This is a genomic window from Collinsella aerofaciens, from assembly GCF_019131995.1.
GTDB lineage: Bacteria > Actinomycetota > Coriobacteriia > Coriobacteriales > Coriobacteriaceae > Collinsella > Collinsella aerofaciens_S.
On record NZ_JAHONA010000013.1, the window covers coordinates 1 to 53498 of the forward strand.

50 protein-coding genes are annotated in these 53498 nt (G+C 60.8%); 4 read left to right on the plus strand and 46 right to left on the minus strand.

The features are described from left to right. Window positions 1–65: IS3 family transposase (locus KSY82_RS10545; RefSeq protein ID WP_368042025.1), on the plus strand; the 65-nt coding region annotated here is incomplete at its 5' end. Window positions 66–162: 97 nt separating this feature from the next. Here KSY82_RS10545 and KSY82_RS05600 read toward each other — a convergent pair. From KSY82_RS05600 to pyrR, 27 genes are all read right to left on the minus strand, one after another. Then, window positions 163–2409: a polyribonucleotide nucleotidyltransferase gene (locus KSY82_RS05600; protein WP_217750505.1), complete on the minus strand. Its 2247-nt coding sequence runs from the start codon at window positions 2407–2409 to the stop codon at window positions 163–165. Window positions 2410–2559: 150 nt separating this feature from the next. Beyond that, the gene (gene rpsO / locus KSY82_RS05605) at window positions 2560–2838 is read right to left on the minus strand and encodes a 30S ribosomal protein S15 (RefSeq protein ID WP_006235963.1); all 279 of its coding nucleotides are present in this window, start codon (window positions 2836–2838) and stop codon (window positions 2560–2562) included. Window positions 2839–2976: 138 nt separating this feature from the next. Further along, window positions 2977–3726, minus strand: a complete 750-nt coding sequence (gene recO / locus KSY82_RS05610; RefSeq protein ID WP_217750506.1) for a DNA repair protein RecO — start codon at window positions 3724–3726, stop codon at window positions 2977–2979. Window positions 3727–3738: 12 nt separating this feature from the next. Continuing rightward, the gene (era, locus tag KSY82_RS05615; RefSeq protein WP_217750507.1) at window positions 3739–4809 is read right to left on the minus strand and encodes a GTPase Era; all 1071 of its coding nucleotides are present in this window, start codon (window positions 4807–4809) and stop codon (window positions 3739–3741) included. A gap of 12 nt (window positions 4810–4821) precedes the next feature. Then, window positions 4822–5199, minus strand: a complete 378-nt coding sequence (locus KSY82_RS05620; RefSeq protein WP_022094706.1) for a diacylglycerol kinase family protein — start codon at window positions 5197–5199, stop codon at window positions 4822–4824. Between the two features lie 9 nt (window positions 5200–5208). Next, a complete protein-coding gene (gene ybeY / locus KSY82_RS05625; RefSeq protein WP_022094707.1) occupies window positions 5209–5718 on the minus strand; it encodes an rRNA maturation RNase YbeY in 510 nt (169 codons plus the stop codon). Beyond that, window positions 5715–6701: a PhoH family protein gene (locus KSY82_RS05630; protein ID WP_217750508.1), complete on the minus strand. Its 987-nt coding sequence runs from the start codon at window positions 6699–6701 to the stop codon at window positions 5715–5717. The genes ybeY and KSY82_RS05630 overlap by 4 nt, the downstream gene beginning before the upstream one ends. Continuing rightward, window positions 6682–7974 carry a MiaB/RimO family radical SAM methylthiotransferase gene (locus tag KSY82_RS05635; RefSeq protein WP_217750509.1) on the minus strand — a complete coding sequence of 431 codons (1293 nt, stop codon included), beginning with the start codon at window positions 7972–7974 and terminating at the stop codon, window positions 6682–6684. Before KSY82_RS05635 ends, KSY82_RS05630 begins: the two co-directional genes overlap by 20 nt. Window positions 7975–7983: 9 nt before the next feature. Beyond that, window positions 7984–9132, minus strand: a complete 1149-nt coding sequence (gene dnaJ, locus KSY82_RS05640; RefSeq protein WP_035138517.1) for a molecular chaperone DnaJ — start codon at window positions 9130–9132, stop codon at window positions 7984–7986. A gap of 81 nt (window positions 9133–9213) precedes the next feature. Continuing rightward, window positions 9214–10317: a DnaJ domain-containing protein gene (locus tag KSY82_RS05645; protein ID WP_217750510.1), complete on the minus strand. Its 1104-nt coding sequence runs from the start codon at window positions 10315–10317 to the stop codon at window positions 9214–9216. 58 nt (window positions 10318–10375) lie between these two features. After that, the gene (hemW, locus tag KSY82_RS05650) at window positions 10376–11608 is read right to left on the minus strand and encodes a radical SAM family heme chaperone HemW (protein WP_055285152.1); all 1233 of its coding nucleotides are present in this window, start codon (window positions 11606–11608) and stop codon (window positions 10376–10378) included. A 2-nt stretch (window positions 11609–11610) separates the two neighbouring features. Beyond that, entirely contained in the window at window positions 11611–12654 is a 1044-nt protein-coding gene (dusB, locus tag KSY82_RS05655) for a tRNA dihydrouridine synthase DusB (protein WP_055285151.1), read from the minus strand. Between the two features lie 4 nt (window positions 12655–12658). Continuing rightward, window positions 12659–14470, minus strand: a complete 1812-nt coding sequence (lepA, locus tag KSY82_RS05660) for a translation elongation factor 4 (protein WP_217750511.1) — start codon at window positions 14468–14470, stop codon at window positions 12659–12661. Window positions 14471–14566: 96 nt separating this feature from the next. After that, window positions 14567–14833 carry a 30S ribosomal protein S20 gene (gene rpsT / locus KSY82_RS05665; RefSeq protein WP_022094714.1) on the minus strand — a complete coding sequence of 89 codons (267 nt, stop codon included), beginning with the start codon at window positions 14831–14833 and terminating at the stop codon, window positions 14567–14569. A 133-nt stretch (window positions 14834–14966) separates the two neighbouring features. Then, window positions 14967–15929, minus strand: coding sequence for a DNA polymerase III subunit delta (gene holA, locus KSY82_RS05670; RefSeq protein ID WP_138112654.1), 963 nt, complete (start codon window positions 15927–15929; stop codon window positions 14967–14969). A gap of 78 nt (window positions 15930–16007) precedes the next feature. Further along, a complete protein-coding gene (locus KSY82_RS05675; protein ID WP_217750512.1) occupies window positions 16008–18311 on the minus strand; it encodes a DNA internalization-related competence protein ComEC/Rec2 in 2304 nt (767 codons plus the stop codon). Then, window positions 18308–19021: a helix-hairpin-helix domain-containing protein gene (locus KSY82_RS05680; RefSeq protein ID WP_175406047.1), complete on the minus strand. Its 714-nt coding sequence runs from the start codon at window positions 19019–19021 to the stop codon at window positions 18308–18310. Before KSY82_RS05680 ends, KSY82_RS05675 begins: the two co-directional genes overlap by 4 nt. A gap of 213 nt (window positions 19022–19234) precedes the next feature. Next, complete coding sequence (gene thiI, locus KSY82_RS05685; RefSeq protein ID WP_217750513.1) at window positions 19235–20479, minus strand: tRNA uracil 4-sulfurtransferase ThiI; 1245 nt, start codon at window positions 20477–20479, stop codon at window positions 19235–19237. Beyond that, window positions 20480–20761 carry a DNA-directed RNA polymerase subunit omega gene (locus tag KSY82_RS05690; protein ID WP_035138532.1) on the minus strand — a complete coding sequence of 94 codons (282 nt, stop codon included), beginning with the start codon at window positions 20759–20761 and terminating at the stop codon, window positions 20480–20482. A 5-nt stretch (window positions 20762–20766) separates the two neighbouring features. After that, window positions 20767–21336, minus strand: a complete 570-nt coding sequence (gmk, locus tag KSY82_RS05695; RefSeq protein ID WP_006236131.1) for a guanylate kinase — start codon at window positions 21334–21336, stop codon at window positions 20767–20769. Beyond that, the gene (mihF, locus tag KSY82_RS05700; RefSeq protein ID WP_006236130.1) at window positions 21337–21645 is read right to left on the minus strand and encodes an integration host factor, actinobacterial type; all 309 of its coding nucleotides are present in this window, start codon (window positions 21643–21645) and stop codon (window positions 21337–21339) included. It abuts the gene before it with no gap. Between the two features lie 239 nt (window positions 21646–21884). Further along, entirely contained in the window at window positions 21885–22601 is a 717-nt protein-coding gene (pyrF, locus tag KSY82_RS05705; RefSeq protein WP_006236129.1) for an orotidine-5'-phosphate decarboxylase, read from the minus strand. Next, on the minus strand, window positions 22595–23503 hold the full coding sequence (locus KSY82_RS05710; RefSeq protein ID WP_217750525.1) for a dihydroorotate dehydrogenase: 909 nt from the start codon (window positions 23501–23503) through the stop codon (window positions 22595–22597). The genes pyrF and KSY82_RS05710 overlap by 7 nt, the downstream gene beginning before the upstream one ends. A gap of 14 nt (window positions 23504–23517) precedes the next feature. Then, window positions 23518–24285: a dihydroorotate dehydrogenase electron transfer subunit gene (locus KSY82_RS05715; RefSeq protein WP_217750526.1), complete on the minus strand. Its 768-nt coding sequence runs from the start codon at window positions 24283–24285 to the stop codon at window positions 23518–23520. A gap of 116 nt (window positions 24286–24401) precedes the next feature. Beyond that, window positions 24402–25691, minus strand: a complete 1290-nt coding sequence (locus KSY82_RS05720) for a dihydroorotase (RefSeq protein WP_217750514.1) — start codon at window positions 25689–25691, stop codon at window positions 24402–24404. Then, on the minus strand, window positions 25675–26619 hold the full coding sequence (locus tag KSY82_RS05725) for an aspartate carbamoyltransferase catalytic subunit (RefSeq protein ID WP_217750515.1): 945 nt from the start codon (window positions 26617–26619) through the stop codon (window positions 25675–25677). The genes KSY82_RS05720 and KSY82_RS05725 overlap by 17 nt, the downstream gene beginning before the upstream one ends. Before the next feature lie 4 nt (window positions 26620–26623). Beyond that, the gene (gene pyrR / locus KSY82_RS05730) at window positions 26624–27208 is read right to left on the minus strand and encodes a bifunctional pyr operon transcriptional regulator/uracil phosphoribosyltransferase PyrR (RefSeq protein WP_006236123.1); all 585 of its coding nucleotides are present in this window, start codon (window positions 27206–27208) and stop codon (window positions 26624–26626) included. A 452-nt stretch (window positions 27209–27660) separates the two neighbouring features. Here pyrR and rpmB point away from each other — a divergent pair, with 452 nt between their 5' ends. Next, a complete protein-coding gene (gene rpmB, locus KSY82_RS05735; RefSeq protein WP_022094725.1) occupies window positions 27661–27849 on the plus strand; it encodes a 50S ribosomal protein L28 in 189 nt (62 codons plus the stop codon). 234 nt (window positions 27850–28083) lie between these two features. On the opposite strand, the gene KSY82_RS05740 is transcribed toward rpmB, so the two are convergent. Beyond that, window positions 28084–28860 carry a transposase gene (locus KSY82_RS05740; RefSeq protein WP_217750516.1) on the minus strand — a complete coding sequence of 259 codons (777 nt, stop codon included), beginning with the start codon at window positions 28858–28860 and terminating at the stop codon, window positions 28084–28086. A 330-nt stretch (window positions 28861–29190) separates the two neighbouring features. Here KSY82_RS05740 and adhE point away from each other — a divergent pair, with 330 nt between their 5' ends. After that, window positions 29191–31839, plus strand: coding sequence for a bifunctional acetaldehyde-CoA/alcohol dehydrogenase (gene adhE / locus KSY82_RS05745; protein ID WP_117716641.1), 2649 nt, complete (start codon window positions 29191–29193; stop codon window positions 31837–31839). Window positions 31840–31928: 89 nt separating this feature from the next. Further along, window positions 31929–32693: an aminoglycoside phosphotransferase family protein gene (locus KSY82_RS05750; RefSeq protein ID WP_006236119.1), complete on the plus strand. Its 765-nt coding sequence runs from the start codon at window positions 31929–31931 to the stop codon at window positions 32691–32693. A 178-nt stretch (window positions 32694–32871) separates the two neighbouring features. On the opposite strand, the gene KSY82_RS05755 is transcribed toward KSY82_RS05750, so the two are convergent. The 18 genes from KSY82_RS05755 to ppdK form a co-directional block, all read right to left on the minus strand. Continuing rightward, the gene (locus tag KSY82_RS05755; protein WP_229025872.1) at window positions 32872–34593 is read right to left on the minus strand and encodes a proline--tRNA ligase; all 1722 of its coding nucleotides are present in this window, start codon (window positions 34591–34593) and stop codon (window positions 32872–32874) included. Further along, window positions 34594–35676, minus strand: a complete 1083-nt coding sequence (gene ispG / locus KSY82_RS05760; protein WP_229028270.1) for a flavodoxin-dependent (E)-4-hydroxy-3-methylbut-2-enyl-diphosphate synthase — start codon at window positions 35674–35676, stop codon at window positions 34594–34596. Window positions 35677–35689: 13 nt separating this feature from the next. Next, window positions 35690–37051 carry a M50 family metallopeptidase gene (locus tag KSY82_RS05765; RefSeq protein ID WP_217750517.1) on the minus strand — a complete coding sequence of 454 codons (1362 nt, stop codon included), beginning with the start codon at window positions 37049–37051 and terminating at the stop codon, window positions 35690–35692. A 25-nt stretch (window positions 37052–37076) separates the two neighbouring features. Continuing rightward, window positions 37077–38264, minus strand: a complete 1188-nt coding sequence (gene dxr, locus KSY82_RS05770) for a 1-deoxy-D-xylulose-5-phosphate reductoisomerase (protein WP_217750518.1) — start codon at window positions 38262–38264, stop codon at window positions 37077–37079. Beyond that, complete coding sequence (locus tag KSY82_RS05775; protein WP_271738222.1) at window positions 38264–39163, minus strand: phosphatidate cytidylyltransferase; 900 nt, start codon at window positions 39161–39163, stop codon at window positions 38264–38266. Before KSY82_RS05775 ends, dxr begins: the two co-directional genes overlap by 1 nt. Window positions 39164–39165: 2 nt before the next feature. Beyond that, window positions 39166–39960 (minus strand): undecaprenyl pyrophosphate synthase, encoded by a 795-nt coding sequence (uppS, locus tag KSY82_RS05780; RefSeq protein WP_117735162.1) that lies wholly within the window; start codon window positions 39958–39960, stop codon window positions 39166–39168. A 1-nt stretch (window position 39961) separates the two neighbouring features. Then, window positions 39962–40498 (minus strand): ribosome recycling factor, encoded by a 537-nt coding sequence (gene frr / locus KSY82_RS05785; RefSeq protein WP_006236112.1) that lies wholly within the window; start codon window positions 40496–40498, stop codon window positions 39962–39964. Window positions 40499–40500: 2 nt separating this feature from the next. Beyond that, on the minus strand, window positions 40501–41223 hold the full coding sequence (gene pyrH / locus KSY82_RS05790; protein ID WP_217750519.1) for a UMP kinase: 723 nt from the start codon (window positions 41221–41223) through the stop codon (window positions 40501–40503). Window positions 41224–41341: 118 nt separating this feature from the next. Beyond that, window positions 41342–42211: a translation elongation factor Ts gene (gene tsf, locus KSY82_RS05795; protein ID WP_217750520.1), complete on the minus strand. Its 870-nt coding sequence runs from the start codon at window positions 42209–42211 to the stop codon at window positions 41342–41344. A 45-nt stretch (window positions 42212–42256) separates the two neighbouring features. After that, on the minus strand, window positions 42257–42985 hold the full coding sequence (gene rpsB / locus KSY82_RS05800; protein WP_006236109.1) for a 30S ribosomal protein S2: 729 nt from the start codon (window positions 42983–42985) through the stop codon (window positions 42257–42259). A 219-nt stretch (window positions 42986–43204) separates the two neighbouring features. Next, the gene (locus KSY82_RS05805; RefSeq protein ID WP_217750528.1) at window positions 43205–44125 is read right to left on the minus strand and encodes a tyrosine recombinase XerC; all 921 of its coding nucleotides are present in this window, start codon (window positions 44123–44125) and stop codon (window positions 43205–43207) included. Further along, window positions 44122–45459 (minus strand): methylenetetrahydrofolate--tRNA-(uracil(54)-C(5))-methyltransferase (FADH(2)-oxidizing) TrmFO, encoded by a 1338-nt coding sequence (gene trmFO, locus KSY82_RS05810; RefSeq protein ID WP_217750521.1) that lies wholly within the window; start codon window positions 45457–45459, stop codon window positions 44122–44124. Before trmFO ends, KSY82_RS05805 begins: the two co-directional genes overlap by 4 nt. 14 nt (window positions 45460–45473) lie before the next feature. Continuing rightward, the gene (locus KSY82_RS05815; protein WP_368042039.1) at window positions 45474–46409 is read right to left on the minus strand and encodes a DNA-processing protein DprA; all 936 of its coding nucleotides are present in this window, start codon (window positions 46407–46409) and stop codon (window positions 45474–45476) included. Then, window positions 46406–47929: a YifB family Mg chelatase-like AAA ATPase gene (locus KSY82_RS05820; RefSeq protein ID WP_217750522.1), complete on the minus strand. Its 1524-nt coding sequence runs from the start codon at window positions 47927–47929 to the stop codon at window positions 46406–46408. Before KSY82_RS05820 ends, KSY82_RS05815 begins: the two co-directional genes overlap by 4 nt. Next, window positions 47929–48414, minus strand: coding sequence for a YraN family protein (locus KSY82_RS05825; RefSeq protein ID WP_148331473.1), 486 nt, complete (start codon window positions 48412–48414; stop codon window positions 47929–47931). The genes KSY82_RS05820 and KSY82_RS05825 overlap by 1 nt, the downstream gene beginning before the upstream one ends. 189 nt (window positions 48415–48603) lie before the next feature. Next, window positions 48604–49392 (minus strand): ribonuclease HII, encoded by a 789-nt coding sequence (gene rnhB / locus KSY82_RS05830; RefSeq protein ID WP_217750523.1) that lies wholly within the window; start codon window positions 49390–49392, stop codon window positions 48604–48606. Window positions 49393–49485: 93 nt separating this feature from the next. Next, entirely contained in the window at window positions 49486–49827 is a 342-nt protein-coding gene (rplS, locus tag KSY82_RS05835; protein ID WP_006236098.1) for a 50S ribosomal protein L19, read from the minus strand. A 210-nt stretch (window positions 49828–50037) separates the two neighbouring features. Continuing rightward, the gene (gene ppdK, locus KSY82_RS05840) at window positions 50038–52788 is read right to left on the minus strand and encodes a pyruvate, phosphate dikinase (RefSeq protein ID WP_217750524.1); all 2751 of its coding nucleotides are present in this window, start codon (window positions 52786–52788) and stop codon (window positions 50038–50040) included. Between the last annotated feature and the right edge of the window lie 710 nt (window positions 52789–53498).

Consider the following 53498-nt stretch of genomic DNA (forward strand, 5'->3'; position numbering starts at 1 on the left):
GGAGGCAGGTAAGATTGAAGGGCCTGACCCCGGAGGAGTACCGGAATCAGGCCCTCGCGGCCTAGTCGCTATTTAGGGCGTCCAAGATTTGGGGCGCAGTTCACAAGCAAAAGGGCGACCCCTGTACGGAGTCGCCCTTGTTGAGCTGCTTATGTGTAGCTATTACTCGGCGTCGTGGTGACGGCGGGGCTTGCGGCCTCCGTTGTCGCCGGGACGGCGCGGACGGTCGCTGCGCTCGGAGCGCTCGCGACGCGGACGCTCACGGCGCTGGAAGTGCTCGCCGTCGCCCTCGGAGGCACCCTCGGCGCGAGCCGGGGCCTCGGGCTTGTCGAGACGATCGAGCGAGATCTTGCCGCGATCGTCGACCTCGATCACGACGACCTTGACCTCGTCGCCAACGTTGAGGACGTCCTCGACCTTCTCCACACGACCCTTGGCGACGCGGGAGATATGCAGCAGGCCGTCCTTACCGGGCAGCAGGTTCACGAAGGCGCCGAACGGCTGGATGGAGACCACGCGACCGGTGTACTCCTCGCCCGGCTCGGGAACCTTGATGATGAGCTTGATGCGCTCGACGGCCTGATCGACGGACTCGCCGGTGCCGCCGACAAAGACGGTGCCGTCCTCCTGGATGTCGACCGAAGCGCCGGTCTCGTCCTGGATGCCGCGGATGACCTTGCCGCCAGAGCCGATGACGTCGCGGATCTTGTCGGTCGGAACCTGGATGGAGACGATGCGCGGGGCGGTGCTGCGCGTGGTGTGGCGCGGCTCAGGGATCACATCGAGCATCTTCTGCAGGATGAAGGCGCGGCCCTCCTTGGCCTGCTGCAGGGCGCGGGCCAGGATGTCGAAGGTGAGGCCGGTGGCCTTGTTGTCCATCTGCAGGGCGGTGATGCCCTCGGTGGTGCCGGTGACCTTAAAGTCCATGTCGCCCAGGAAGTCCTCGAGACCCTGAATGTCGGACAGGACCACGGTCTTGCCCTCCTCCTGGATCAGGCCCATGGCGATGCCGGAGACCGGGCGCTTAATGGGCACGCCGCCGTCCATAAGGGCGAGCGTGGAGCCGCAGGTCGAAGCCATCGAAGAGGAGCCGTTGGACTCCATGACCTCGGAGACCACGCGGATGGCGTAGGGGAACTCGTTCTCGTCGGGGAGCACCGGGAGCAGAGCGCGCTCGGCCAGGTTGCCGTGACCAATCTCGCGGCGCTTGGGACTGCCCATGCGGCCGGTCTCGCCGGTGCAGAACGGCGGGAAGTTGTAGTGGTGCATATAGCGCTTGCCCTCGGTGGGCTCGATGGTATCCAGACGCTGGCCCTCGTTGAGCATGCCAAGCGAAAGCACGGAGAGCACCTGGGTCTGACCACGCTGGAACAGGCCGGAGCCGTGAACGAGCGGCAGGTAGTTGTCCTTCACCATGATGGGACGGATCTCGTCGGCGGCACGACCGTCGACGCGCTCGCCGGTCTCGACGACCATGGTGCGCATGGCCTTCTTCTCGAGCTTCTTGAGCGCCACGGGGATCTCGCGCTCCCATGCGGCCTGCTCCTCGTCGGAGAACTCGGCGCGGATGGACTCCTTCAGAGCCTCGACCTTGCCGATGCGGGAAAGCTTGTCGGCGTCGCGCAGGGCAGCGGCCATCTCGTCGTAGTGGGCGAAGATGCGCTCCTGGACCTCCTCGACGGGCTGGTCGAGCGGGTACTCCTTCTTGACGATAGCGCCGTTGACCTGCTCCCACTCGGCGACAAACTCGTCTTGGGCCTGGCAGAAGGCAGCGAGGGCCTCCTGACCAAACTTCATAGCGGCGAGCATGTCGTCCTCGGAGATCTCCTCGGCGCCGGCCTCGACCATCGAGATGAAGTCGGCAGAGCCGCCCAGCTCCAGGTCCAGGTCGGAGCTCTCGCGCTCCTCATAGGTGGGGTTGACGATAAACTCGCCGGTCTCCACGTTGCGGCCGATGCGCACGCAGGCAAGCGGGCCCTCGAAGGGCACGCCGCCGAGCGTCATAGCCAAAGAGGCACCCATGACATTGATGACGTCGAAGGGGTTGACCTGGTCGGCGACGAGCGAGGTGGCGACGATATGCACCTCGTTGCGGAAGCCGTCCGGGAAGCTCGGGCGGATCGGGCGGTCGATCATACGAGCCGTGAGCGTGGCCTTCTCGCTGGGACGGCCCTCACGCTTGAGGTAACCACCCGGGATACGGCCGGCAGCGTACATCTTCTCGTTGAAGTCGACAGTCAGCGGGAAGAAATCGTAATTCTTGCGCTCCTTGGAGACGACCACGGTATCGAGCATCGTGGTGTCACCCTGCTTGACCAGACAAGCGCCGGTGGCCTGCTTGGCAAGCTCGCCGGACTCAAAGGTGTAGGTCTTGCCGTACAGCTCAAAGGTCTTGGATACGAGTGTCATTGTTCTCCTTTACCCCACAGGCCCCTTGCCTGCGGGCTTCTCATGTGACGCGGGCCCCCTGCCCCCGCCACGCTGTAGAGCGTGATTGTTCACGCCCTTACACAAAAAGAGCGCCCCGCTGCGCAGGACGCTCTTAGCATGTACAAATCCTTACTGGATGTTGTCGCGGATGCCCAGAGCCTTGATGAGCTCACGGTACTCGACGATGTCGTTCTTCTTGATGTAGGAGAGAAGACGACGACGACGGCCAACGAGCATGAGCAGGCCACGACGGGTGTGGAAGTCCTTCTGGTGGGACTTCATGTGCTCGGTCAGCTCCTTGATGCGCTCGGACAGGATGGCGACCTGAACCTTGGGGTTACCGGTATCGACCGGGGAGTTACCGAACTGGGCGGTCAGCTCCGCCTTGCGCTCTTTGGAAACAGTCATTGTTTCACCTTTCGTTTCGCGTCGCCCGCGGGCGACTCTATTCGCCTCGGACTGGGAAGCCGCCGGTGGAGCGGGCATCCAAGGTCGAGGTACCAACAAGTCGGTATGTTACCACAAGCGGCGTGCGCCTGCGCATCATCACCGACCCAACATGAATTCCATCGCACGGAGCCGCTGGTCGGTGTGCGTGGCGGCCCAAACATGCGAAAGCCCCAGCAAAAAAGCAGCCGTATGCGGATCGATCCGCTCGTCCATAAGGGCATCGAACGTCATGGACATCAGAGCGCGCAGCCATGCGACCTCGCCGACTGATACCAACTCGGCGCCAGGCACGCTCGAGGCGCACGACCCGCACAGAAGCCCGCCCGCCTGGGGCGAAAAATACGACAACATGGGATCGCCGCACGAGACGCATGCCGAGAAATCGGGTCGATAGCCAACGTGCGACAGCAGCTTAAAGACAAAAGCCGCCACGAGCAGGTCCATATGTGCCGAGTCGAGCCCGCTGCCGATAAGCGTGAGCGCCCGCTGCGTGATGGCAAAGGTAAATGGATCCTCGGCATCCTCGAACGAGCACACATGCGCAACCTCGGCAATCGCGCTGGCGGCACAGGTCGTCTCGTAGTCAGGAGAGGCACCGAGCGGCGCCTCCATAAGCTCCGCCTGAGAAACCACGTCGAGCGAGCGACCATGCGCCAACAGCATATCAACGGTGCAGAAGAGCTCGCAGCGGGCCGCAAGGCGACCGCCGGGCTTACGTGCGCCCTTAGCCACGGCACGCACCTGCCGTCCCCGTTCGTCGAGCATCGTCAAGATCAGGTCGGTTTCCTTGAGCTTCGTCTTGTCGAGGACGAGCACCTTTGTGCGATATGTGCGAGAGCCTGCCATGAACGCCGAGGCTTAATCTTCGGCATTATAGCCAAAGCGGCGGATTTGCGCCTCGTCATCGCGCCAGCCGGCCTTGACCTTTACGTCGAGCTCCAAAAAGACCTGAGTGCCAAAGATGCGCTCAAGGTCACGACGGGCATCGATGCCGATATGCTTGATCATCTCGCCGCCCTTGCCGATGATGATGCCCTTCTGCCCCTCGCGCTCGACGTAAATCGTGGCGTGCACGCGCAGGACCTTCTTAGTCTGCTCGAGCGCGTCACAGATGACGCCCACGGAGTGAGGGATCTCGTCGCGGGTGCGACGCAGGACCTTCTCGCGCACAAACTCAGCCACGAGGGTCTCGTCGGACGCGTCGGTGCCCATGTCCTCGGGGAACCAACGCGGGCCCTCGGGCAAGAAGCGAGCGACGGTCTCGATAAACGCATCGACGTTGAAGTTCTTGACTGACGACGTCACGATCTCATCGTCGTATTCCATAAGCTCGTGAGCGGCCTTGAGCTGCTCCATAACCTGGGCGGGATCGGCCTCATCGGCCTTGGTAAGCACCAGGACCTTTTTGGAACGAGCGTTCTTGACGCGCTCGGCAACCCAGGCGTCTCCCCTGCCGATGGGTTTGGTGGCGTCGATCAGAAACGCGACGACATCGACATCGTTCAGTTCGAACAACGCGCTCTTGTTGAGCTCGGAACCTAAGCCATCCTTGGGCTTATGAATACCCGGGGTATCGACAAAAACCAGCTGATAACCGGGGCGGTTGACGACGGCGCGCATACGGCGGCGGGTCGTCTGGGCCACCGGAGAGGTGATGGCGACCTTCTTGCCGTAACAGGCGTTGAGCAGCGTGGACTTGCCGGCGTTGGGGCGACCGACCAGGGCCACAAAGCCGCTGCGGAAACCGGGTTCCACGTCGCCAAAGCCCGCGAGGCCCTCATCCTCGTCGCACAGAGCATCGAGTTCCTCGTCGCTCATGCCCTCAAACGGATCGAACTCCTCGACCTCGTCAAACGAATCGGCACCTTCAGCCTCGTCCAGGACCTCGTCATCCAAAACTTCACCGGTAGGCTGCATATTGTCGGACATGGGAATCCCTTTCTAAATAAAGTCGAGCGCGTGGGCAAAGACAAGCAAGCCCACGATCGCGGCGGTAATGGAAAGAACGTATACAGAGGCAGCGGCGATATCCTTCGCGCGCTTGGCCAGCGGATGCAGCTCCTGGGTCGCCAGGTCGACAATCGCCTCCATGGCGGTATTGCACAACTCGCCGTGAATCACCAGGCCGCAGCAGATGATGACCGTAGCCCACTCGGCAATATCAAGCCCCACGATGCAGCCGGCAATGACGGTACACACACCCGCCACGAGCATGACCTTGATATTACGCTCGGTCTTGACGGCGGTGACGAAGCCCTCCATCGCGTATGAGAACGACTTTAAAAAGGAGGGATGGTCCTTGTTCGATCCGGGAATCATAGACGGCTCCTAGTCGTGGGCGTGGTTGGTGATGGGGCCGACGTGGACGAGCTTGGGGTCCTCGCCGCGCTCGAGCGCCAAATCGCGCAGGATGGCGTCCTCGCGTGCCTCCATGACCTCGGCCTCGTCGTCCTCGATATGGTCATACCCCAGCAGGTGCAGCATGCCATGCACGAGCATCAGGCGACACTCGTCGGCAGGACTATTGCCAAAGCCAGGGGCCTGACGGGCAATAACCTGCGGAGCCAGGATAATATCACCGAGCTCGAGCGTCTCGTCGGCGGGAATGTCCTCGTCAAAGGCCGAGTCGCATTCAAACGAGAGGACATCGGTGGTGCGGTCGATACCGCGCCACTCGTGGTTGAGCTCGTGCATCTCGTCCTCATCGACATACGAAAGGGAAATCTCGACCTCACGCTCAACACCCTCGGCGGCAAGCACAACTCCGCAGATGTGCTCCACCTCCTGGGCATCGAGCAGCGTATCGAGCTCGGCATCGTTGCTGATCAATACACTCAACGGGACTCCTTTCGATCGTGTGCGCGCTGCTCGCGCGCATCGTCGTATGCATCATAGGCCTCAACGATACGGCCCACCAGGGCATGGCGCACCACATCGGCGCGCTCCAGGTGAGAAAACGTCACATCGTCGACACGGCCCAAAATCTTCTCAACGTCGGCAAGACCGCCGCGACGACCTACCAGGTCACGCTGGCTCAGGTCGCCGGTAATCACGAACTTGGAATTAAAACCCAGGCGCGTCAGGAACATCTTCATCTGCTCGGGCGTCGTGTTTTGTGCCTCATCGAGCACCACAAAGGCATCACTTAGCGTTCGACCGCGCATGTAGGCGAGCGGTGCGATCTCGATCACACCACGCTCCATAAGCTCATCGGTGCGTTCGCGATCCATCATGTCAAAGAGAGCATCATAGAGCGGGCGCATATACGGATCGATCTTTTCCTCGAGGGTGCCGGGCAAAAAGCCCAGGTTCTCCCCCGCCTCGACAACCGGGCGCGTCAGGATCAGGCGGCCTACCTCATGGCGCTTGAGCGCGGCGACGGCGAGCGCCATAGCCAGATAGGTTTTACCGGTACCGGCGGGACCGAGGCCAAACGTGATGGTAGAAGAGCGGATGGCATCCACATAGCGCTTTTGGCCGAGCGTCTTGGGGCGGATGACGCGACCGCGATACGATAGCAGCACGTCATCGCGCAGCGATGAGGCATCATGCTCGCCGTCGCGCAGAACGGCCAGACAGCGCGAGACATCATCGGCAGAAAGCGTGCGCCCCGCAGCAGCCTCACGAAAGGCATGTTCGAAAAAACGCGCGACCAGCTCAACCTCGTCCGGATCGCCGCTCACGGCAACGCTGTCACCGCGGGCAACCACATGGGCGCGCACCAAGTTCTCGAGTGCACGAAGGACGCCGTCGCCGGCGCCCAAAACGCGCGAGGGGTCGATACCCTCGGGAACGGTAAGTCTAATCTTCGAGGCTTCCATGAACCTCCCTGCGTGCATGGACCAAGCCGGAATCATCGACTCCGATGATAGCAACATCGAGCAGGCACGGGGCTGTGAGTCCACAGGTATCATCAAGACGGGCATGATGGAACGAGCCGAGCGTCAAATTGTCACCGTACTCAAGCACGGCGCGCTCGACGGTGCCCACGCGACGGCGGGCATCGGCAACCGCGAGCTCCTGAGCCGTCGCGCGCATGCGACGGCTGCGCTCGGCCATAATCTCGGGCGGTACCTGGTCGGGCATGTCGGCGGCGAGGGTGCCGGGGCGCTTGCTATAGCGGAACACATGCATGCGCGAAAAGCCCACGCGACGGCACAGCGCCAGCGACTCCTCGAACTCCTCGTCCGTCTCGCCAGGAAAACCGACGATGACATCACACGAAAGAGACGCTTGTGGCAGGTTAGCGCGAATCATGCGCACCGTATCCTCAAAGGCCTCGGCACTATAGGGACGACCCATGCGATGCAGCGTCGCCGTGCAGCCAGACTGCACGGGAAGGTGCAAAAACGGCGCGATACGCTTCGGATAGCGAGCCATCACCTTGAGCAAGCGCTCGGAAATATCCATGGGTTCCACCGAGGAGATACGCACGTGGGCGATCTCGGTGCGCTCCATAATGGCCTGGAGCAGCTCATCGATCTCGACATGTTCGTCGGTCGCGCTCTTGCCGTCATAGGCACCCAGATTCACGCCGGTCAGCACGACCTCGGGCACGCCGGCCTCCTGAGCTTCACGCACCTGTTCGAGCACGGACTCAACGGGCACGGAACGCTCGGGGCCGCGGGCCTTCCACACGATGCAATAGGTACAGCGGTGGTTGCAGCCATCCTGGATCTTCACGCCCAGCCGCGAACGACCGAGCGCATCGACCACGTCGCCATCGCTGCAGGCGGGCACGCTATCGGATTCGACGCCCAGCACCTCGCAGACGCGCTCGGCGACGTCAATCTTGGACGGTTCGGCGATCACGCGATCGGAAAGCTCCAGCAGCTCCTCGGGATGCAGGTTGACGACGCAGCCGGTTACGACCACGTAAGGCTCGCCGGGATAGGCCAGGGCGTGACGGACGGCCTTGCGGGTCTTGGCCTCGGCCTCGCCCGTAACGGCACAGGTGTTAATGACGATCAGATCGGCATCCTGGGGATCCACAATAGCAAAGCCCAGGCGCATAAGATCGGCAGTGATACGGTCAGACTCAACCCGGTTGACGCGGCAGCCGAGGTTGACGACGGAAATATGGGGTGCGAGCACGCGGGCTCCTTAATCGAGGATATCGTCGAGGGCACTCTTGATACGGTCGGTCACCGACTTCTTACCGGAAGCGACGTCATCGCCCATCTCATCGGCAAAAGCACGGAGCAGCTCGTGTTGCTTATTGGAAAGATTGGTGGGAACGACCACGCGCAGTTGCACGATCAGGCGACCACGCGAACCGCCACCGCCAATGCGCGGCATGCCGTAATTATTGACGCTCACGGTGTCGCCGTACTGTGTACCAGCAGGGACCGTCACCTTGACGACCTCATCGGGCATAATGCCCTCGACCTCGATCTCGCAGCCGAGCGCTGCCTGCGCAATCGAAATATCGCTCACGAGGTACAGGTCGTCACCGTTGCGCTTAAAACGCTCGTGGTCGGCGACGCGCACGTTGACGATCAGGTCGCCCGAGGGCTCGCCGCGAAGGCCAGCCTCGCCAAAGCCGCTCACGCGCAGCTGGCGACCGGTCGAAACGCCGGCGGGGATATCGATGTCGATCTTTTCATGCGAAGGCGTGCGGCCCTGACCGTCGCAGGTCTCGCAGGGATGATCGATGACCGTGCCCTCGCCGTGGCAGTCGGGACAAGGCGAAGAGGACTGAACCTGGCCCAGGAACGAACGCTGGACCGTCGTGACATAGCCCGTGCCGTGGCAGCGGCTGCACTGCTTTTCCTGCGCGCCCTCGGCCCTACCGGTGCCATTGCAATCCTCACAGGGAGCAAGGCGGTCATAGCTGATCGTCTTTTTGCACCCGAGTGCCGCCTCCTCGAGCGTCACCGAAAGGGAGATGGCCATGTCGCGGCCGCGACGACGCTCACGGCGATTTCGGGCGCCACCGCCGGCACCGCCGCCAAAGAACGACGAGAAGAGGTCGTCCATGCCCATGCCGCCAAAGATATCGTTAATGTCGACGTAGCCCGAACCACCAGGGCCGTCGGCAATGCCGTAACGGTCGTAGTTAGCACGCTTCTGCTCATCGGAAAGAACGGAATATGCCTCGTTGAGCTCTTTGAACTTGGCCTCGGCCTCGGGGTCGTCCGAAACGTCCGGGTGTACGGTACGGGCCTTCTTTAGAAACGCGCGCTTAATCGTCCGCGCGTCGGCATCCTTGTCGACGCCAAGCACCTCGTAGTAATCCCTATTTTCCGACACGACCGAATCCTTCCGACTTTCATTATTGTCACAGTGCGTCCTATACCCAAGCTGGGCCGGCCGCAAACAGAGGGTTTGATGTTATTGCATTGCGTAGGGTGAAAGCATGGCACGTTGCGAGCAGCTCGCAAACCAAACCGACACGAGCGCAAACATAAATCCGTTGGCAAAACCGTTGGCAAACTGCATCGCGCCGCGCTTCCACCACAGCAGGCTGCGGTGCAGCACGCCGTCCGAGAGCACCATGAACAGGCCCATGGCAAACGGAATAAAGCACATCACGGCAAAGGCCGAGAACACGCCCGAGATGGCCGAGAGCACCAAAAACGGCGCCACGATGCCCATCAGGTAAAAACCGGTACGGGCCTTGCCTTCCAGGCGCTCGGCCTCAACATGGGCGCGACCGACCAGATCACCGCCAGAGGCGCCGTTGGTGCCGGCGTGACCCATGCCGCCAATACGGACCTCGTCGCCATCGTGCGTGCCGGCGGGAAACTCAATCGTCTGCTCGGAGGTCACACGGGTCCGCCCGCTGCCGCCGCAATCGGGACAGGGGTCGGCGACGACCTTACCGGAGCCACCGCACTCAGGGCAGACCGACTGGAACGTGCCGGCACCAAACAGAAAGGACAGGTCGACATCGATGTGACCGCGACCGCCGCAGCTCGGACAGGTATGTGCATGCTCGGACGAAACAGAGCCCGAACCACCGCAGTGACCACAGGTATCGAAGCGCGTATAGCGGACGGTCTTGCGGGCACCGCCCTTGGCCTCCTTGGCGTCGAGTTTGATATCGACGACCACATTGGCGCCGTTCTCGGGATTGTAAGCAGCCTGCCCACGACGCTGCTGGCCCCAAGCGCCGCCAAAGGGAAAACCGCCCTCAAAGGGATTGCCATAGCCTGTGTTGCCGGCGTAGCCGCCACCATAGGGCGAAGCCGTAGGAGCACCGGCAAAGGGATTGCCCGAGCGCATGGCGTCGAAGCGCGCACGTTTTTGCTCATCCGAAAGCACGGCGTAGGCCTCGGAAACCTCTTTAAACTTTTCCTCGGCATCCGGCTCTTTGTTGACGTCCGGATGGAGCTTGCGGGCCTTTTGCTGAAAGGCCTTTTGAATATCACGCGAGGTGGCGTCCTTGGAGACACCCAGAATCTCGTAGTAATCTTTTTCGTTCATCGTCGCCATGCGCGGCAACCTCCTGCTCACAGCAGCGTATATATTCCGGTAATTCTACACGAGCGGCCTAAGCTAGATCCCAAAACAGCTCGAACAGAACATTTCCATCGAGCCAGCCCAAGTGCGTCGGCGCCAGACGAGCTCGAACATAGCCCGCGACGACATCTGCCGAAGTGAAAGGTCCCTCATGGACCCCGAGCGTCTCGGGCACCCAAGTGGCAAGACCCAATTCGAGCGCGCGATCGCAGGCAGCTGCCAGCTCATCGGCCGGGATGACGCAAGCTGCACGAACCAACAGGTCGGACGCAACACCGCCCGTCATGCGACAAGACAGCATCAGGTCTTCAGCCGCAGCCTCACGCTGCGACAGATATTCGGCCTCAAACGCCGTCGCGTCATCGTCACGTTGCACCAGACGCACGCGGTACGAATCGCCTCGAGAAGACACGCCGGGGAACAAACCTGCAAGACGGTCGAAATCCTCGGCGTCGAGCATGCCCGCGGCGGAACGACCCAGGCCCAAATAGCCCTGGCCGGTCCAGTAGGCAATGTTATGGGCGCACTCATGTCCGTCGAGCGCATAGCTTGCCACCTCATACGGGTGATAGCCGGCCGCACCCAGACGCTCACGCGCCACATCCATGCACGAAGCTTGAAAATCCTCGTCGGGCTCGACCGACTCGTCGCGGCACGCCATGCGATAAAGGGGAGTCCCCTCCTCAAGCGTGAGCGGGTAGACCGACACATGATGCGGAGCCGCCGCCAGCACGCCATCGAGCGTGCGCTTCCAACTCGCTGCGGTCTGCCCGGGAAGTCCGCACATAAGGTCGCACGACACGTCAAGCCCAGAGTTCTTGACCGTCGCGATGGCGGCAAACGCCCGATCGGCATCGTGAATACGGCCGATGGCGGTAAGTTCGGTGTTATCGAGCGTTTGCACGCCCAGAGAGACGCGTGTGACACCAACCTTGGCAAGCGCAGTGGCAAGCTCGGCGGTCAGCGACTCGGGATTGGCCTCGCAGGTAAACTCAACGGGGGCGCACCACGCACGAATACGCCGCGCCAGCTCCACCAGGCGCTCCCCCGCCAGCGACGGCGTACCGCCGCCAACATAGACGGTGCGGATATGGTCAAGGGCCCCAGCCTTGCCAAAAGCATCGAGGCGCGCGAACAACTGCTCAAAATAGACATCGAGCGCAGCACTCAGGTCGCACGGAGAAAAACTGCGCGAGTCAAAGTCGCAGTACCGGCACTTTTGGGCGCAAAACGGCACGTGCACGTACAGCGCGGTAACGGCCACCCTTAAGCCTCCAGCGGATGAGGGGGCACCGATTCGCCGGCGGCAAGGGCAGCCTCGCAGGCCACCACATCGCGCTCGATATCATCGACCAGTGCCATAAACTCCTCGTACGTGGAGCAGCGCACCACCTGAGCGCGCCAGGCGGCGGCATGGGGCATGCCCTTTAGATACCAGCTCGCGTACGTACGGGCGCGCGACATAAGCGGCAGAAGCTCGTGCGTCAACGTCAGGTGCTCACGCAGAGCCTCCAGGCGCTCGACCGAGGAGCGAGAAGGAACCGGCGTGCCATCGAGCGCAAGGGCGCGAGCATCACCGAACACCCACGGATTGCCGTAGATGCCGCGCGCGATAAACACCGCGCTGGCACCCGAGCCTTGCAGATGCTCAGCAGCGTCCTCGGCCGAGAACACATCACCCGAACCAATCACGGGAATCTCGACAGCGTCGGCAACCTCATCGACGACAGACCAATCGGCCTGGCCCGTATAGAGCTGCGTGGCACAACGACCGTGCACGGCGACTGCGGCGGCACCGGCGCCTTCGAGCATCTGGGCAAACGTCGCGGCATTACGGTCCTCGGCATAAAAGCCCTTGCGGATCTTTACAGTCACGGGCACATGTGCCGCGCCCACCGCCGCCTCGACGATCTTCTCGGCCAGATCGGGCGTGCGCATAAGCGCCGAGCCCTCGCCCTTGGTAACGACCTTGCGCGCCGGACAAGCCATGTTGATATCAATCAATGACAGGCGATCGCCCACGCGTTCCTCGACAGCAGCGACGGCACTCGCAAACTGATCGGGCTTGGAGCCAAAGAGCTGCACGCAAATCTGCTGCTCCTCGTCGGCCGGTAGCACCAGGCGCCAGGTCTTGTTGCTGGCATAGGCAAGGCCCGCCACGCTCACCATCTCGCTGTAGGCAAGGTTGGCACCGCGGCGACGACACATGATGCGGTAGGCAGGGTCGGTCACGCCCGCCATGGGAGCCATAAGGAACGGCTGCTCGGCATAGGCGCCCAGCAGCCGCTTGCTGTATTCAGAAAGCGCCATAGACCTACTCGTCCACCTTGAGGATCGCCATAAAGGCTTCCTGCGGGACCTCGACCGAGCCGATGGCCTTCATGCGTTTCTTGCCCTCTTTCTGCTTCTCGAGCAGCTTACGCTTACGCGAAATATCGCCGCCGTAGCACTTAGCAAGCACGTCCTTGCGACGCGCCTTGACGGTGGAGCGGGCGATGATCTTGTTGCCGATAGCACCCTGGATGGGCACCTCGAACAGCTGACGCGGGATGATCTCCTTAAGTTTGTCGCACAGACCACGGGCCAGGCCATAGGCCTTGTCCTTATGGACGATAAACGACAGCGCGTCCACCTCATCACCCGAAAGCAAGATATCGAGCTTCACGAGCTCGGAGGGACGGTACTCGTTGAACTCGTAGTCGAGCGAGGCATAGCCCTTGGTACGGCTCTTGAGCTGGTCAAAGAAGTCCAAAATGAGCTCGGCGAGCGGCATATCAAAGCGCATCTCGACCGACTTGCTCGTGAGATGGATCATGTCGGTCGTAACGCCGCGGTGCTCGATAGCGAGCTGCATGACGGCACCCGTATACTCGGGCGGGCAGATGATCTTTGCCTTGAGGTAGGGCTCCTCAATGCGCTCGATGCGCGTAGCCTCGGGCAGATCCTGCGGGCTGCGGACATCAATCATCTCGCCGTCAGTCTTGTAGACGTGATAGTCCACCGAGGGGCTCGTGGCAATGAGGTCAAGATTGAACTCGCGCTCCAAGCGCTCCTTGACGACCTCCATATGCAGCAGGCCCAAGAAGCCCACGCGGAAGCCAAAGCCGAGCGCCACCGAGGTCTCGGGCTCCCACACCAACGACGGGTCGTTGACGTGCAGCTTATCGAGCGCGTCACGCAGGTTCTCGTAGTCCTTGTTATCGATCGGGAACAGGCCCGTATAGACCATGGGCTTAGCCTCGCGGTAGCCGGGAAGCGGCTCGAGGCAGGGATTCGACGCCCACGTGAGGGTATCGCCCACGTGAACGGCCTCGGGGTCCTTCAGGCCCGTGACCACGTAGCCCACCTCGCCGACCGTCAGCGCGTCGACCGGGGTCTCGGCGGGACGCTTGACGCCCACACCATCGACCAAAAAGTCGCCCTTTGCCTGCATCATGCGCAGGGTATCGCCCTTTTTGATGGAGCCGTCAAAGATGCGCACCGTGGCGACGACGCCACGATACTCGTCGAAGTACGAATCCAGGATGAGCGCCTTGAGCGGCGCGTTCGCATCGCCCTTGGGCGGAGAGATCAAAAAGACAATGGACTCCAGCAGATCGTGGATGCCCTCGCCGGTCTTGCCCGAGACACACACGGCATCATCGGCAGGGATCGCCAGGTCATCCTCGATCTCGGTCTTAACCTCGTCGGGATGAGCCGAGGGCAGGTCAATCTTGTTGATGGCCGGCACAATGTCCAGATTGGCGTTCATGGCGAGCGTCGCGTTAGAAACGGTCTGCGCCTCAACGCCCTGCGTGGCGTCGACAACGAGCACCGCGCCCTCACAGGCTGCCAGCGAGCGCGAGACCTCATAGGTAAAGTCCACGTGGCCCGGCGTATCGATCAGATTGAACTGATACGTCTCGCCATCGTCGGCGTCATAGGACACGCGAACGGCATTGGACTTGATCGTGATGCCGCGCTCGCGCTCGATATCCATGGTGTCGAGCAGCTGCGACTCCATGTCGCGTTCGTCGACTGTATGGGTGAGTTCGAGGATACGGTCACTGATCGTGGACTTGCCATGGTCGATGTGCGCAACGATTGAGAAGTTGCGGATGTGGGAAATGTCATTTGAAGTATTCATGCGGACTATCTTACCCGAGCGATACAAAAAATGGAGCCTGTTCCATAAAACAGGCTCCATTTATGCGCGTAATCTGTGTGGTGTGAAATTTACAACTTAGGCGTTGATGCTGTTCACGAGCTTGGCAAGACCGGACTTGCGGTTGGAAGCCTGGTTCTTGTGGATAACATGCTTGGCGGCAGCCATGTCGAGACGCTTGGTGACGGTCTTGAGGGCAGCCTGGGCCTTCTCGGCGTCGCCCTCGGCGACGGCGGACTGGACGTGCTTGGTCAGCGTCTTGAGCTCGGACTTGACAGCCTTGTTACGCATGCGAGCTGCCTCATTGGTGCGGATACGCTTCTTCTGAGACTTGATGTTTGCCACTTCTGGAGTTCCTTTCGAGTTCCTTGCAAAAAATGTATGACACCTCTGAGACACGGTGAGGTCATGCAAGCGCCTACTATAGCACGCTCCCCCTCAAAGGGATAGAACGAATTTGTCAAATAGGCAGGTATCATCACGATTTTCTCAAGATGTTCGTAATCCAGAGCAAAAGCGCGGTCTGAGAATCGGCCGAACCCTTGAGCGCGAGCTCCACATCGACCGCACCCTCGAGCGCTGCGACGAGCTCTGCCATCGAAAAGCGACGTGCCCAGGTCAGGTGATTCTTGACCTGCCAGGACTGGAGCTTGAGCGTTGCGGCCAGCTCACGACCCTGTCCGCGCGCATCGAGCGCCTTGGCGACGATAAGCTCGCGAATGCGGCCGCACAGCAATGTGTAAGTCCACACGTAGCTCTTGGCGGGCAGTAGATTGAAGAGCTCGAGCGAGCGGCGCATGTCACGGGCCGAGACCGCATTGAGAAAGTCCCAGGGTTGGACCTCTGCCGTACGTACAATCCAGCGCTCAACGTCGGCAAGCTCAATCTGGGGCGCCTCGACCATCTGGGCAAGCTTAGCCAAGTCGTTATCGAGCATGCGGGTGTTCTCGCCCGAGCGCGAAACGAGCTCTTCGGCGGCCGCCGTCGAGATCGACTTGCCGTGCTGCGTCGCCATCTGCTGCACGCGGCGCGGTAGCTCCCAGCGCTTGGTACCGGAGCAATCGATCACCGCCTTCTTGTCGATCTTGGCGATCGCCTTATACAGGCGCGTGTTCTTGGCAAGCGAGTCGGCGATGATGAGACAAACCGTCGTGGGGCTGGGACTCGCCAGATAGTCGACAAGCGGCTCGGAGATCGCTTTGGCGAGTTTTGAGCAGCCGTCAAGGATTACCAGGCGAAACTCGCTGCCCATGGGAAAGGTGTTGAGCGATCCGATAATCGACTCGATATCGGGGTCTTTGGTCATATCGCGCTCGTCGAGGTTGAACTCGACCATACCCGACTTTTCCAGACGCGCTTTCATACGCGAGACGGCGTGATCGCGCTTGACGCCGTCGGTACCGACGATCAGATATGCCGGCAACAGACTGGTTTCGGACATTGCGCTCCCCTCCCGCAGGCCTTCGTATTCGTTCCGTGCGATTCTAGCCCAAGGGCCCACCACACGCCAACGACGTCGTCACGGTCGCTGGCATCGCATCGCAAAGCCATTCGCAGTTGGCGTGACGGTAATGTCGCCGTGTTCGATAGTGCACGCGAACACACCGCCCGCTTCCTTAACGGCATCGATGCAGGCATCGGACGGATGGCCGTATCGATTCCCCTCGCCCGCACTCGCAAGGGAAAGCTCAGGCTTCAAGACGTCCAGCAACTCACCATCGACTGAAACCTTAGAGCCGTGATGCCCAAGTTTAAGTACATCGATTTCCCCCACCTCCTGCACGAATTCCCGTTCTTGGTCGAGCTCGGCATCACCGGTGAGGAGCATACGCAGGCCCCTGCCTTCCTGAACATAGGAGAGCAGCAGGACAAGCGAGTCCTCATTTCCCTCGCCATCCACGGACTCGAATGGCCACATCACGCGGGCGCAAAATGAGCCGATATCGACCGTATCCCCACGGCGCACCTGCCGATACTCAACGCCAGGTCGGTTCAATACCTCGGCAGGAGCATCCTCCAGCGCATCCGCCGCCACGGCAATCGTTCCAACCGAAAACTGTTCGAGCACGGCAGGCAGACCACCCCAGTGGTCCTCATCCCAATGCGTCACAAAGACGGCATCGATATGGCGCACGTTATTGCGAACCAACGCCGCCACCATGCGCTCGTCGAGCCCGCAGTCGACGAGTGCTACTGCGCCGCCCTGGCGGATAAGAATCGCATCGGCCTGGCCCACATCGAGCACCGTCACCGAAGGCGGAGCGAATCGATCCCAGTAGACGTACGGAATCGCAGCCAGGAGTACCAAGCATGCAAGCCCCACCGCCATAGGACGTGCACGGGGACGCGGCCACCAGACCAGCAGAACCGCCAGCAAACACGGCACTAGGTAAATCCACATGCTATCGGGCGGCAAACTCACGGATGCACCCGGCACGGCGGCAAACAGCTGCTCGAAGAACAGTGCGCAACGGGCGGCAATCATGGGCACAATGAGCGCCCAAGTCCGCAAAGGTGCCACGAGCGAAAAGGGAACCAGCACAATCGACACAGCAAGCAGTACGCTCACCACCGGACCGATGACCGCATTTGCCAGCGGAGCAATGAGCGATAACGTACCAAAGGCGGGAATGGTAATGGGAAGTGTCGCCAATTGCGAGCACAGCGTGGCGGAAAGCATGCTGGCGACGCCCGATGGCACACCCAGCTCACCCAAAGCGTAGGTCGCATAGGGGCAAAAGCACAGAATGGCTAAGACGCTGGCACATGAAAGCTGAAAGCCCATCTCGAACAGCACCGTCGGCCGCAGTAGCACAAAGATGGACATGGTTACGAAGAGTGCCGATTCGCCGTGCCGGCGACGCCCCGCGCCGTTTACGACAAGCGTCGCGAACACCATGCAGCACGCGCGCACGGCCGAAGGAGACGCGCCCGTAAAGGCAGCGTAGCCAACAAGCGTTATCGCCAATATCGCCCGCTGAAGACCACGTGAGCACCGAGTCTTTTGCAATGCGCCCTCGATTACAAACCCCACGATAGCCAAATGGCTGCCCGAGACGGCGATAAGATGCGCCGTCCCCGTCACCGAAAACCAATCGCCCGCCGGCTGGGCGCGCAGCTCGGCCGAACGACCACAGGCGACACCGGCTATGAGCGCACGCGCCGAGTCGGTCGCAGGCGCAATGGACGCAAGCAGCCCATTTCGCAGCCGAAGCAGCGGCCCCGGAGAGCCCTCATCGACCGGCACAATCCGAACGGCTTGAACCTTGCGCACCTCGCCTCGGAGCACGCGCGATCGTCCATATGCATCGTTCTCAAAACGTGAAACGCGACCGATAACACGCACGTGCGCCCCGACCTTGAGCTCGCGGTCACACGATAGGCGAACCGTTGCCAGGTTCTTACCGTCCGCGCGTGCCTCGCAGGTATAGGAATACACGTCGTCGTTTATGGATGGATCACCCTGCACGACAAACTCGAGGCTGCTTGCCGCTCGACCGTCGAGCGCCTTCGAGGCGCCTAGCGTGCCCACAGCCCACCACGCCGAGACGACCGCTCCCGCCACGAGACCGACGGACGCGGCATACAGCCACCACTTCCAAGGGGCAAGCCACGCACAAGATTGAGCCAGCACAACGAATACCGCCGCCGCAACGGGAATGGCCCATAGCAGCCCGACCGCCGACGCCTGCTCCCTCAGCAGCGCATCAGCGGCCACGTTGAGCACCAAGGCGCAGCTCATGCACATGCCGGCACACAGGGCCATCGTCCATGGCATCAGGGGCCGCGGAGGCATCACATGTTCGCGCTTGGTCGCACTCATACGCAGATGCAATCTTTGATTTTGGCAAGCTTCTTCTCGCCGATTCCCGACACACGCATCAGATCGTCAACCGAGGCAAAAGCACCGTTCTTTGTCCGCTCGTCGATAATCGACCGGGCCATGGAGGGACCGATGCCCGAAAGCGTCTGTAGCTCTGCCGAGCTTGCCGTATTAATGTTTACTAGGCCTGTTGCGCTACTCACGCCCGATGACGCGGAAGCCCCACCATCAACATCGGCTTCCGCAATGGGCGCCTGCTGCTCCCCTTCCGTTGGAACGTGGATTTTTTGTCCATCGACGACCTTGGATGCCCGATTGAGCCCCGTAACGTCTGCCTCGGGCGCCAGCCCGCCGGCGGCATCAATCGCCTGAGCCACCCGCGCGCCGTCCTTGAGACGATATACACCGGGCGACACAACGGCGCCATCGACATCGACATAGACCTCTGCCGCGGCAGAAGCCTTAGTCGAAGAACCTTCGGATGTCTTTCCGCTCGAGGCATCACTGGATCCCGGCTCCACCAACGAGCCCGAACCGTCAGTGCGCTCAAACGACACGGCGCCGGCACCGCCGCCAAGGTTCGCCATCGCCAAGCCGCTCGACATCGCAATGACGACCAATATCGCCATCACCACTGCCTTATGACCGAGCAGCTTGTCCGCCAAGCGGTCCATCTTTTTGACCCGTTCGTGTTGTTCGCGCTGCGCCATAGCAAAACCTCCCAACACCATCGTGTCAGGAAAGGAGCCCTGTAACAGCCACGCCCCAAAACCGGTTTTAGCGGTCAAACCAAAAGCCGACCAAAACCTTGCACAAATCCGTCCATTTATTCAGGCACACGTCAGCAAATGAACACTTAGCCACAAAATGCCCAGATAGCAAAAGACCGACGATGCAGACGCATCGTCGGTCTATGCACAAATTTACTCGTGATCTTGGTAAATCTCACGCGGAGCAAGCTCCGAATGTTTGCGTTTTAAGGTCTTAGGGGCCTTATACGTGTTGCTCTCAAAGTCGATGTACTCGGTCTGCTTGAGCAGGCGCTCGATCATCTCCTCGTGATCGAACAACTCCCAGGCCTCATGCATGGCATCGAGTTTAGCGTGCGTCTCGGGACGGCGCGGCATAAACAGCGTGCAGCAGTCGGGAGCGGCCTCAGTGGAGATATCGAACGTACCGATCTCCTCGGCGCGCGCGATGATCTCCTGCTTATCCGAACCGATGAGAGGGCGGAACACGGGGATCTTCACGGCCTCGTTGACGGCCATGATATTCTCAAGCGTTTGGGAGGCAACCTGCCCAAGCGATTCGCCCGTAACGATGGCCTTGGCACCCTCGATGTGCGCAATGCGCTCGGCAACCGAATACATAATGCGGCGATACATGATCACGCGCAGGTTGCTGGGACAGGTGACCGAAATCTCACGCTGGCAGTCGCCAAACGGCACCACGTACAGGCGGCCGATCTGGACACCCGGCTCAAGCGCACGGATGATGTCCTGCACCAAATACTCGCTCGTGTCGGGCGTCTGCGGACGACCTGAGAAATGTACCGGCACGCACACCGCGCCGCGACGCGCGAGCATCCAGGTTGCCACCGGAGAATCAATACCCGACGACAGCAGCGTCACGACCTTGCCGGCAGAACCCACCGGCAGACCGCCCACGCCGCGCTCGGAGCGCGCGTACACATAAACGCTACCCTGGACCACCAGTACGTGCACCATCGCATCGGGGTCGTGCATTTGAACCTTTTTATCGGGGAAGGCCTCACACAGCACCTCGCCCACCTGACGATTGATGTCAATCGAGGTGAGCTCATAGTCGGTATTGGAGCGCTTGGCGTGCACCTTAAACGAATCGAAGGAACCAAACTCGCGCAGCGCCTTCACGGCGGCGGCGCAGTACTCCTGCGGGTCGCGGTTGGTGTGGTACGCCAAAGACACACGGGCAACGCCGGGAACGGTGCGAATGACACGCGCCGCCTCGTCGGCCTGATGCTCGTTAAAGGTCACGAGGATATAACCGGAAATTCGAGACACGGCATTCACGGAAAAGGCGGCCAAGGCCGCCTTGATGTTATCCATGAGGATATGCTCAAAATGTGCGCGGTTCTTGCCCTTCAGTCCAACCTCGTGATAGTGGACCAGGCAGACGCGAGCCGCCATTTAGGCTTCAGCAACCTTGTGGCCGAGCGCCTTCTCGTAACGGGCCTCGTCGTAAGAGATGTCACCGTCGACAATCTCGTCCATAGCCATCGAGATAGTGTCGGCACCGGAAAGCCCGATGGTGATGTCATCGACATCCTGGACGGCAAGCACGCGGTTGTGCTGGCCACGCAGCATGCTGTTAATGTCGCAGGCGCGCTTGGAGGCAAGCGAAGCAAGCAGGAAGCGGTTGTGATCGGTCTTCTCCAGAAGATCGTCAATGCAAGGCTTTACAACGGACACGGACCTCAGATCCTTTCATGCATATCGAGAACGCGAACGAGCTCATCGGTCGCGCGGTCGAGATCGTCATTCACCACGACGTCGTCGTAGCGGTCGGCAAGGGCAAGCTCATCGGCGGCGTTTGCCATACGCAGCTCAATCGTCTCGGGCGTCTCGGTACCGCGACCGACTAGACGCTCGCGGAGCACCTCAAGCGAAGGTGGCTTGATAAAGATCAGCACGGCCTCGGGGAAACGCTCCTTCACCTGCAGGGCGCCCTGGACATCGATCTCCAAAATCAGAGACGCGCCCGAGGCGAGCTTGGATGTGACCTCGCTCACCAACGTGCCGTAGCAGTTACCGTGGACCTCGGCCCACTCAACAAACTCACCGTTTGCCACGCGGCGGTCGAACTCCTCGCGCGTCAGAAAAAAGTAGTTGACGCCGTCGACCTCACCTTTGCGTGGTGCTCGCGTGGTAGCCGAAACCGTCAGGCCCAGGTTCGAGCGGCGCTCGCGCACACGAGTGACGAGCGTACCCTTGCCTGCGCCTGACGGTCCAGAAATCACAAAGAGCTTGGAATCCTGAGCGCTCACTTATTTGGTCAGCTGCTCGAGGAGCTGCTCGCGCTGACGGACGCCGAGGCCCTGGACGCGACGGGTAGCGGAGATACCGAGCTCCTCCATGATCTTGGCGGCCTTGGCCTTACCATAACCAGGAAGAGACTCGATGAGGGTGGAAACCTTCATGCGGGAAGCGATGGGGTCATCGGAGTTGAGCACGGACTCGAGGGACTTCTCGCCCTTCTTGATCTGCTCGCGAAGCTCAGCGCGGGCGTGACGTGCGGCAGCAGCCTTCTCAAGAGCCTGCTTGCGCTGCTCATCGGTAAGCTGAGGGAGTGCCATTCGTACCTCCAAATAGTTGGGTTATATCTGATTCAATAATTGGCATTTTAGCACGTAGAACGTGCAAAATGCCCAATCGCGACTCCATAGGTTAGACGATACCCGCAAAAAGTGCAATATACTGCGCCCAAAGTTAAGCCCCTGACCTGCGATTCCACACAAAGGATGGGAAAGTTTACGCAGGCACAGGGGCTATTTTGTGCTAATGAGACCCAAAAGTGGTGACTTAGGGGAATCTTTTACGCGACGTTTTCGACCAGCTCGGCGACGATGGCGTCAAAGGCGGCAACCGGATCGTCGGCGCCGGTGATGGGACGGCCCACCACAATGTGGCTTGCGCCGCGCTCGATAGCCTGGGAAGGCGTCGCCACGCGGGACTGGTCGCCTAAGGCGGCGCCCACCGGACGCACACCCGGAGTCACGATCAGGGCATCAGGACCCAGCAGCTCACGCATGTCGTGAGCCTCCATCGGCGAGCACACGATGCCATCGATGCCACTGGCCTGAGCGAGCTTTGCCAGGCGGGCGGCCTCCTCGGCCACCGGCGACTCGACGCCAATCTCGCTCAAGGCATCCTGATTCATGCTCGTGAGCACGGTGATGGCGACGAGCTTGGCGCGGTCCTCGCGTGCTTCCTCGGCACCCTCGCGGCAGGCAGCGAGCATGGCGCCCGAACCCAAGCCGTGAACCGAGAGCAGGTCGGCACCGGCAAGCGAGGCCGAGCGGGCGGCACCGCGAACCTGATGCGGAATGTCATGGAACTTAAGGTCAAGGAAAACCTTAAAGCCCAGGTCCTTAAAGGTCTTGACGATCTCGGGGCCCTCAGCGTAATAGAGCGTCATACCAACTTTAAGCCAGGCGGCATGGCCCGAAAGCTCGTGGGCGAGCTCGAGCGCACGCTCGCGGTCGCAGTCGAGAGCGACGATTACGCGGTCGCGGGCATCGGTCTCTAGCATTCGAAAGCACCTACCAGTTCGTTGATGTCCTTCACGCCTTGGGACTCAGCCCAGGCCTCGAGCTCGTGCGCGATCTTGAGCGAAGCGCACGGATCGACGAAGTTGGCCATGCCGACCGACACGCAGGTGGCGCCGGCCAGGATAAACTCGGCCGCATCCTCGCCGGTCATGACACCGCCGACGCCGTTGATGGGGATATCGACGGCCTGGGCAATCTCCCAGACCATGCGCACGGCGATGTGGTGGCACAGCGGGCCCGAAAGGCCGCCCTTGGGCTTGGCCACGCGGGACTTGCGGGTATGGACGTCGATGGCCATGCCCTGAATGGAGTTGATGACCGAAAGGCCGTCGGCGCCGGCAGCCTCGAGGGCCTTGGCAATCTCGGCGACGTTGACCGGCGCCATCTTCACGAACAGCGGCTTATCGGTCACCTTGCGGCAGGCAGCCATAACGGATGAGGCGCCCTCGGGCGTAGAGCCCATGGCGGCACCGCCGGCGGCGATATTAGGGCAGCTCACGTTGATCTCGTAGCCGGCAGCCCAGGGGCACAGTTCGACATACATCTCGAGCGCGCGGACAAACTCGTCAACGGAGTGGCCGGCAACCTGACAGATGACCTGGCAGCCGTCCTTGGACAGCTGTTCGAGCCACGGACCGGACTCGCGAGCAAAGGCGGCCACGCCGGGGTTCTGAAGGCCCACGGAGTTGATCATACCGCCGGGGATCTCGGCCATGCGGGGCGCGGGGTTGCCGGGCCAGGGCTCGGCAGCGCAACCCTTGGTGGTGATGGCGCCCAGCTGGGAAACATCAAAGAAGTTCTGGAACTGCCAACCGTAACCAAAAGTACCGGCTGCGGTGTTGATGGGGTTCTGCATCTTGACGCCGCCGAAATCGACGGCCATGTTCACGGTACCCACTAGAAGACCACCACCTTGGAAGCATCGAACACGGGGCCGCACATGCAAGCACCCTTCATACCGTCGACCGTCTCGACATTGCAGGTGTTGCAGGCGCCAAAGCCACAGCTCATCATGCGCTCAAGCGACACCTCGCAGTACGCACCGGCCTCGGCGGCAGCGGCGGCGACTTTCTTCATCATGACAGCGGGGCCGCAGCTGGCGACGTAGTCGTAGCCGCCCTCGCCGAGCAGCTCGGCGGCAGGATCGGTGCAAAAACCGTGCGTGCCGAGCGAGCCGTCGTCGGTGCAAACGTTGACCGTGGCGCCCAGCGCGCGGAACTCATCGACACCCACGGCCTTGGAAGCGGTGCCAAAGCCCAGGCACACGTCAACATCCACGCCCTGCTCGGCAAGCATACCGGCAAGACACAGCACAGGCGGAACGCCGATGCCACCGGCGACGAGCAGCGCCTTCCTGGTGCCCTCGGGAACAAGCCAGCCGCGGCCGCCAGGGCCCAACAGGTTGGACTTGGAGCCGGGACCCATCTGCGACAGACGACGGGTGTCGTCACCCACGACGGCGTACCACAGCTCGACGGTACCGGCCTCGGCGTCAGCGCGATAGAAGCTCAAGGGCACGCGAAGCAGCGAGGACGCATCGCCGGGCACGGCAATGTTCACAAACTGGCCGGGCTTGAGCGCACTTGCAAGCTTGGGGGCCGAGATGACGAGCGAGAAGATGCCATCGGCGATCTCCTGGTTCGAGACGACCTCGAAGTCGTGCATGCGTGCAGTGGAAGGTGTGGGCATAGACGCTCCAATCCCCCATGCGGTTGCATGGTCAAAACGAACAGAAAGCGCGGCACCGCAAGGGCACCGCGCACAAAAGCGATAAGGCTATGCTAGCAGATGCAGCCGTCGGCGAGCGTCTGCTTACCGCCGACAAACACATCGGTAGCACGACCGGTAAGCGTGCGGCCGGCAAAACCGGAGTTCTCGGCGCGCGACTCGTAACCGTCCTCGCCGACCGTCCAGGTGGCAGAGGGGTCGAACACGGTCAGGTCGGCAACGGAGCCCGCCTTGACCTGAACCTGGTCGAGGCCCAGGATCTCACGCGGCTTGATGGCCATGAGCTCGACCATACGGCCCATGCTCATCTTGCCCGTGTTGACCAGCTCGGTGAGTACGAGCGACAGCGAGGTCTCGAGGCCGATCATGCCAAAGGGCGCAAGCTCGAACTCGCGGGCCTTCTCCCACGGGGTGTGGGGAGCGTGATCGGTGACGATAGCGTCGACGGTGCCGTCGATGACGCCCTGACGGATGGCCTCGGCATCCTCCTCGGTACGCAACGGCGGATTGACCTTGAGCGAGGTGTTGTAGGTCTCGTCCAGGTCGTTCTCGGTCAGGAACATGTGGTGCGGGGTGGCCTCGCAGGTAACCTGAACGCCCGCGGCCTTGCCGGCACGCACGAGCTCCAGGCCATGGGCAGTGGAGATGTGCTGGATGTGCAGCTTGGCACCGGTCAGCTTGGCGATCTCGATGTCGCGGGCGATCTGGAGCTCCTCGCCGGCAGCCGGCCAGCCCTCGAGAGCCAGACGGGTCGAAACCTTGCCCTCGTTGATCTGGCCGTGGCCGACCAGATCCTCGTCCTGGCAGTGGCTCATAAAGACCTTGCCGAACATCTTGCCGTAGTCCATGCAGCGACGGAGCATGCCCGCGCCCTGCACGCCGCGACCATCGTCGGTGAAGGCGACGGCGCCGTGGGCGACCATATCGCCCATCTCGGACATGGCCTCGCCCTTAAGACCGCGGGTCATGGCGCCCGAAGGATAGACGCGGCAGTGACCGACCTCGGCAGCACGGGACTTGACGAACTCCACGACGGTGCCGTTATCGGTGACGGGATCGGTGTTGGGCATGGAGCACACGCCGGTAAAGCCGCCCTTGGCAGCCGCGCGGGTACCGCTCTCGATGTCCTCTTTGACCTCGTAGCCGGGCTCGCGAAGGTGAACGTGCATATCCACCAGGCCGGGGACGAGGTACTTGCCGGAAAGGTCGCGGACCTCGGCTCCCTCGACGGCGAGATTCTCGCCGACCTCGGCGATCTTGTCGCCGTCAATCAGGACGTCAACGACACCGTCAAGCTCGACGGACGGGTCGACGACGTGGGCATTCTTAAGAAGCAAGGCCATTATCGGCACCTCCAAGCAGCAGATACAGGATAGCCATACGCACGCAGATACCGGCGTAGACCTGCTCCAGGATGACGGAGCGTTGCGGGTGGTCGGCCATATAGGAGTCGAACTCGACGCCGCGGTTGATGGGACCCGGGTGGCAGATGATCGCATCGGGCTTCATGAGCTTCTCGCGGTCCTTGGTCAGGCCGAAGAGCCTGTGGTACTCACGAATGGTCGGGAACGGGGCACCCTCGAGGCGCTCCTGCTGCACGCGCAGCATGTAGACGACGTCCAGCTCGGGCAGGACGGAATCGAGGTCGCTCGTCACGTGGTCGCAGCCCAGGACCTCGGGCGACGGCGGCAGCAGCGTGCCGGGGGCGACGGCGTAGGTCTCACAGCCCATGATCTTAAGGGCGGGGATCAGCGAGCCGCAAACGCGGGAGTGGGCGATATCGCCGACGACGGCGACCTTCAGACCGTGGAAGTCACCCTTGTGCTCCCAGATGGTGTACAGGTCGAGCAGGGCCTGCGTAGGATGGTTGTGCTTGCCGTCACCGGCGCAGATGACGCTTGCGGGCGAGTTCTGCGTGACGATGTAGGGAGCGCCGGCGTGCTTGTCGCGCACGACAATGCAGTCGATCTTATAAGCGTTGAGGGTCTCAACGGTGTCGACGAGGCTCTCGCCCTTGACCGTGGAGGTCGAGGAGCCGCCAAAGTTAAGACTGTCGGCCGAAAGACGCTTCTCGGCGAGCTCGAAAGAGCTGCGGGTGCGCGTCGAGGGCTCGTTGAACATGTTGACGATGGTCTTGCCCTTGAGCGTGGGGACCTTCTTGATGGCACGCTCGTTGACCTCGGAGAACGCCTTGGCGGTCTCGAGGATGAGCTTGATATCCTCTTCGGAGTACTCGGTAATGTCGATCAGGTGCTTATGGTTGAACGCCACGGTACTACTCACCTCCCAGCGGCGCGGAGCCCACGTGGGAACCCGGCGCGACGTCATTAATCTCGACAGCGGTGTGGCCGTCGACTTCCTTCATATATAGGTGCACGTTCTCCTCATGCGACGAGGGAACGTTCTTGCCGACAAAGTCCGGCGAGATGGGGAGCTCGCGGTGGCCGCGGTCAACGAGGACTGCCAGCTCAATGCGGCTCGGACGGCCCAGGTCCATGACGGCGTCGAGAGCGGCGCGGATGGTACGGCCCGTATACAGGATGTCGTCCACCAGCACGACGCGCTTGCCGTCGACGCTGAAGGGAATGTTGGTAGCGTGGATCGCGGGAGCGAAATTGGTCGCGTAGTCATCGCGGTAGAAGCTGATGTCGAGGCTGCCGAGCGGAACGTCGACGCCCTCGATCTCCTTGATCTCCTCGGCGAGCTTCTTTGCCAGAAGGTCGCCGCGCGTGACGATGCCGACCAGAGCGAGGTCTTCACAGCCCTCGTTGCGCTCGAGAATCTCGTGCGCGATGCGGGTCATCGCTCGATTGACGGCGGTCTCGTCCATGATGACCGCCTTGGGGGAAGTCGTGCCCATCGATCTCCTTCCTCACATGTCTTGACTGCTGACACAGTCAAAAAAAATAGATGCCCGACCGCTTAAAGCGGACCAGACACCCACAGGAAGGGCTGCTCTTTGGCAGCTATGTAATTCCATGTGGGTATCTCGTACCCCTTTAATGGTCATGGGATAGTGTAGCCAACCTCGAGCTTAATTGCGAGCATTAATACAGAGCAATCCGTAAACGGAGCCCAATGCTCAATAAACCTATATATATTTGTGGAACGAGCTTGAAAACACACGCACGAGCTGGCATAATCCCCTCTGCTGCACGCAAATCGGATCTACGTCCAGGGCCGTGGCGTGAGCACTATCGCCAAAAGAGGAATATCTCTGTGTAGATTACGCACAGGGAGCTGCTTCTGTGCTATAGTTCAGGCTTGTTTGTTAACGCGACATGTTCGTTTGTCGCCCAAGGAGGGTCAGTTATGTCCAAAGTTTGCGAAGTTTGCGGTAAGCACCCCGTTGCCGGTCGCTCCATCAGCCACTCTCACCGCGTCACCAACCGTAAGTTCCGCCCCAACATCCAGCGCGTCTACGTCGTCGTCGATGGTCACCGTCGCAAGATGAACGTTTGCTCCACCTGCCTCAAGTCTGGCAAGGTTGCGCGCTCCTAAATAAGGTCTTACCAACAAGTACCTCGGACTCTCCGGGTCAAAGACCTCGCGTTCACATAGAACTTACCAAAGGAGCCCTCCCCTACGGAGGGCGCCTTTTTGCACTCATTGGGGACAGACTTATATGAGCACTCATTGGGGACAGACTTACATGAGTGTTTGCACGCATTGGGGACAGACTTAGATGAATGCTTTCCTAAGCTCACAGTGCATCGATCGGCCCCAATCCATACCTCAGGCCGCCTCGTTCCAGCCTGCAGTAGCCTTGGTCACGCTTGTGGCGCCGATACCGGTGATACGGGCAATTTGCTTGACCGTGAGATGTGCCCGCCTGAGCCTCAGCAGGCAGGCATCGCGTTCGGGGCGTGGCAGGGCTTTGAGCAGTGCAGGATCTATGCTCGGCAGAACTTCGCGCGCAACGGAAAGGGCCTCCTCATCGGGGATCCGCCGGCGCGGAAGAACCTCCACTGACCAGATGCGCCCGACAACTTTCTTGAGATGCTCGCAATAGCGACGGGAGCCTCCGACAACATCAAGCATAGGGGCCGCATCACAGATGTCAAAGGGATCATAGCCCAGCTGATACGCCTTATAGCTTGACCAGCGGTACGCCTCGAGCGAGTCAAGCGCACCCTTCACGGGATTGAGATGAATATAGTCGAGCAGCTGCACTGCCTGCGTGTCCGACTCAACCGCGACCCGCGAATAGCGATTGTCAAACAGATGGCCCGTTCTTCCCGTTTTCCCATTGAAATACTTGGCATACGCCGTCAGCGCGCACTGCATTGCCTTTGAAAGGTTGTCATATGGGTCATCAACCATCAAATGGAAGTGGTTGTCCATAAGACACCAGGCCAACACCGCCACGTCATGGCACGCAAACCTGTCCGATATGTCCGATAGGAAACGATAGCGGTCGGAATCATCTTCAAAAATGATCTGTTTGGAGTTACCGCGGTCAAAGACGTGGTAATAGCCGGTGAGCGAAATTTCGCGGGCGCATCGGGGCATGGTCTCTCCTTTCAAAGCCGTACAGGCAACACCTAAAAGGAGAGAAGGAACGCGAAATGCTGAGCCTGTGACCTATTTATATCCAATCAGCAACAAAAACAGGCCCAAAACGACAAAATCGCAAATCGATGTCTGTCCCAAATGAGTGAAACCACTCATGTAAGTCTGTCCCCAATGAGCGGGGCGATGCAGCAGGCAGATAATTAGTTGAAACGTTTCAGTTTATTGAAGCGTTTTAGTGTGCCTTTTACGGGAATCTTACCGTTCGCCGAATAATTTCTTGCTATCATGCAAGGCGTAGGGTAAATCTCCGATCGCAAGGAGACACAAATGGTGAAAAAGTCACCGGAAAACACTACTCCCGCAATTGTGGACAACGTAGAGGCGCTTGAGGCTAAGCTCGCTCAGATGCGAGAGGCCCAGGCGCTTTTTGCTACGTACACGCAGGAGCAGGTCGACAAGATCTTCTATGAGGCCGCCATGGCCGCCAACAAGGCTCGTATCCCGTTGGCGAAGATGGCCATCGAGGAGACCGGCCGCGGCGTTCTTGAAGACAAGGTCATCAAGAACCACTACGCCGCAGAGTACATCTACAACGCTTACAAGAACACCAAGACCTGTGGTGTCCTGGAGCGCGACGAGGCTTACGGCATCACCAAGATCGCCGAGCCCATCGGCATCGTGGGCGCCGTCATCCCGACGACCAACCCCACCTCCACCGCGATCTTCAAGACGCTGATCAGCCTGAAGACCCGCAACGCCATCATCATCTCCCCGCACCCGGCTGCCGCCAAGTGCACCATCGCCGCCGCCAAGCTCGTGCTTGACGCCGCCGTCAAGGCCGGCGCCCCCGAGGGTATCATCGGCTGGGTCGATGTCCCCTCCATCGAGCTGACCAACATGGTCATGCGCGACGTCGACATCATCCTCGCCACCGGTGGCCCGGGCATGGTCAAGGCCGCTTACTCCTCGGGCAAGCCCGCCCTGGGCGTTGGCGCCGGTAACACCCCGGTCGTCATCGACGACACCGCCGACGTTCTGCTCGCAGTCAACTCCATCATCCACTCCAAGACCTTCGACAACGGCATGATCTGCGCTTCCGAGCAGTCCGTGACCGTCATCGACACCATCTACGACCAGGTCAAGGCCGAGTTCCAGAAGCGCGGCTGCTACTTCGTCAAGCAGGGTGCCGAGATGGAGGCCCTGCGTGCCGCCATGTTCAAGAACGGCGCCCTCGATCACCGCATCCCCGGCATGGCTGCCGCCAAGATCGCCGAGCTCGCCGGCATCGAGGTTCCCGCCAAGACTAAGATCCTGATCGCCGAGGTCACCTCCACCGACCCCGCCAAGGAGGAGTTCTCCCACGAGAAGCTCTCCCCGGTCCTGGCCATGTACCACGCCAAGGACTTCCAGGAGGCCGTCGACAAGGCCGAGCACCTGGTGCTCGCCGGTGGCCCGGGCCACACCGCCTCTCTGTACGTGCACCCCGCCCAGGCCGAGAAGATCAGCCTGTTCGAGCACGTCATGAAGGCCTGCCGCATCGTCATCAACACCCCGTCCTCGCACGGTGGCATCGGTGACCTGTACAACTTTGGCATGAAGCCGTCTCTGACCCTGGGCTGCGGCTCCTGGGGCGGCAACTCCGTCTCCGAGAACGTTGGGGTGAAGCACTTGATCAACGTTAAGACTGTGGCCGAGCGCCGTGAGAACATGCTGTGGTTCCGCGCTCCCGAGAAGGTCTACTTCAAGAAGGGTTCCACGCCCGTCGCCCTCGACGAGCTGGGCAACGTCATGGGCAAGAAGCGCGCCTTCATCGTTACCGACCAGTTCCTCTTCAAGAATGGCAACACCCGCGCCATCGAGGCCAAGCTCGACGAGATGGGCATCGCCCACGACTGCTTCTACGACGTCGAGCCCGATCCGTCGCTGCAGTGCGCACGTCGCGGCGCCAAGCAGATGGCTCTCTTTGAGCCGGACGTCATCATCGCCGTCGGCGGTGGCTCCGCTATGGACGCCGGCAAGATCATGTGGATGATGTACGAGCACCCCGAGTGCAAGTTTGAGGACATGGCCATGGACTTCATGGACATCCGCAAGCGTATCTTCACCTTCCCCGAGATGGGCAAGAAGGCCTACTTCGTCGCCGTCCCGACCTCCTCGGGTACCGGCTCCGAGTGCACGCCGTTCGCCATCATCACCGACAAGGAGACCGGCATCAAGTGGCCGCTCGCCGACTACGCGCTGCTCCCCAACATGGCCATCGTCGACGCCGACAACTGCATGACCGCCCCGCGCGGCCTGACCGCTGCCTCCGGCATCGACGTCATGACCCACGCCATCGAGTCCTACGTCTCCATCATGGCTTCCGACTACACCAAGGGCCTCTCCGAGCGCGCTGCCAAGCTCGTCTTTGAGAACCTGCCCTCCAGCTTCACGAACGGCGCCAAGGACCCGCACGCCCGCGAGGAGATGCACAACGCCTCCTGCATGGCCGGTATGGCCTTCGCCAACGCCTTCCTGGGCCTCAACCACTCCATGGCTCACAAGCTCGGCGCTTTCCATCACCTGCCCCACGGCATCGCTAACGCCGTCATCCTGACCCGCGTCATGCGCTACAACGCCGCCGAGGCTCCCGTCAAGATGGGTACCTTCTCCCAGTATCCTTACCCCAACGCGCTGCACAACTACGCCGAGATGGCCAAGTACTGCGGCATCGAGGGCAAGGACGACAAGGAGGTCTTCGAGAACTTCATCACGAAGCTCGAGGAGCTCAAGGACTTCATCGGTGTCAAGAAGACCATCGCCGACTACGGTGTTGACGAGCAGTACTTCCTCGACACCCTCGACGAGATGACCGAGCAGGCATTCAACGACCAGTGCACCGGCGCTAACCCGCGCTACCCGCTCATGAGCGAGATCAAGGAGCTCTACCTGGACGCCTACTACGGCCGCGAGCCCCAGGACTACGCCGTCTGCTAGTTTTTAGCACGGTTTTTTGCGGCGGGGGTGCACGGGTGTTTCACACACCCCCGCCGTCGCTTCTATCGCATCGTTGAAAGGATGCAACCATGCTGCTACCCGATTCCAAGACCGAGCTCGTCCGCCGTGGCAACAAGGTCGTTTACGACCTGGGCGACAAGATCGTCAAGGTCTTTAACGAGACCAAGCCTGTCTCCGACGTGTTCAACGAGGCTTTGAATCTTGCCCGCATCAATGAGTGCGGCATCCGCAGCCCCAAGGCTCTCGAGGTTTCCCAGCTCGAGAACGCCAACGGCTGGGCGCTCGTGACCGAGAAGGTTCCGGGCACCACCCTTGCCGAGAAGATGACTGCCGAGCCCCAGCGCTTTGGTGAGTACCTCGAGATGTTCGTCGACCTCCAGATCGAGATCCACGGCTACACCTCCCCGCTGCTCAACCGTCAGCGCGACAAGTTCGCCCGCATGATCGACAGCCTTGATCAGCTCAATGCCACCACGCGCTACAACCTTCAGGAGCGTCTGGACGGCATGACCAAGGAGTTCAAGGTCTGCCACGGCGACTTCAACCCCTCCAACGTCATCGTCGGCGACGACGGCCAGCTCTATGTGTGCGACTGGGCACACGCCACCCAGGGCTCCCCTGCTGCCGACGTTGCCACCACCTACCTGCTCTTTGCCCTCAACAGCAAGGACCAGGCCGAGGCCTACCTGGAGCTCTACTGCGACCGTGCCGACATGCCCATGCAGGTCGTGCGTCAGTGGACGAGCATCGTCGCCGCTTCCGAGCTCGCTCGTAAGCGCAACGTGAACGATGAGTTCCTGAAGAACTGGATCGACGTCGTCGATTATCAGTAATATCTGAGCGATTTATTTCGCATCGGAGGCATAATGGAAAACCCCGCAGCTCGCATGGGCTGTGGGGTTTTCCTTTTAGATATCGAGGATGCTACAAGATAATAGGACGGCCCCGCATCTCCCCGATTGGAGAAATGCGGGGCCGTCCCACATATCGAACTACAAGCGAAATCGTCGATTAACGGCGGGCTGCCTTAACAAGCTCGGCAACCTTGGCAACGACCTCGTCGATCGCCACGTCCTCGCGCTCGCCCGTAGCACGGTCCTTGAGCTCAACGGTGCCATTCTTAAGGCCGCGCTTGCCCAGAACCACCTGATACGGGAAGCCCATGAGGTCGTTATCGGCAAACTTAAAGCCCGGACGCTCATCGCGATCGTCGACGACGACCTCGATACCCTCGGCACACAGGCCATCAACAATCTGCTCGCAGACGGTAGCGCACTCTTCCTTCTTGGGATCAAGCGGAATCACCGCGACCTCGTACGGGGCAACGGAGACCGGCCAGACGATACCGTGCTCGTCGTTGTGCTGCTCCACGACGGCAGCAAGCGAGCGGGACACGCCCACGCCGTAGCAACCCATGATGAGCGGCTTCTCCTTGCCGTCCTCATCCATAAAGGTGGCACCCATGGCCTCGGAGTACTTGGTGCCCAGCTGGAAGACCTGAGAGACCTCGATGCCGCGGGCAGCGGAGAGCGGCTTGCCGCAGTGCGGGCAGGGGTCGCCGGCGACAACGGTGACCAGATCGGCCCACTCATCGACGGTAAAGTCGCGCTCGGGGCAGGCACCGGTAAAGTGATAATCGACCTCGTTGGCACCGCAGGCCCACTGTTTGGACTCGCGCAGGCTCTCGTCGCAGACCAGACGAATGCCATCGGGCAGGTTAACCGGTCCGATAAAGCCCTTGTGCAGACCGTTCGCCTGAAGCTCCTCGTCGGTCATCATGCGATAGCCCTTGCCAAAGACGTGCTCGGCCTTGCAATCGTTGAGCTCGTGATCGCCCGGAACAATGGCCACGACCGGCTTGCCCTCGGCGTCGATGAGTGCCAGCGACTTGCGCGTGCCGTTCTCGGGGAACCCAAAGAACTTAGCAACAGCCTCAATGGTGCCCATGCCCGGAGTCTCAACCTTGGTGAGCGTACCGTCACCAGGACCCTCGGTCACGACGACCTTGGTGCTTGCAGCCTCGTCATCGGCAGCGAAGCCGCAATCGTCGCAGTAGACGAGCGAAGCCTCGCCGGCGTCAGCCAAAGCCATGTACTCGACGGAGGTATCGCCACCGATCTCGCCAGAATCGGCGACGACGGGCAGAGCCTTGATGTAGCAGCGCTCGCAGATATTGGCGTACGCCTGCTTCATCTTGTCGTACTCCTCCTGCAGGCTCTCCTGCGTGGCGGAGAAGCTGTAGGCGTCCTTCATGATGAACTCGCGGCCGCGCATCAGGCCAAAGCGGGGACGGAACTCGTCGCGGAACTTGTCCTGAATGTGATACAGGTTGACGGGCAGCTGCTTATAGGAGCGTAGCTCGTTGCGCACCAGGGCCGTGACGGTCTCCTCGTGCGTGGGGCCCAGGACGAACTCGCGACCATGACGGTCGTCAAAGCGCACAAGCTCCTTGCCATAGGCGTCGATGCGGCCGGACTCGCGCCACAACTCGGCGTCGACCATGATAGGCATCATAAGCTCCTGGGCGCCGGCAGCGTCCATCTCGTCGCGCACGATGTTCTCGATCTTACGGATCGAGCGCCAGGCAAGCGGCAGGTAGGAATACAGGCCGGCGGCCTCCTTGCGGATCATGCCGGCACGGAGCAGCAGGCGGTGACTGGCGAGCTCAGCGTCCGCCGGATCCTCTTTAAGCGTCGGCGCATAGAGCTTAGACATATACATTGCTCGGGTCATTTATTTCTCCTCAATAAGCTTGTCGACCTCTGCCATAAGCGCGTCGACAATTTGGTCCTCAGCTACTTTACCAATGATCTGGCCATGCGAAAAGAGCAAGGCCTGACCACGTCCGCAAGCAACGCCCAGGTCGGCATCAGAAGCCTCGCCGGGGCCATTGACCGCGCATCCCATAACGGCGATCGAAAGCGGCGCGGAGTAGTTCTTAAGCCGCTCGGTGACCTCCTCGGCGATGGGAATGAGGTTAACCTGGCAGCGGGCGCACGTGGGGCACGAGACAATCTCGGGACCACGACGACGCAGGCCCAGCGACTGCAAAATTCCCCAGGCGACCGGCGGCTCCTCAACCGGATCGGCCGTGAGAGAGACGCGCATGGTGTCACCGATACCCTCAGACAGCAGAATACCAAGGCCCACCGAGCTCTTAATGGTGCCCTGAAGCTTGGTACCCGCCTCGGTTACGCCCAGGTGAAGCGGAACGTGGGGAATCTCACGCGACAGGGCTCGATAGGTATCGAGCGTCGTTTGCACGCTATGGGCCTTGGCCGAAAGCACAATGTTCGTAAAGCCGCGGTCCTCAAAGTGCTTGACGAAGCGCTCGCTCGACATCACGAGCTTTTCGGGCTGCGTGAGGTCTTCGCGCTCGGCGATATCCTGCTCAAGCGAACCAGCGTTGACACCGATGCGAATTGCGCAGCCCGCAGCACCCGCGGCATCGATGACAGCATCGACCTTGGCCCAATCGCCGATATTACCGGGATTGATGCGGAGCTTGGCGGCACCGGCCTCCACAGCGCCAATGGCCAGCTTGTGGTTAAAGTGGATATCGGCAACGATTGGCACCGGAGACTCGGCACAGATGGTGCGGAAACCCTCAAGCGCGGCCTCGGTGGGCACGCTCACACGCACGATATCGCAGCCAGCCTGCGCCAACGCGCACACTTGCGCAAGCGTTGCCTGGGCATCAGCGGTATCGGTGCAGGTCATGGATTGGACCACCACCGGCGCGCCGCCACCGATCTGCACACCGCCCACATGCACGGGGCGCGTCAACTCGCGCGGCAAAGGATGGGATAAAGACAATCCAAACACTCCCCTACAGAATAAATCGAAGGATGTCGGAACGAAGCATATAGACAAACAGCAGCGCAAAGAGCGCGATGCCCACATAGCTCACAATCGTCTGGACCTTGAGCGGAAGCTCGCGGTCCGCAATCTTTTGAATGATCTCGATGACCAGCTTGCCGCCATCGAGTGGTGGGATGGGCAGCAGGTTCATAAAGCCAAGCGAGAACGAAATGAGGGCGGCAAACGAAAGGAACGTGGCAGGGCCGGCAGCAGCAGCCTGTGAGGACATAACGCTAATACCCACGATCGACGAGGACTGGTCGAGAATCTCCATCGTATGCTGCGGCTGGAGTAGGCGCATCACGCCCTCCGCTGTCTGCACGACATAGGAGAAAGACAGGCGAGCCGACGTGATGAGGTCTAAACGGACCACCTGCGTAGAGGCATACACACCTAGGCGCTCATCCTCTTTGAGCGCAACCGTGGTCGAATGCTGCTTGCCGTCACGCTCGTACTCGATGGCGATATCGTCCTTACCGGCAGCCTTGCCGATGGCATCGTAAACGTCCATCCAGGTAGAGCACGATACTCCGTCAACCGAAAGGATCGCGTCGCCGCCCTCGATACCCGCCTTGGCGGCAATAGACCCCTCGTCAACCTGACCGATCACGTTGGTATCCATCGGCACGGTGACACCCGTAATGGAATAGATGCTCATAAGGAGCAAAAAACCCGTCAGGATATTGACGAGAATGCCCGCGAGCAGCATAAAGGCGCGCTTGAGAAAGCCCTGGCCAAGATAAGTGTGCGAGCGCTCTTGCGCCAAGAAATCAGCCTCGCCGCACGGCAGCTCCCACACATCGCCCTCGGCAGTCGCATGCTCTCGATCGAACCGGCGGCCGTCAAAGGTGGTGTAACCCGCAGCGTCTCGAGGCAGTGTCTGATACTTAGTGGGATAGTAGCTCGGTGAGGGCTTCTCCCCTTCCTCATACCAAGGTGCGATGGAGCCCCAGCCCAGCAACAGAGCACAAGCCTCGAGCACATCCTCCTCGGAAAGCTCGAGCTCGACAGCAAGGTCGGCCACGGTCACGCGACCATGACGGTAGATAGCCGCGAGCACGCGATCGGCGCACGAGACATCGGTCGGATCCATACCGCAGATGGCAGCGTAGCCACCCAGCAGCAGCGGGGTCACGCCAAACTTGGTTCCAATGCGACGCGACGTGTAATGGATGTCAAAGCGGCACGGCAGGCCCAAAAAGAACTCGGTCACACGGACGCCGCAGGCACGCGCCGCCAAAAAGTGGCCACCCTCGTGCAAAAACACGAGGACGGAAAGCATCAGCAGGCCCCAAAAGACCGATGAAAGAACGCTCAGAACAGTATCCATAAAACGAAAAAGCAATCCTTATGGGTTAGGAACGGGTTGCGACGAGTACCTGCGCAGCCTTTTCACGCGCCCACGCATCGATATCGTGAAGTTGCTCAAACGAATCGACCGCCTGCACATCGTGGGCATCCATGCAGGATTCCACAATGCGATCGATATCGGTAAAGCTGCAGCCATCGCGCAGGAAGGCATCGACGGCGACCTCGTTGGCGGCATTGAGCACGCACGGCATGGTGCCACCCGTCTTGCCGGCACGCTCGGCCAGTGCCAGACAGCGGAAGGTATCCATGTCGGCAGCATCAAACGTGAGCTGCCCCAACTCGCGAAAATCGATACGAGGCGCCGGAGTATCCCAACGCTCGGGATACGAGAACGCGAACTGGATGGGAATACGCATGTCGGAAGCACCGAGATGCGCCATCACGGAGCCGTCGGAGAACTCGACCATAGAGTGAATCTTGGACTGACGCTGCACGACCACGTTAATGAAATCGAGGTCGCAGTTAAACAGATGCATGGCCTCAATGCGCTCCAGGCCCTTGTTCATGAGGGTGGCGGAGTCGATGGTGATCTTGGCGCCCATGGCCCACGTGGGATGTGCGAGGGCATCGGCACGCGTCACGCGGTCGAGCTCGTCGCGCGTGCGGCCAAAAAACGGACCGCCCGAGCAGGTGAGCCAAATACAATGAGCCTCGCGTGGGTTCTCCCCCAGATAGCACTGGAAGATGGCGGAGTGCTCAGAGTCGACTGGAATAAGCTGGCCCGGTTGCGCCAACGGCATAAGCAAGTCGCCACCGACGACGAGGGACTCCTTGTTGGCAAGGGCAAGGCGCTTATTTGAGGTCAAGGCCGCATGGCTCGCCTCGAGACCGGCGGCACCCACAATAGCGACGAGTACGCAGTCGACATCGTCGCGACGCGCGAGCTCGCAAACCGCCTGCGCGCCTACGCCGAGCTTCGTTCCCTCGGGCAACTCCTGCAGCACGGCGTCATCGCCATGAGCGACATCGGCCACGGCAACCGCCGGAACCGAGAACTCGCGGGCAGCGGCAACGAGCTCGGAAGTACTGGAGTTAACGGACAGCGCCGTCACCTGCAAGCGATCGGCATGCTGACGGCACACATCGAGCGCCTGGGTGCCGATAGAGCCCGTACAGCCCAGGATGGCAACACGGAGACGTCCATCGGAGCCATACGTCGTCTGGAAGGACATTACAGCACGCCTCCGATCATCAGCATCAGCTGCGCGGTGATGCAGCCGAAGATAAGCGAATCGCTACGATCGAGCATGCCGCCGTGGCCCGGGATAAGGTTGCCGGAATCCTTGACGCCCACGCCGCGCTTGATGCGCGACTCGATAAGGTCGCCGATAACGCCCAGAATGGACACGACCACGCCGCACAGCAGCGCATAGGGCAGGCTGAGCTTGTAGAAATGCGTCGCCCACAGGATGATCCAAATCAAAACCGAGCCCAGGATGCCGCCGGCAAACCCCTCCCAGCTCTTTTTGGGAGAGATCTTGGGAACCATCTTGTGCTTGCCGATACGGCTACCTACGATGTAGGCAAACGAGTCGGAGACCCAAAGGGACGCGCAAACGCCCACCGAAAGCAGGGCGCCGGCAAAACCGGGCACGGCATCGCGCAGCAGCACGATAGCCGACAGCATAAAGCCAGTGTAGATGGGGCCCATGAGCGTCACGGCCACATCAGAGATGCGGGTACGCGGCGACCAGACATACCAAATGCCCACAGCGAGCATCAGGGCAAAAAGCAGGGCATTCAGCAACATCGAATCGCCCAACGCCGACAGCGGAAAGAGTACGGCAGCAGCGATACCCATGCGCTCGTTAGCCATCTTGCCATCGAGCCTTGTCATACGGAAAAACTCATAGCAGCACAGACCGCTCATGACAGAAACAAAGATGGCCGTGGGCACGATACCCAAAACCAGGCACAGGATAAAGACAACGGCGTAGACGATACCGGCGGCGGCACGGGTGATAAAGCCCGCAAGCCACGAACCGGTGCCATTCTTCGCTGCAGGCGCTCCAGCAGCGACAGCCTTGCGCTCAGATGTCTTGGGAGCAGTTGCCTTGGGACGATCGGACACGATTAAGCCTCCTCGGTCTTGCTCAGACCACCAAACCTACGGTCACGGCCCTGATAGGCCAAAATGGCGTCGACAAGGCCCCAACGATCAAAGTCGGGCCAATAGGTATCGGTGACGTAGAATTCGGAATAAGCCACCTGCCACAGCAGATAGTTCGAAAGGCGCAGCTCACCAGAGGTGCGAATCACAAGCTCAGGATCGGGAAGGCCGGCGGTATAGAGGTGGGAAGCCACCATGTCGTCATCAATTGCGGCAGGATCGATCTTACCGGCGGCAGCGTCGAGTGCGATCTGACGGACAGCGCGGGTAATCTCGGCACGCGCGCCGTAGTTGACGGCAAGCGCCAGCGTCATGCCAGTGTGATCGGCGCACTCGGCAAGACCGCGTTCAAAAACGTCGCGGGTCTTCTTGGGCAGCGCGGAAATGTCACCCAAAAAGACAACGCGCACGTTTTCGCGCTTCAGAAGCGGCAGCTCGTCGATGAACGTCTTGGCAAACAGGTGCATCAAGACGTTGACCTCATGCTGCGGGCGGTTCCAGTTTTCGGTAGAAAACGCATAGGCCGAAAGCACGTCGACGCCCAGACGCACGCAAGCGGTAATAATCTCGCGAAGGGAGACGATACCCGCCTTGTGGCCCTCGGTGCGTGCAAGACCGCGCGATGTGGCCCAACGACCGTTGCCGTCCATAATGCACGAGATATGGTGCGGAATGTTATTGAGGTCAAGGTCGGAAAAACCGACGCCCGCAGGGGCGTCGGCAAAGTACTCGACCAGTTTATGCTCGTCGTATTGCACCTTAGATCTCCATGACCTCGGCTTCTTTTTCCTTCAGAAGCTCCTCGACCTTGGCGACATACTCATCGGTGTGCTTCTGGACCTTGGCCTGCTCGCGACGGACATCATCCTCGGTGAGCTCCTCATCGCGCTCGAGCTTGTTGTTGAAGTCGCGACGGATGTTACGGATAGACACCTTGGCCTGCTCGGCGTACTCGCGGCACTCCTTGACGAGCTCGCGACGGCGCTCCTCGGTGGGAGCCGGGAACGGCAGACGAACGACGGTGCCATCGGAGTTGGGGGTAATACCCAGATCGGAAGCGCCGATGGCCTTGACGATAGCGTTGATGAGTGCCTTGTCCCACGGCTCGATGAGCAGCATGTGGGCCTCGGGGGTCTTGACGGCGGCAACCTGCGTGACCGGCGTGGGAACACCGTAATAATCGACGGTGATGTCGGACAGAATGTTGGCATTGGCGCGGCCGGTACGAACCTTGGAGAAGTTATGCTTGAGGGACTCGAGCGACTTGTCCATATGGGCGGTGATGTTCTCTGCCATGCTTAATCCTCCTGATAGACGAGCGTGCCGACGGGCTCACCCGAAAGCGCGCGCTTGACGGTGTCCTCGCCATCGATGTTGAGGACCAAAATCGGCATACGGTTGTCCTGGCACAGTGCCGTAGCCGTGGAATCCATAACCTGCAGACCGCGGACGAGAACCTCGTGATAGGTAATCTTGTCAAAACGGACGGCGTCGGCGCACTTGACGGGATCCTTGTCGTAGATGCCGTCAACCTTGGTGGCTTTAATCAGAATCTCGGCGCCGATCTCGCACGCACGAAGAGCCGCGGCGGTGTCGGTCGTAAAGTACGGATTGCCCGAACCGGCGGCAAAAATAACGACGTTGCCCTTGGAAAGGTGGTTGATGGCGCGACGGCGAATATAGGGCTCGCAGATCTCGTTCATCTGGATAGCGCTCATCACGCGGCAGGGAACATCGTTATGCTCGAAGGCATCCTGCAGGGCGAGCGCGTTCATAACGGTTGCCAGCATGCCCATGTAGTCGGCCTGAGCACGCTCCATGCCACCGGCAGCGCCGCCCATGCCACGGAAAATATTGCCGCCGCCGACAACGACGCCGACCTCATGGCCAACGGCGAGCAGCTCCTTGACCTGCTTAGCAAGATGGTCGGTAACCTTGGGGTCGATGCCATATTGGCCGTCGCCCATCAGCGCTTCGCCGGAAAGCTTAAGAAGCACGCGTTTATATCGGATGTCGGACAAAGCGATCCTCCTTTAGATTGAACTCTCAACATTCTATCAAAGGCTCTAAGAAGAGCCATGAAAAAGCAGGCTGTGAGTAAAACCCACAGCCTGCTCATTACCAGCTACAAGAGCTTATTTACTCGCCACGGACCAGACGGTCAAAGGCAACGACGGTAATGGTGTCGCCGAGCTCCTTGGAGACCTTCTCAGCGTACTTCTTGATGGTGAGGGAGCTGTCCTTGATGAACTCCTGCTCGGTGAGCACGGACTGCTTGTAGAACTTCTCCAGACGGCCGACAGCCATCTTCTCCTGGATAGCCTCGGGCTTACCGGACTCGGCAGCCTGAGCCATGTAGATCTGCTTCTCGTGCTCGACGGTCTCGGCCGGAACCTGATCGCGGGTAGCGCAGATCGGGGCGACGGCGGCAACCTGAAGGGCAACGTCGTGAGCGAAGGTCTTGAAGGATTCAGCCTGAGCGGTCTCAGCCTTCTCGAAGGCGAACTCGACGAGGACGCCGATCTTACCACCCATGTGGATGTAAGAAGCGAGCGCGCCGTTCTCAGCCTTGCGGGCAGCGAAGCGGGAGATCTTCATGTTCTCGCCCATGATGTGAATCATCTCGGTGAGCTCGGAGGAAACGGTCTCCTCGCCCATCGGCTTCTCGAGCAGAGCGTCGACGTCAGCAGGCTCGGTGGTAGCGACAACCTCAGCGACCTTGGAAGCAAAGCCGGTGAACTTGGCGTTAGAGCCAACGAAGTCGGTCTCGCAGGAGAGCTCGAGCAGAGCGCCGGTCTTGCCATCCTCGGAGACGAACGCGGCGACAGCGCCCTCGTTGGTCTCACGGCCAGCCTTCTTGGCAGCCTTGGCAAGGCCGTTCTTACGCAGAACGTCGACAGCGGCGTCCATGTCGCCGTCAGCCTCGACGAGAGCCTTCTTGCACTCCATCATCGGGGAGTCGGTCATCTCGCGGAGCTGCTTGACCATAGCGGCGGTAATCTGGGCCATTGTGGTTCCTTTCAAAGAGATGAAAAAGAATTAACTAAGACTGATTTACTCGGCCTTGGGCTCAGCGGCCATCTCGGCCTCGGAGACCTGCTCCTTACCAGAGCCAGCGAGGCAGGCGTCAGCCATGAGCTCGCACATAAGGGTGACAGCGGAGATAGCGTCATCGTTGCAGGGGATGCCGTACTCGACCTCGTCGGGATCGGAGTTGGTGTCGATCAGGGCGACGACGGGGATGTTCAGGCGCTGAGCCTCCTTGATGGCGTTCTCCTCGCGCTTGGTGTCGATGACGAAGAGAGCCTGGGGCAGACCCTTCATGTCGCGGGCGCCACCGAGGTTGGTCTGGAGCTTGGTGAGCTCCTTGCCGAGAACAGCCTGCTCCTTCTTGGGGAGCACTGCCATGCGGCCGTCCTCGACCATGGCCTCGAGCTCCTCCATGCGGTTGATGCGGGAGCGGATGGTGACGAAGTTGGTCAGCATACCGCCGAGCCAACGCTGGTTGATGTAAGGCATGTTGGCGCGCTCAGCAGCGTTCTTGACGGCCTCCTGAGCCTGCTTCTTGGTGCCGACGAACAGCACGTTGCCGCCCTTAGCGACGTTCTTGACGAAGGTGTAGGCCTGGTCGGCGTCGAGGATGGTCTGCTTGAGGTCGAGGATGTAGATGCCGTTGCGCTCACCGAAGATGAACGGCTTCATCTTGGGGTTCCAGCGACGGGTCTGGTGACCGAAGTGGCAGCCGGCCTCGAGCAGGGTGCGGATATTAATCTTGGTAGCCATGTTAAACCTCCTGTGGTTTGCCTCCGCGCGGGGTCATCCTCCAAAACCAACCCGGACATGTGCTACCAAAGCCCGGGCACCACGGTATGAAGTAGCCGCGCGTGCGTGATAAAAACATGTTGCCGTGAAGCAACCCGATGAATGATAGCAGGAATGCTTCTTCCTGCCAACCCGCAATCAAAACCACACACCTGAGTGCGGCGCGGGACGTCCCAGCCACTATTCGCCGCGGGGATGGGCTTGAGACACGGCACGTTTGAGCCGATCGGGCGTGAGGTGCGTGTAGATTTGCGTCGTGGACAGGCTCGCATGGCCTAGCAGCTCTTGAACCGAGCGCAGGTCCGCACCGCCCTCGAGCAAGTCGGTCGCAAAGGTATGGCGCATCGCATGCGGGGCGATGTCGGCCGGAATGCCGGCAAGTGTCGCCAGCGTATGGAACCGCCGCCTGAGCATGGCGGCACTCATGCGATTGCCGCGCGCCGATATAAGCAGCGGATGCGCCCCGGTAGCGGGGTCACGGCGCTTTGCCCGAGCGAGCAACTCCGGCCTCCCCTCCTCAATATAGAGACGCGTCGCCTCGAGCGCACGACGATACAGAGGGACGATACGTTCTTTGCTCCCCTTGCCCCACAGGCGCAGCGTGCGTTCGGACCACGCAATGGACTCCACATTGAGTGCTGCGAGCTCAGAGATACGGGCGCCCGAGGCATAGAGCAGCTCGAGCATCGCCGCATCGCGCAGTCCCGCGGGTGTTGAGGTATCAGGCGTCTTGAGCAGCGCCTCCACCTGTTGGGTCGTCAGCACACCGGGTAGATCGCGCGGGAGCTTGGGCGAGGAAATTGCCGAGACCGCATCGCCCTCCACGACCCCCTCGGCAGCCATCCACCGATAAAGCGAGCGAACGGCAGACAGGTGTGCCGCAAGCGTTCGGGGAGCCACCTGCTCACGCGAAAGCTCGGCAAGATAGCGACGAATGGTGCGCACGTCGGCAGCGAAAGCATCTATATCCTCGCGCTCGCACCAGGCAGCAAAGCGCTCCAGCCTCGAGCCATAGGCCGTCACCGTGTTGGGAGAAAGCCCCTCGACACGTGAGATATAGGCGATAAACGAGTCAACGGTGTCGTACAGGTCAAAGGCTATGACCGGTCGCCTCCAAACAGATCGGAGCGAGTGGCCAGATAGGCATCAAGGGCCTCGAGCGCACGGTCCGCATAGGCCTGGTAGCGGTCGCGCTTGCTGCGGCGCTTACCGTCCTCGAGCGGCGGCACCAGGCCAAAGTTGACATGCATAGGCTGATAGCCCACGGTGGCAGGATCGGTCGCATAACCCACGAGCGCACCCAGGGCGCCCACACGCGGCAACTCGACGCCCGAGGCACCGATAGCCTCGGCATAGGTGTTGAGCGCCGCGAGCAGACCTGTCGCCACGGCTTCCATGTACCCCTCGGTGCCGGTGATCTGACCGGCCAGGCGCACGCCGGTACCGGGCACGGCAAAGGTGCCATCGAGCACGTGCGGGGCGTCGACAAAGGTATTGCGGTGCATGACACCGTAGCGGAAGAACTCAGCGTTCTCCAGGCCCGGCACCATATGGAAGACGCGCTTCTGCTCGCCAAAGGTCAGGTTGGTCTGGAAGCCCACCAGGTTATAGGCGGTCTTCTCCTTGTTCTCGGCACGCAGCTGAATCGCCGCCCAGGGGCGACGTCCGGTACGCGGGTCGGTGAGGCCGACGGGCTTCATGGCACCAAAGCGGATGGCATCCTTGCCCGTGCGCGCGACCTCCTCGGCGGGCTGGCAGGCCTGGAACAGATCGCCGCCCTCAAAGTCTTTGAGCACCACGCGGTCGGCCGTGGTAAGCGCCTCGATAAAGGCCTCGTACTCCTCCTTGTTGAGCGGAGCGTTGAGATAGTCGCCGCTCCCCTGCTCCTCGTAGCGCGACTGCGAGAACAGCACGTCCATATCGAGCGTGGAGGCATCGACGATCGGCGCCGCGGCATCGAAGAACGCAAGGGCGTCGCCACCGACGAGCTTCATGACCTCTTCGCTCAGCGCAGGTGAACACAGCGGGCCCGCGGCAATGACCACGTGGCCCTCGGGAATCTGCGTGACCTCGCCGTGCACGACCTCGATATTGGGACGAGCGGCAACTTCGGCCTCGACAAGCTCGGAAAACTTGACGCGATCGACCGCTAAGGCGCCACCGGCGGGAACAGCCGCGCGATGGGCGCAATCGAGCAGAACTGAACCCATGCGCTCAAGCTCGGCCTTCAGCAAACCAGCCGCGGAATCCGGACGGGTCGACTTAAACGAATTGGAGCAGACGAGCTCTGCCAGGTGATCGGTATGGTGGGCCGGGGAGCTCACCTGGGGGCGCATCTCGCACAGCTTTACGGCAAACCCGCGATCTGCCAGCTGGATCGCGCACTCCGAACCCGCCAGACCGCCACCGATAACTGTCACCTGATCGAACTGCATCTGCAAACACCTTTCTAATTGACACGTTTTCCATTGTGACCGAAGGGTGTCTGGGCGTGAAGGGCAAACTTGGAGGGCGCATACCTTCCATCCATCATGCGCTCGATAAGACCCTCGAGTTCAAGCGAACCCAAGAGTTTGAGTACGCCGACAGCATCGAGCGAGACGAGCGCCGCGATGTCGTCGACCTTGAGCGGAGAGGCGATGAGCGCATGCATCACGGTCTGCTGCGTTGGATCCAGGTCGGCAATGCCGGGAGCATCGGGGCGCGAGTAGCGCAGGGTTCCGTAGATGCGTGAGATAGCCATCTCGATAGATTCCTCGTCGACGATGCAGCAGGCACCGTTCGCAATGAGGTAATTCGTGCCACGCGACTCGGGCGATAGGATCGACCCCGGCACGGCAAGAAGTTCGCGCCCCAAATCCATAGCAGCCTCGGCTGTAGAAAACGTCCCGGAAGGCATACCCGCCTCGGATACAAAGAGGGCTTGCGACAGGGCCGCGATCACGCGATTGCGGCGCGGAAAGGCGAACTTGCGCGGACCCATGCCCCACGGAGAGATCGACACGACCGCGCCACCCGTATCAAGCGTGCGCGTAATCAGCCCCGCGCTCGAACGCGGGTAGACCACGTCGGCGCCCGTCCCCAGCACCACAACGTGTTTGCCGCCGGCGTTGACCGCAGCCCAACCCGAGGCCTGGTCACAACCGACCGCACCGCCCGAAACTACCGTCACTCCCGCCTCAACCGCCACCTTCGCCGCAAGCTCTGCCACGGCAAGACCATACGGCGAGGCCTTGCGCGCGCCGATGATGGAGAGCGCGGGCGTCGAAAGCACCTCGGGGTTGCCGCGCACATAAAGCGTCTGGGGTAAATCAGAAAGCTCCAAAACGGTCTCGGGATACAACGCATCACCTGGATGCAGCTCGAAGGTCCCCTCGGCCATCATTGGTCCCTCCTTCCCTGGTACATCGCCGCCTCGAGCACGTGGTCCTGCGTCACTTGCTCGCTCTCGGCGACATCTGCGATCGTACGCGCAATGCGAACCAGGCGCACGATGCCACGCCCTGTGAGATGCGTGCGTTTGGATAGGCCGAGTACGCATTTCTCGGCAGCATCATCAAGCTCAAAGGTCGAAACGACGCCGTCAATGGACCGCGTCTCGTCATCCTCGGCCTCGGCATCTGCATCGTCCATACGGGATTCGCGCCAAGCGCGAAAAGCGCGACCGCGCACAACGTAGTCACGTAACTCGGCCGACGACATACCCTCTGCGCCCTCGATAATCACCTGGGGGTCGGGACGGGTCACATCGATCATCATGTCGATGCGGTCGGCCAAAGGGCCGCGCAGTTTAGACCGATAGCGCTCGACCATCGCCGCTGAGCAGCGACACGGTACCTCGCGATCGCCCAAAAAACCGCAGGGGCAGGGATTGCTCGCAGCCAGCAGCTGAAAGCGCGACGGGAAGGTAAAGGCCCCGTCGACGCGTACGATCCTCACATAGCCGCGCTCGATGGGCTGACGCAGCGTCTGCAGCACACCCGTGGGAAACTCGGCAAGCTCGTCCAAAAAGAGCACGCCGCCATGAGCAAGGCTGATCTCACCCGGATGCACCGGGCGTCCTCCGCCAATGAGGCCCGCCGTTGAAATACTGTGGTGGGGACTGCGGAAGGGCCGATGACCTGCCAATAATCCATCGATGTTCTCGCCCAAGACCGAATGGATGCACAGCGCCTCCTGCTGGTCCTCAACGGAAAGCTCGGGCAGGATGCCGGTCATACGACGGGCGAGCATCGTCTTGCCCGATCCCGGGGACCCGATCATAAGCAAACCGAGCTCACCCGCTGCCGCCAGCGCCATGCCGCGTTTGGCAACCTCCTGCCCCAGTACGTCGGCATAGTCGAGCTCGGGCTCAAAGGTCGCCTCGACGCCCTCAGAATCCAAGTAGCGCCGCGCGGCATCGCCCATACCATGAGCAAGCTGAGACAAATGATCGATAAAGCCGCAATCCACGCCCGCGAGTGGCACATGCTGGTCGGACCTGCCGGCGATAAAAGACAGCCCCATATCACGCGCCAATAGCTGAAACGCCACCTCGCCCTTGACGGGAAGCACCGTACCGTCCAAGCCAAGCTCACCAGCAATAAGACAACGATCGAGGTTGTCGCGGGGAATCTGACCATCGGCCGCCAATACCGCGATGGCGATGGGCAGATCAAAGCCGCTACCGGTCTTGCGAATATCGCCGGGCGCCAGATTGACCGTAATGCCCGAGCGCGGGATCTCGAACCCGGCGGAGCGCATCGCGCAGCGAATACGACCGCGTGACTCCATCACCTCCATACTCGGGATGCCGAGCATCTGGATGCCCGGAACGCCACCGGCAAGCGAGACCTCGACCGTGACGTGAATCGCCTCGACGCCGCGGATGCAGGCCGCGTGAACGGCAAACGTCTCGAACGCCATCACGACACCTGCCAATCGAACGCGTTGTACTGATGCTCGATCTCGGCAATATGCCCGCCACGAATGGTGACACCCACGGCATCGAAGCGAATCGCCTTGAGCGGATAATGCTCCATGAGGTAGCAACTTGCGATGCGGCGGTAACGGCGTTGCTTTTGGGCGTCCACGGCCTCCTCGGGAAAGACCCGCGTGTCGCAATCCAGTGCAACGCGTCTGGTCTTGACCTCGGCCATCACCACGACATCGTCGAGCTCATCGAGCAGCACCAGATCGGCCTCGCCCTCAGTGCAACGATAACCCTGCTCCAGCAAGGTGTAGCCGCGCTCGTTAAAATAGTCGATGGTGATCAGCTCGCCCAGCATGCCCAGCTCGCGGGGACTGAGTCCCTTGATAAACTCGGGCGTCATCGCCCCGCAGTCGAGCTCGCCGTTTTCCCAACGCTCCTTGAGCTGCTGCGTCTTGCTCTTTTTGCTTGCGGCACTCATAGGGTCTCCTTTCCCGCACACTGAATTGCCCCGATGATGAGGGCACCTTTCATGCGGGTAAGTACCGGAAGCAAACCAAAAGCTAACCAAATGCCGTCAAAAAACGGGCCGTATGCAGCAATGGTGTTGCATACGGCCCGCTACCAGCAGGTTTATAAAACCCCAGAGGTCCCTGTCTCCACAATTGACCTAGAAAAGGCGCTCAGTCTGCAGAAAGTTTCCGCAAAAGCTCACGCGGTGCAGAGGACAAAGTCCATGTTTGCGAATGGCCTCGATGTGCTCGGGGCTTGCGTAGCCTTTCGATTCGGCCAAATGGTACTCGGGATACTCGGCATCGTACTCGACCATCATCTCATCACGCGTGACCTTGGCCATGATGGACGCCGCGGCGATACAGGCGATCTTGGCATCGCCCTTCACCACGTCACGCTCGTTAGGAACGGCGCCCAAGGGGTTGCCATCCATGAGGACGCAGTCGGGTTCAAGTCCCGTATCGGCCACGGCGCCCGCAACGGCGGTACGGATAGCACGGGCCATGCCCATCTCATCGATATCCTTCGGCGCGATATGGCAAAAACCGATCGCCGTCGCCACCTCGGCAATCTTCACGGAGAGCAGCTCGCGGCGCGCCGGCGTGAGCTTTTTGGAATCGTTGATGCCCCAGATGCGCGGCTCCATGGGAAGGCACACGGCACACACCGTCAGGGGACCGGCCACCGATCCGCGACCCACCTCGTCGACACCAACGACCACCCCATCGCCGCCAAGCTCATGCATAAGCTCGTACATGCCATTGACGCGCTCGCGCTCGGCGACCTCTTTGGAATGGCGTTTGAGGGCGCGTTCACAAGCCTTGATCACCTGCTGGCGCGGATCCTCGCGATAATGCTCCACGAGGGCAGGAATCTCCTCAAACGTAGCGCTCGCCAACTCACCGGCAACCTGCGATGCCGAAACCGAGCTCGTCATGTTGGCCATACCAGGCCCTCCTTGCATGCAAATCAGATAAAAAGAAGGGCCACCCGAAGGTGACCCTTGTGTCCAAACGAGTGGACAGACGCTGCGATCTTCTTAGCGCTTCTCGGGGATGCGAGCAGCCTTGCCCACCTTGTCGCGGAGGTAGTACAGCTTGGCGCGACGGACGCGACCATGACGAACGACCTCGAGCTTGGCGATCTTGGGGCTGTGAAGCGGGAAGGTACGCTCAACACCGACACCGAAGGACATCTTGCGGACGGTGAAGGTCTCGCGGGCACCGGCGCCGGCCATGCGGATGACGTCGCCCTGGAAGACCTGGATGCGCTCGCGGTCGCCTTCCTTAATGCGGTAGTGAACCTTGACGTTGTCGGCGACGCGAACCTGAGGAATGTCCTCGCGGATCTGCTGACGCTCGATTGCGCGGATGTAATCCATGTGCAATTCCTTACTCTTCTAGAGGTGCCGTACCACCTTGGCCGGCACGTAGTTGAACAAACGTATTCGAGTATACACGCGCGGGTTTCTGCTGCAAGAACAATTTTTTGCGCAGACAAAAAGACAAAACCCGCACATGATAACCGCCCGCCTCACGAATGAGACGGGCGGTATGAAGGGGGGCTACGCTAGGCGTCTAAACGCTAAACGCTAGGCGGAACGCTTGGCCTCGAGCTTGGCCTGGGCGGCAGCCAGACGTGCGAGGGGCACACGATAGGGCGAGCAGGACACGTAGTCCACGTCGGCCACGTTAAACAGGCCCTTGATGGACTTGGGGTCGCCGCCGTGTTCGCCGCACACGCCAAAGTGCATGTCGGGATTGGTGGCGCGGCCCTTCTCGACGGCCAAGCGCACGAGCTCCAGCACCGCCGTGTCGATGGTCTCGAAGGGGTTGTCCTTCAGGATCTTCTTGTGCAGGTACAGCGGAATGAACTTGGCCTCGGCATCGTCGCGGGAGAAGCCGAAGGTCGTCTGGGTGAGGTCGTTGGTGCCAAAGCAGAAGAAGTCGGCATGATGGGCGATCTCGTCGGCGACCATGCAGGCGCGCGGCAGCTCGAGCATCGTGCCCACGGGAATGTTGAGCTCGACACCTTCCTCGGAGGAAACCTCGGCGATGACACGCTCAATGACCTCGCGGGTCTGGACATGCTCTGCCGTGATGGAAACGAGCGGAACCATGATCTCGGGGCGTGGGTCGACACCATCCTTGAGAAGGCGGGCAGCAGCCGTGGCCACAGCGCGGACCTGCATGAGCGGCAGATCGCCAAAGACGACGGACAGGCGCACGCCGCGCAGGCCGAGCATCGGGTTGGACTCGACCATGCCGTCAATGCGACGCAGGCGGGCGCGCAAGACGGCAAGCTCTTCCTCGCTGGCGCCAGCGGCTTCCTTCTTGGTGATGGCGACCTCAAGCTCGCGAGGATTATCCAGGAACTCATGAAGCGGCGGATCGAGCAGGCGGACGACCACATCGCGACCGGACATGGTCTTAAACATCGCCAGGAAGTCCTCGGTCTGAACCTTGAGCAGGTCGGCCAGGGCCTGCTGCTTCACGGCCTCATCGTCAGAAAGGATAAAGCTCTGGATGATGTTCTTGCGATCGCCCAGGAACATGTGCTCGGTGCGGCACAGGCCAATAGCCTCGGCGCCAAACTCGAGTGCGAGCGCGGCGTCCTCGGGGTTGTCGGCGTTGACGCGCACGTGGTTGGCGTGCCCGTCGCTCTCCTCCAGACGAATCTCGTCGGCCCAGGACAGAATGGCATCCAGGTCGCCGGTGAGCTCGGCGGAGACCAGGTCGATCGCGCCATCGACAACAATGCCCTGGGTACCGTCGATGGAAATGATGTCGCCCTCGTGCAATACGCGATCGCTGCCCTCGATGCGCACGACCTTCTCGGCGGCATCGATATGGAAGCGCTCGACACCGCAGACGCAGGGCGTACCCATGCCGCGGGCGATAACGGCGGCGTGGCTCGTCTTGCCACCATGGCTCGTCAGGATGCCCTCGGCGGCAACCATGCCCTTCAGGTCGTCGGGGTTGGTCTCCCAGCGGACCAGGATGACCTTGTGGCCTTCGGCGGAACGCGCGACGGCGTCATCGCTCGAGAACACGACCTCACCCACGGCGGCACCAGGGCTGGCATTAAGGCCGCATGCGAGCGCCTCATACTTCTTGGAGGAATCAAACTGCGGATGCAGGAGCTGGTCGAGCTGTGCAGGGTCGATGCGGCTCACAGCCTCCTCACGGGTGATCAGTCCCTCCTCGACCATCTCGATGGCAATGCGCAGGGCCGCGGTGGCGGTACGCTTGCCCACGCGGGTCTGGAGCATCCAGAGCTTGCCCTGCTCGATGGTGAACTCGATGTCGCACATGTCGCGATAGTGATCCTCGAGCGTCAGGAAGACGCGCTCGAGCTCCTCGCCTGCGGACTCAAGCCCCGGAGTGGTCTTGAGATCGGCGATGGGCTCGGTGTTGCGAATGCCGGCGACGACGTCCTCGCCCTGGGCGTTGACCAGAAAGTCGCCGTAGAACTCCTTGGTGCCGTCGGCCGGGTTGCGGGTGAAGGCGACGCCGGTCGCAGAGGTCTCGCCCTTGTTGCCAAAAGCCATGGCCTGGACGTTGACGGCGGTGCCGAGCTCGTCGGAGATGCCGTGCTGCTTGCGGTAAATGCAGGCGCGCTCGTTCATCCAGCTGCCAAAGACGGCCTGGATGGCAAGGCGAAGCTGGAGCTCCGGATCGTGCGGAAAGACGGGCTTACCATCGGCGACCTCGAGCTCGGGGTACAGGGCGGCCTCGACGTTGGCGGAGAAGATGCCCTTGAAGGTCTCGACGAGCTCCTGCAGGTCCTCGGCCGAAAGCTCGGAATCGACGCGGACGCCGGCAACCAGGCGGGCCTGGGTCAGGGCGTTCTCGAACAGGTCGGCGTCGACGCCCATGACGACGTTGGAGAACATCTGGATAAAGCGGCGATAGCTGTCCCAAGCAAAGCGCGGGTTCTGCGTCTGGGCGATGAGGCCCAGGACGGAATCGTCGTTGAGGCCCAGATTGAGGACCGTGTCCATCATGCCGGGCATGGAGAACGGAGCGCCAGAGCGCACCGAGACGAGCAGCGGATCGTTGGCATCTCCGAGCTTCTTGCCGCAGCGGGCTTCGAGGTCGGCCTCGGCGGCAACGATCTCGTCAAGCGCGCCGGCAGGCCAAACATTGCCGGCACCGGAGTACTCAACGCAGGTCTGGCAGGTAATGGTAAAGCCACCGGGGACCGGCAGGCCGATACGGCTCATCTCGGCAAGGTTAGCGCCCTTGCCGCCAAGCACAAAGTTCATAGACTTGTCGCCCTCGGTGACACAAGTGCCCTGGGCGTCGGTTCCAAAACGGTAAACCCTCTTGCAATCGCTCACGATACTTCCCCTTCTATGTGTTCGCACACACGACCGTGGTAACGAATCGACCCGCCGGATGCGGACCGTGAGGGAACTATACGGCGGGTTTTGGGCGGGCTTGAGCAGAGGCTGCGCGGTTTGGTAAACGTGCTAAAACTGGCGGTAAACGGTAGGTAAAGGTGGTTACCTTATGAAGATACCAGTACAACGTAGTCGCAGGTCAAAAGCGGTATAAACTGCTAAAACGCTTTAGCAAAAAGCTGTAATTATTGGAATGGAATCTCTTAAACTACGCAATAGCCAAGAAAGACAAAATCTATCAGAAGTATTTGTCCCAGGGATTTTGGTCAGAGTAGCTAATTTGGGACGGGGCTATTTTAGCCACCCCGGCAGATAGCGCGAATGCTTTGGCGGAGTAACGGCCGGGGTAGCTAAAAAAGCCCCATTACAGTTTGAGTCGTCCGAAAGGGCGGCTCCTTACTAGTTCTGGTAATACGATTGAGCCGTACCGATGGTCGCTGGCCGACCGCGACCGCGACGCGGCCTCCACCCGAGACCCCCATCTCGACACATAGCCCGTCATCCGACGAAAGCGCGCAGGTCGTCCTGTATAGGCGCATGGTGTCCCCCTCCGCCGCAAGAGGGAAACGAAAAAGCCCCTCTTTGCCACTACTGAACTGCCTCCCATTTCTTGGACATGAGAAATGGGAGGCTTTCTTTATGCGCGT

Coding starts and splice junctions, on each gene's coding strand:
- KSY82_RS05600 (WP_217750505.1), bottom strand. CDS start 2,409: ATGACACTCGTATCCAAGACCTTTGAGCTGTACGGCAAGACCTACACC.
- rpsO (WP_006235963.1), bottom strand. CDS start 2,838: ATGACTGTTTCCAAAGAGCGCAAGGCGGAGCTGACCGCCCAGTTCGGT.
- recO (WP_217750506.1), bottom strand. CDS start 3,726: ATGGCAGGCTCTCGCACATATCGCACAAAGGTGCTCGTCCTCGACAAG.
- era (WP_217750507.1), bottom strand. CDS start 4,809: ATGTCCGACAATATGCAGCCTACCGGTGAAGTTTTGGATGACGAGGTC.
- KSY82_RS05620 (WP_022094706.1), bottom strand. CDS start 5,199: ATGATTCCCGGATCGAACAAGGACCATCCCTCCTTTTTAAAGTCGTTC.
- KSY82_RS05630 (WP_217750508.1), bottom strand. CDS start 6,701: ATGGAAGCCTCGAAGATTAGACTTACCGTTCCCGAGGGTATCGACCCC.
- KSY82_RS05645 (WP_217750510.1), bottom strand. CDS start 10,317: ATGGCGACGATGAACGAAAAAGATTACTACGAGATTCTGGGTGTCTCC.
- dusB (WP_055285151.1), bottom strand. CDS start 12,654: ATGGCGCTTTCTGAATACAGCAAGCGGCTGCTGGGCGCCTATGCCGAG.
- lepA (WP_217750511.1), bottom strand. CDS start 14,470: ATGAATACTTCAAATGACATTTCCCACATCCGCAACTTCTCAATCGTT.
- holA (WP_138112654.1), bottom strand. CDS start 15,929: ATGTCCGAAACCAGTCTGTTGCCGGCATATCTGATCGTCGGTACCGAC.
- KSY82_RS05675 (WP_217750512.1), bottom strand. CDS start 18,311: ATGAGTGCGACCAAGCGCGAACATGTGATGCCTCCGCGGCCCCTGATG.
- KSY82_RS05680 (WP_175406047.1), bottom strand. CDS start 19,021: ATGGCGCAGCGCGAACAACACGAACGGGTCAAAAAGATGGACCGCTTG.
- thiI (WP_217750513.1), bottom strand. CDS start 20,479: ATGGCGGCTCGCGTCTGCCTGGTCCACTATCACGAGGTTGGACTGAAG.
- mihF (WP_006236130.1), bottom strand. CDS start 21,645: ATGGCACTCCCTCAGCTTACCGATGAGCAGCGCAAGCAGGCTCTTGAG.
- pyrF (WP_006236129.1), bottom strand. CDS start 22,601: ATGCTAGAGACCGATGCCCGCGACCGCGTAATCGTCGCTCTCGACTGC.
- KSY82_RS05710 (WP_217750525.1), bottom strand. CDS start 23,503: ATGGCCGTCGATTTCGGCGGCGTCAAGATGCAGAACCCCATCAACACC.
- KSY82_RS05715 (WP_217750526.1), bottom strand. CDS start 24,285: ATGCACGACTTCGAGGTCGTCTCGAACCAGGAGATCGCCGATGGCATC.
- KSY82_RS05720 (WP_217750514.1), bottom strand. CDS start 25,691: ATGGCCTTGCTTCTTAAGAATGCCCACGTCGTCGACCCGTCCGTCGAG.
- pyrR (WP_006236123.1), bottom strand. CDS start 27,208: ATGGGCACGACTTCCCCCAAGGCGGTCATCATGGACGAGACCGCCGTC.
- rpmB (WP_022094725.1), top strand. CDS start 27,661: ATGTCCAAAGTTTGCGAAGTTTGCGGTAAGCACCCCGTTGCCGGTCGC.
- KSY82_RS05740 (WP_217750516.1), bottom strand. CDS start 28,860: ATGCCCCGATGCGCCCGCGAAATTTCGCTCACCGGCTATTACCACGTC.
- adhE (WP_117716641.1), top strand. CDS start 29,191: ATGGTGAAAAAGTCACCGGAAAACACTACTCCCGCAATTGTGGACAAC.
- KSY82_RS05750 (WP_006236119.1), top strand. CDS start 31,929: ATGCTGCTACCCGATTCCAAGACCGAGCTCGTCCGCCGTGGCAACAAG.
- KSY82_RS05755 (WP_229025872.1), bottom strand. CDS start 34,593: ATGACCCGAGCAATGTATATGTCTAAGCTCTATGCGCCGACGCTTAAA.
- KSY82_RS05765 (WP_217750517.1), bottom strand. CDS start 37,051: ATGGATACTGTTCTGAGCGTTCTTTCATCGGTCTTTTGGGGCCTGCTG.
- dxr (WP_217750518.1), bottom strand. CDS start 38,264: ATGTCCTTCCAGACGACGTATGGCTCCGATGGACGTCTCCGTGTTGCC.
- frr (WP_006236112.1), bottom strand. CDS start 40,498: ATGGCAGAGAACATCACCGCCCATATGGACAAGTCGCTCGAGTCCCTC.
- tsf (WP_217750520.1), bottom strand. CDS start 42,211: ATGGCCCAGATTACCGCCGCTATGGTCAAGCAGCTCCGCGAGATGACC.
- rpsB (WP_006236109.1), bottom strand. CDS start 42,985: ATGGCTACCAAGATTAATATCCGCACCCTGCTCGAGGCCGGCTGCCAC.
- trmFO (WP_217750521.1), bottom strand. CDS start 45,459: ATGCAGTTCGATCAGGTGACAGTTATCGGTGGCGGTCTGGCGGGTTCG.
- KSY82_RS05815 (WP_368042039.1), bottom strand. CDS start 46,409: ATGATGGCCGAGGGGACCTTCGAGCTGCATCCAGGTGATGCGTTGTAT.
- KSY82_RS05820 (WP_217750522.1), bottom strand. CDS start 47,929: ATGGCGTTCGAGACGTTTGCCGTTCACGCGGCCTGCATCCGCGGCGTC.
- KSY82_RS05825 (WP_148331473.1), bottom strand. CDS start 48,414: ATGAGTGCCGCAAGCAAAAAGAGCAAGACGCAGCAGCTCAAGGAGCGT.
- rnhB (WP_217750523.1), bottom strand. CDS start 49,392: ATGGCCAACATGACGAGCTCGGTTTCGGCATCGCAGGTTGCCGGTGAG.
- rplS (WP_006236098.1), bottom strand. CDS start 49,827: ATGGATTACATCCGCGCAATCGAGCGTCAGCAGATCCGCGAGGACATT.